The following is a 57,671-nucleotide window of genomic DNA, read 5'->3' on the forward strand; positions in this document are numbered from 1 at the left end:
GAAGAACGCTTGTAGACGAATGGGTACCGGTTAAGGAATCACCCGCCAGCAGGGCCATACCCGCTGCCGTACCTTACGAGGGTCCTTCAGTGGTCCGGATGACACTCCGCGAAGAGCCGCAAGTCACTACCCGTGCCGCTACATTGGGTAATGGCATTTATTTCCGGTTGATCGTTTTCCGTAATGAGGGTGGCAATTACGTGTTCCAGTCCGCAGCGGATTTTACGACGAACGGGGCTTCCGCTCCCACACTCAGGCAAGGAAAGTTACTCACCAGAGCGGGAACTGTCCGTGTGATCGGATACTCGTTCAATAGTACGACAGCGATGGGAACGATCCCTTCATCCTATGCTTATAACGGTACTTCCGTCACTATCCCGAATATGAGTAATGACTTTATGGTTTATGACTCGGGGGACATAGCGAATGTGAGTACAATCAACCACAACCTGTCGGTTATTTTCACGCAAAAACTCTGCAAGCTGACGGTTAAGCTCTCCTTGTCACAGTTTGGAAGCAACACGTTTACCAACTGTACGGGCGTATATGTTTCTCAGGGCGGTAATGCGTCCGCCTGGACGATAGGTCCCTCTACAAATAATGTAAGTGCCAATACCGGAAATACACCTACATTCAATATTGGCAATAATTCTACTGCCACTGTACGGTTAGTTCCTTTTTCGGGTTCACGGGCGATCACGGTGCATATCGGTACGCTGACTCTTAGTAATTACTTCAATGCGAATAATCGGAATATCACCTCGAGTCAGAATGTGCAGTTGCTGCCGGGACGGAGTTATGCCATTACACTGAAGTTTGAATTGGGGATACAATTGGCGGCAAGTGACATTAACCTGACACAAAACGGATGTACAGCAAGTGATAAAAATAATTTAGCGAAGTTAAGATGGGCTACGGGAAATTTGAAGAGTACGGGAAGCACAAATTATGTATGGGCACCTTCGCAGACAGAAACCGGATATTATTACACATGGTATAGCACTTATACCGGAAATACAAGTACTAATAACACAGATCCATGTTCTAAATTGAATATTGCATACTATGGTACAGGATGGCGTACACCATCCGAAAATGACTATATTTCATTATCCCGATGTACGGATAGAGTGCATACAAATAATGGCATGTGGTTTATGAATAAAAGTATTGGTGTTTTTCTATTGGCCGCTGGAACAATAGGTAGTGGTGGAGGCAGTGCGACTAATCCTAATCCTAGTAAGACTGGACAGTATTGGACTACAAAAAAAGATGGAACAAATAATGGAATAAGCTTCGCATTTAACCCAAGTTCGATATTCATGTTTTCTGATTATAAAGCAACTGGAATGCCAGTTCGTTGTGTTAAATAATTAACTGTCATTTATGATTAAGATTAGCTTGTAAATAAAGCCTTGATCAGTATCCTATAGTTGAGAAGTGTCGGAAACCTGACACTCCAAGAAACTGTAGACTATATTTAGTTCTTTAAAGGTGTATAAGTTACGGATTGATTAGGCATTTTGAGTAAAAAGCTACTAAAAAGACTTTTATACAAGAGCCACATAATCAGATTATCAAGTAATTTTTGAGAAGAAGAGAGATAGTTATCCCGTAATTTTCAGGACACTCTTTCAAAGACCAAGAAGATCTACTAAGATGCAAAGTTTACTTTTGGAACGGTGTTTCAAAAGACGTACGTCTGATGCAACAAAGATAAGGCGCTTTTTTCATCTGTGCAAATATTTCCACATTGTTTTAATTATCAGTCATTTATCTGTTCCTCTTATATTTAATGTGAAGAGTAAAAATAATGTTTCAAAAAACGTACGTCTTTTGAAACATTATTGTGTATTCAAGACCGTTATATCTGATTGTAATACACAAACTTACGCATAATAAAAGTGGTATCAAACAGCCTTTCCGGACTTATACGAGGATGTATAGGTCCGCAATGCGTCTTTGATACGATTATTCACTTTAATATCTTAGTATATGAATAGAACTTTTATTATGCGAGAGTGTCTTGGTAAAGCCTTATGGCTGTGTTTTTGCCTTTCGATAGCAGGATGTGCGGAAGATGACAGAATGACTCCCTTATCTCCTGATAGCGGGGATACTGCCGACGAGTTAATCCCCATCCAGATCAGCCTGACGGGTGACAACAACTATCATTCATCTTCTTTTAATGACGCTTCGACCCATAGCCACTCTCCCCTGATCGCCGAATGGGTGGGAGTAAAAGCTTTCTCCCCTACACGCACGGGAGAGCAACCGGACTACGAAGGTCCCCGGATAGCCTCGATGGAACTGACGGAAGATACTCTGCCCCATGTAAATACCCGTGCAACCGTACCTGCAGGAGTTTATTTCCGGCTGATTGTTTTCCGGAAGTCCGGAAACAACTATGTCTTCCAGTCGGCGGCCGATTACACCTCAAATGGTACGGGCACTCCTGTACTCAAACAAGGGAAATTGCTGACACGCTCGGGAACGATACGCGTGGTGGGCTACTCCTTTAATACCACTGCCGCTGCCGACTTGGGAACTATGCCCGCATCATATACCTACAACAGTAGCACAGTGTCTATCCCTAACATGAGCAAGGACTTCATGACCTTCGATTCCGGAGATATAACGAATGTAAACAGCCTCAGCCACAACCTTCCGGTGAGTTTCAGTCAGAAGTTGTGTAAACTGACAATTTCCATTAGTCCCACCGGATACCCGAGCAATACGATCAGTAATTGCACGGGTGTATACGTAAAGCAAGGGGGAAACTCCACATCATGGACAATCGGTCCCTCGACCAATGTGGTAGCCGCCAATACGAATAATACGACCACATTTAATCCGAACACGACCCTGAGTACAACCATACGCATGGTTCCGTTTGCAGGGGCCAGAACGATTACAGTGCATTTCAATACGCTGACGGTAGGAGATTGGGCAACAGAAAGCAATATTGAAATTACTTCAAGCCAAAATATCCAACTAGTAGAAGGAAAAAGTTACATAATGAAAGTGCAATTTAAAAGAGGACCTGGCATTAAAGTGGCGGAAAGTGATATTAATCTTACAGGTAACGGGTGTACAGCTCAGGATAAGAAGGATCTGGCTAAACTAATATGGGCGGACGGAAATCTGAAATCAACAGGAAATTCTAACTATGTATGGACTACTTCAACAGATAGAGGTTATTACTATACTTGGTATAGTACTTACACAGGAAATACAAGTCAAAATAATACTGATCCATGTTCGAAACTTAACGCCTCAATTTATGGAGCTGGGTGGCGTACACCGTCACGAAACGAATTCACTAAGTTGTCCCGATGTACAAATAAGGCAAAAGTAAATAATGGAATGTGGTTTATGAATAGTTCCAAAGGGATTTTTCTGCCATTAGCAGGGGTTATCCCTGAGAAATATGGATCCAGCACTGGTAATGGAGTAGCAAATGCTAATGTTGATGGTAATTATTGGTGCACAGAGAAATATTATCGTTTTTTGTTGGGGCTAAATGGACACATAGTTTCCGACGCAGGTTCTGGTGCCTTTGGATGTTCTGTTCGTTGCGTGAAAGGTACCAAACAGTAATATATTCACTTTTAAAATAGATAAATCATGAAAACCGAACTCAAAGGCTGGCTTGCGGACAATACCGTGACCACCGACAACAAAGAAGACAAAATCCTGGTATTGGAAAGCGCCGGAAACCTGACGCTATCCGATGTACTGGATGAAATGAAGAAAGAAGATACCGGTTTGCGGGCAGAGACTTTAAAGCATGCCGTCGATCTTTTTCAGCGCACAGTATCGGAATTGGTACTGAACGGATACTCTGTCAATACGGGGCTTTTTCGTGCCGTACCACAGTTTCGCGGGGTAATAGACGGTGGAGTATGGAATCCCGAGAGAAATTCTATCTATGTTTCCTTCAATCAGGATAAGGATTTACGTGAAGCTATCGCACGGACCGGCGTGAAAATTCTGGGAGCCAAAGGTGACTCGGCCTACTTCATCGGCGGTGAAGACGCCGCCACCCGTGCTACGGACGGTAGTGCAACTGCGGGACGTAACTATCGCCTGCAAGGAAAGAATATTAAAGTAACAGGCACAGACTCTGCCGTAGGTATCGTATTGATTGACGAAAAAGGCACAGAAACGAAGTTACCGATGGATATGATTGCCATAAACAACCCCTCGGAAGTATTGGTGCTACTTCCTGCCGACTTGAAAGACGGAACCTATGAGCTGCGACTGACCACACAATACTGCCACAGTTCGCAGACAATGCTAAAAACGCCGAGAACTGTCAGTCGATTTATCAACATCGGCGCATCTCAAGGAGATGGCGATGGTGATATTGTAGATGATCCAACGGCCTAACAGTAAACATACCGGCACATTTCATATCGTCCCGCATTGAGAAAACTCAATGCGGGACAATTTTGTATAATGCGTATACAGCATTATCTACGGCTCGTATACTACTCTATATACGTACTGTATACAGAGTTGCATACGGTGCGTAGACAGAACGATCTGTTTCCCATATTCAGTTAGCCACCATTGCCTCTGTCGGAGTGACCCCATAAAGTGTACGGAAACATTTAGTGAAATAGGCGGGCGAAGTAAAACCGGTCATATAAGCTATCTCACTGATATTATACTGCCGGGCTTTAAGCAAAAGCATTGCTTTATTGAGCCGGTAATTCCTCAGGTAATCAGTGGGTGAAACCCCGAACAGAGTTTTCATCTTCCGGTAAAGGTGCACCCTCGACAATCCCAGATGTTCACTCAGGTCTTCGATGCTGAAATCGGAGTTTTCATATTGCGTGTCGACAATGCTCAGCAGCTTGTCCCTGAACAACTCGTCTACCTTCATCAGTTTGCATACCTCCACATTGTCCATCGTACCGGCCCGGAGATTCTTCATATAGGCTTCCTTCATCTTTTGCCGTTCCGAAATCATGTTGATGATACGTATTTTCAGGAAGTCGATATTGAAAGGTTTGGGAATATACTCGTCCGCCCCTTCGGCAATGCCGTAAATGCGCTGGCTGTCTTCGGACAAAGCAGTCAGAAGTATGATAGGGATATGGCTGAAAGCAAGATCGTTCTTCACCCGATTAACCAACTGGAAACCATTCATACCGGGCATCAGCACGTCACTCAGAATCAGGTGGAAAGCGACATCCTTCCCCAACTGGTCCAACGCTTCATTGCCATTACCCGCCACTTCGACTCGGAAATTGTCGGACAGCTCCTTCCGCAGGCTGTATCGCACATCGGGGTCGTCTTCCACCACCAGAATATGATAATCGTAGGTCGTGGACAGCATTTCATTCACTATCGTCGTATCCACTTCCATGTCATGATAACTCAGATTGAAACGGTCGGTCTCTTCCAATATATATTCGTGGGTATAGTGAGCCATGTCTTTGTAAAGCCGGACGCTGAACAAGGTATATTCTCCGGGCTGGCTCTCTACACGAATTTCACCGTCATGCAAATCGACGTATTCTTTCGAAAGATTAAGTCCGATGCCGAAACCTGCCGTACCGAATGTTTTATTACCGGTATAAAACCGCTCGAAGAGATGCTCCATGCTCTCTTTTGAAATCCCCCGCCCGTGGTCCTCCACTTCCACCAGAACAGTTTCTGCCTCACCGATAACCCTGACGGAAATATCTCCGCCGCCATCCGAATATTTAAAAGCATTCGAAATGATATTCACCAATACCTGCTCTATCTTATTGACATCGATATGGATATTCAGCTTGTCGATGTTGGTGCAGAACTGATAATGGATCTGCTTCTCCTGGGCAATACCGGTAAAGTAATCGAAGACCTCTCTGACCATTCCTATCAGATCTACCTGACGCAGAATCAGTTTCATCTTGTCGTTGTCAATCCTGCGAAAATCGAGTATCTGGTTGACAATCCGGTAGAGCCGGTCTACGTTCCGCTTCATCAAAGCCACATCTTCCTGAATAGAAGGATCGAGCCTGGAGTTTTTAATCAGTTTGTTTACCGGCCCCAGTATTAACGTAAGGGGAGTACGGATTTCGTGGGAGATATTGGTAAAGAACTGCAGTTTCTGGTTCGAGATGTTTTCTATCTGGTTATTCTTGACCGCCAGTTCCTCCTTCTGCGCCTCTACAAGCTGGTTTTTATCATACAGTTCTTTGTTTTTGTTCTTGATGCGGAGATTCATGTACATGACATATCCCAACAGAGGGATAATGAGTAACATCAACGCCAGGATCAGTATGGTGGAGTTGCGCAGGAACTTGAAACGAGACAGCAGATTGTCTTCTTCCTGCTTCTGGCGGTTGATCCGCTTTTGGTAATGATTCAGTTGTTCGGACTGTGCCAGAATGGTTTTTGCGTTTCCCCGGTTAATGATAGCGGTATTCAATACGTAGTTTTTCTTCACCTTCTCGCCATTGATAATGGCCATGGCCACCTGAATGGAGATAGCTCCTCCGGTAGGATACTGAAAAGAGGCTTCCAATTTCTCGTCGGCTACAGCCTGCAACCCGGCTCCATCACCATATACTCCGTCGATACCTATAAACCGGATACGTCTGCCGGACACAGAGTCACGCTTCATAATGACATCACGTGCAGCAAGGGCCATTACATCATTATGGGCATACACCAAGTCGATATCTGTAAAAGCAGGCAGCTTGCTGACAGCATCGTAAGCACTGTTATAGTGCCACTTACCAAAAACCTGGGTCACCCGGAAGTTTTTGTCGCTGCGGAGATGGTCAATAAACCCGTCATGGCGTTCCATGGCGGGCGAAGAGCCTTCCAGTCCCCATATTTCAAGTATTTGGGAATTGGGCGAAAGTTGTCCGTTGATATATTCGCCGATGGCAGAACCGATGTTGTAATTATTGGCGCCGATAGAAACCGTATATTCATCCGACTGTATCTTACGGTCGTGGATAATGGTAGGAATGCCTTTCCGGTAGGCTTCCACTGCCACGTCGGTAATGGGAACAGCTTCGTTGGGTGAAATGATAAGTACATCCACATTCTGCGAGATCAGTTTACGGATCTGGGCTACCTGCCGGCTGCTGTTATCCATTGCATTATATACTACCAACTCCACGTTGCGGTAATTGGAGGCCTCAATCTGCATTTCGAGCAATACGGCTTCGCGCCAGGAATCGGAAGTGCACTGAGAAAAACCGATAACATATTTTCTGTCCGCCTCTTCCTTCCGTTGGCAAGAAGACAGGAATACGAACAGGCCTGCAAAAAGCAAAAAGCCGAACCGGAATAGATTTGTGTTTTTCATGCTGTGTTTTCCTTAATAATACGTATATAAGACGTCCTGAAGCAAAGAAACAGGACGCCTTATCAAAAGAAAATGTTCGTTACCAGATGGATTTTACCGAGAACACTTCCAAGTTTTTGACTTCTATGTTGTTACCCCAGAAGTGAAGTCCTTCGCGATTTCCTTCACGCGGGCTCCGTTTCATCGAATACGAATAAGCTCCTCCGTCGATGAAGACTTCGATAGAGGTACGGTCGATGTATATGTCGGCTGTCAGTTCCATACTGGTGCGGTCGTCGGGTGAATAGAACACACCGTTTATCAGATTGGAGTTCATGTCATAATCCACCAGAGGCTGTCCGTAAAGATTCAGTCCGCCACTGGTGGCATGTGATAACTTGATGGTAGTCCGTATCCGCAAACAGTCCTTGTCGGAAAATGATTGCAACCGCCCGTTGGCTGCATCAGAAGTAAGTGATGTCCAGTTTCCTACCGGCCGGAACAGTTGCTCTGCCTCCCTGACAGGAACACTAAACAAACGGACTCCCTTTGAAGTAGTACGAAGAGTCAGTTCATTGGGCAGTAGCATCATTCCGTTGAACGGCATGCCATCGTGTGAAATTCGTCCCCAGCCTATCTGGATGCGACGTCCGTCACTGGCAGGCAGGTTGCTATAGGTTTGGGCAGCATACATACTTCCTGTATAATAGTAGTACTTACCCGCCTCCGGAGTAAATGTCTGACCATCGAACGATCCCAGCATATAAGTACCCGAGGCTCCGTACATCACCCATTTCGTGTGATTCTTATCTCCGTCAACCGGCAGCTCAAACAGTTCGGGACATTCCCAGAAACCGGTAACATGGCTCTTGTATTCCCAGTTCTTCAGGTCGGAAGAGTTGTAGATGGAATGTCCGTCCCGCTCGTTGAGCACCATCACCCAATGTTTGCCGGGTGCGTACCAGAAAACTTTCGGATCACGTGTGTCTTTACTATTCCATTTTGCCTTTGAGTCTATCACCGGATTGCCTTCGTATTTGGTAAACGTACGTCCCCGGTCGAGGCTGTAGGCAATGCACTGCCGCTGTTTCTCCGGATTATCCACTGTATAGGCGGCTACCAGTGCCGGCTCTCCTTTTTTATTAAATCCGGCGGTATTATCATAATCGATCACGGCCGAACCGGAGAAGATGGTTCCCAGTTCATCGGGGTGCAAAGCATCCGGCAGTTCCTCCCAATGTACCAGGTCACGGCTCACGGCATGTCCCCAGGTCATGTTCTCCCATTCCCGTTCGTAAGGATTATGCTGATAGAAAAGATGGTATTCACCTTCATAGTAAACCAATCCGTTAGGATCGTTAATCCATCCGCGACGGGTAGTGAAGTGAAATTGCGGACGGTTCTTCTCTTTATACAGGCTGTCTTGCCCCGCAATCACATCGTCCTGATAGATCTTCTCCAATCCGGCAGACTCTCCTTCATAGCTGATTCGGAGTGTCTTGCCTTTCCAGGAAGAAACATCGCAAAATACCCAATAATCGGGTTTCCCGTCGGCCAGGCGAATCACGAAATTACGTTCCGGAGCCCCTTTCACCTCGAATGTCATTTTCTTCCGGTCCATTTGGTGGGACACGGGAAGGTTGATATACTTCTTCGTAATCTTCAGCGTAACATCGCCGGCAAATGAAGCAAACAGGTTACCGGCAAGCAGCGTTGCGGCAAGAAATAATTTTGTAGTCAAATGCATAGTTTTATTTTGTTAGTTAATAATGGAAAACCTGAGTGCAATTTTACGCATTTTTTCAGGGATAAGCTATCACTCAGCGTACAAAACGTATCACTCAAGTTACCCGAAAGATATTCCCAATGGAAGCGACCGGCAGAGAATGACGGATTTAGCAAAGTTTATCACGGATTCAGCCAGAACCGGTAACCATAAAATGACCATCTTTGCAGCATATTACATTTTATATTATATCTGATCATCATGAAACATCTTACAAACATTTGCAAAGCAGCCTGTGGAGTCTGCCTGGGTGCAGCCTTATATGCCTGTACATCTACTGCCGTACAGACGGGGCCCCTGCCTACCAAAGGGCAACAAGCCATGATTGACCGTAAATACGGCATGTTTCTCCACTTCGGCATGAACACTTACCTCAACGTGGAATGGAGTGACGGCACTGCCCCCGCCTCAACGTATGCCCCTCCTGCCGACATCGCGCAGAAAGCCGCACAATGGGTGAAGACAGCCAAAGAAGCCGGAATGCGCTCCATCGTACTTATTACGAAACACCACGATGGCTTCTGCCTTTGGGACAGTAAATATACCGACCATGACATCGCCAATCCGGGCATCAAGCACAAAGTAGACATCGTACGCGCCGTATCGGATGCCTGCCACGAACAGGGAATCGCATTTTCCATATATTATTCTCTTTGGGACCGCCATGAACCCAGCTATAAGGATTCCGACAAATATAAATACATCGGGTTTATGAAAAATCAACTTGAGGAGCTGATGACCCAATATGGAACCGTACACGAACTCTGGTTCGACGGTGGATGGGACCGTAAAGTGGAAGACTGGCATCTGCAAGAGGTATACGATTACGTCAAAAAGATGCAACCAGAATGTCAGATATCTACCAACTGGACTATCGGCAAACGTCCGGTAGACATGCAGGAGGGCGATTCAATCATCTACTTCCCGTCTGACTTCCGTTTATGGGACCCGTTTCTCCCGGTAAAGGATGATCCTAAAATATATACACATAGCGGGAAGCAATACTATCTGCCTTTTGAAAGCACACAGACCATTTCTGTCCTTGGCAGTTGGTTCAATCATCCGGAAGACAGTACCGTACGTGAACTCGACGAGTTGGAGGAAATATTCTATGTGGCAACATCCAATGACAACTGTTTGCTACTGAATATCCCACCGGACACCAACGGCGAACAAAGCCCCAAAGCAGTGGAGCGCATCAAAGAACTGGCCAAGCTGCTGGGTATCGATTCCGGTAAACCGTTCCCGAAAACGTTGAAGCGTCCCCAGTCTATCACGACCGATGCACGGGCCGAAGCAAGCAGCACACTCAAAAACGACACCCTCCATTACGGAGCCAATTATGCAGTGGACAGTGACGTTACAACCTCCTGGATCAGTGCAGACTCCGTCGGCTCCATCACTGTCACTCTGGACAGGGAAGCCAGTTTCAGCAAGTTCTTTATAATAGAATCAGAGAACAGCATCCGGAAGTTCTCCGTCGAGGCAATAAAGGAAGGAAAAGAGATACAGGTTTACCAAAGCGAAGTATTGCCACTCACCAATTCCAATAGTTTCATGGGATACGGAATCATCGAATTCACACTTCCCGAAGTATTGACAACCCGACAGTTCCGTATACAAATTCAACAGTCCGACGGACATCCCAGCATCTATTCCATCCGTTTAAAATAGTCCGACTGTCCCAATATAAATGGATAACGTATAAAAACACGTTATCCATTTGTTTTTTTAGCCCCAAACATTTACCTTTAAACCCGCATAAAAACAATGTGTTTGCCTCAAACGATACATATGCCAATCTCAAACACGACATACACCTTTTCATTATCTATGCTCTACGCCGGCTTCAAGCGTGTAGAGAACTGGTGGAATTTCAGGAATGTCATCAGTCCGTTTTACCGCCTGTACTATATTGAGAACGGACGAGGAAGAGTATATATAAATAATGTGGTTTATGACCTTTTACCGGGCCAATTGTTCCTAATCCCCAAGTTTGCCTTCCACAGTTATGAATGCGATGACTTTATGGATCACTATTATATCTGTTTCTTTGATGATTTGAACGGAGTGCCGGGAGTGCTCAATCCACTTCAGCTAAACTTGCAACCGGAAGCCGCTCCGATGGACTTCTCACTGATAAAACGTTATCTGGAACTTAATCCGTACAAGTCATTACAGGTTGTAGACCCACAGAGTTATGACAATACCAAGTCACTTTATGAAAACAGGACCGAGAAAAATCTATCGCAGTTGTCCCACACCATAGAGAGTCATGGAATCCTGCTGCAACTTTTCTCCCGCTTCATTACAGAAGCCAGTATGAGTCAACTACACGGCAGTAACTCATACATCAAACTGGACGAGGTGATACAATACATCCACAAGAACCTCGACAAACGTATTACGGTAATCGAGCTATCCGAGCGGATGTGTCTCACCCCTGACCATTTCTCGAAAGTATTCAAAAAGATAATCGGTGTGCCTCCCTGCGAATACATCCAGATGAAACGTATCGAACGGGCACAAGCCATGCTGATCTCTTCGAAACTCAATATCATGCAGATAGCGGAATGTGTCGGCATTTATAATCCTGCGCAATTCACCCGCCTGTTCAGCAAGCTGACCCAATGTTCGCCCAGAGAATACCGGGCGAAACAATTGAATGATATCACTTACTTACGGAAGAAAGATTCAGCTTCTCACGCAAGCGGTTCAGAATCGTGATATCTTCTTGCCTCAGTTTGCCGTCACGACCGGGAGGGCAGTTTAAAATCAAAATATTGTCATTCCTGGTACATTGACGGTATAGTTTCGCCAACTCGTCAACAGACTTGAAGTTTGTATCCGTAGTATGATAAAACCAACGGTCACTAATACAAACGGTCGACTCCCAAGGCATATAATAATCTTTGCCGTCATGGGTAAACAGCTTCGGGTCATCGTCTGCCGGCAGGTACGGATCGCCCAGTCTGAAGTCACTCGGAAAATAACGAATCGGATATCCCGCCCGTTGATCACCCGGCAACACAGGATGCGCATCCGCATTTTCAGGTGAACCGATGCTCCAGTTGATGCCTATCTGGCATTCGGGTTCTTTCGACTTGATGGTTTGATAGATATCCATCACCGGCCAACGGTAATTCTGTTTCACCCATCCTCCGTCAAACCAGAACTCAACAATAGGAGTATGCTTTCGTGCAATGTCGACCAGTTCGGCGAGTTGCCGAAGCATATACTCATTGTATCCGGCATCTTTACTCCGGTCGTCAACGTCCCGGTTCATTTTGCGGTCCCAAAGTGAGTAATATAACCCAAGCCCAATTTTATACTTTTTGCAAGCCTTGGCCACAGCTTCTACCACATCGGTTTTGTTTCCGGAAGCAGCCACATCGTAATCGGTATACTTACTGTCCCAAAGACAGAACCCATCGTGATGTTTAGTGATCAGAATCACATATTTCATACCCGCGTCCCTGGCGGTTCTTATCCACTGTTCGGCATCAATGGCAACAGGCGCATACGAGGAAGCCGGCTTGGAACCGTCCGTCCACTCTTCATTATGGAAAGTATTGATGCCAAAGTGAATGAACATGCCATACTTACGTGCGATCTGCTTCTGTTGTGCCTTGCCGGGGAGGTCAGAGGGAACAGGAAGAATCAGTTTTTGTGCATGAGCACTTATGCCCAGCATCATTAAAAGAAAGCTGCTTAAAAAGAATCTCTTCATAACTAATAATAAACTTGATGGTACATCACAGGATTATTCTCTACACAGCACAAAGATACCGGACATCCCGAAAGGTAACTTTTCAAAAAACGGGGTATTATTGACTGTTTTAGTGTTATTGGGTAAGAAGATAACGACAGACAGGCGATAACAGAATCGTAACATCTTTGTCACCCAGCGTTCAAACAACTGTAAAAGTGACGAAACTTCCTCCCTCTACTTTTGCAACAAATTATTAACGCATACTAACAAATATGAAACGAATTCTGAAACTGGTATCATTCGTTCTTTTATTATCGAACATGGGCGGTCATCTCTACGCCGATGAAAAAGCAAACGTAGTAAAACAAGGTACGATCCGGGGACGTATCATCGACACATCCAAACAGACATTACCGGGGGCCTCGATCTACATCGAGAACCTGAAAACAGGAGTAACCAGCGACGTAAACGGTTTTTATACCTTCGCCAATCTCAATCCGGGAACTTACACCGTAAAAGTAAGCTATGTGGGATATGCTCCCGTAGAAATGAAAATAACGATTCCCGAAGGCAAGACGCTCGAAAGAGATGTCATACTGAATGAAGGGGTCGAATTGCAGGAAATTGTAATAGGCGGTGCTTTTCAAGGCCAGCGCCGCGCCATCAACTCACAAAAGAACAGTCTGGGCATCAAGAATGTGGTTTCTGCCGATCAGGTAGGTAAGTTTCCAGACTCAAACATCGGAGATGCGCTGAAGCGCATCTCGGGTATCAACGTTCAATATGACCAGGGTGAAGCCCGTTTCGGACAGGTACGCGGTACATCGGCAGACCTCAGTTCTGTCACGATCAACGGTAACCGTATCCCATCGGCAGAAGGTGATACACGTAACGTGCAGCTTGACCTGATTCCGGCGGATATGATTCAGACCATCGAAGTGAGCAAAGTGGTAACCTCGGACATGGACGGCGACGCCATCGGAGGATCGATCAATCTGGTCACCAAGAACTCTCCTTATAAACGTACGCTGACAGCCACAGCCGGTTCCGGCTACAACTGGATCAGCGAAAAGGCACAGCTGAACCTGGGATTGACTTATGGCGACCGCTTCTTTAATAATAAACTGGGAGTCATGCTATCGGCTTCGTATCAAAATGCCCCTTCGGGTTCGTACGATACGGAATTCCTCTGGGAGAAAGACGATAAAGGCAATGTATATATCAACGACTATCAGATACGCCAGTATTATGTGACCCGCGAACGCCAGAGCTATTCGGCAGCCCTGGATTGGGACATCAACGAAAACCATAAACTGATGTTCAAAGGTATTTTCAATAACCGGAACGACTGGGAAAACCGGTACCGCACTACTCTTAAAGATCTGGACGAAGAAGGCAAAGCAACCGTACGCGTACAGACTAAAGCCGGCACACCCGACAATCGGAATGCCCGTCTGGAACGCCAGCGCACAATGGACTTCACATTGGGCGGGGAGCATCTGTTCGGACCGCTATCTATGGACTGGAACGCCAGTTATGCCCAAGCAACCGAGGAGCGTCCGAACGAGCGTTACATCGACTTTCAGCTCAAGAAGCAACAATTCGATATGGATCTGAGTAACGAACGCGAACCATTGGCTACTCCGAAGCCCGGCTCTACGATGACGCTGAACAAGGATTTCGGCCTGAAAGAACTTACCGAACAACAACAAGACATCAAAGAAGAAGATCTGAAATTCTCCATGAACTTCAAGCTTCCGTTCCAAAACGGAAACAAACTGAAGTTTGGAGCCAAAGTAGTGCGCAAAACCAAAGACAAGGAGGTGGATTTCTATGAATATACCCCGAAAGATGAAGATGCATTTATGACCCACAGCCTGCAAAATACGGTAGATCAGACTAACAAAAACTTCATGCCGAGTAACAAATACAAGGCAGGTGTTTATGCCAGCAAAGAATATGCAGGCTCACTGGATCTGAACAATCCTTCCTTATTTGACAAAGAACAGGTACAGGAAGAACTGGCGGGCAACTTCGAAGCACGCGAGACTGTAAGCTCGGGATACATCCGCTTCGACCAGAAACTCACCGACAACGTGGAGCTGATGACAGGACTACGCATTGAGAATACCAGCCTCAGCTATACCGGACGGACGTATGACGATGAAACAGACCAAACCTCAAAGACTGCCCGAGAAACAAACAGTTACATCAACTTCCTTCCGTCACTCCTTATGAAGTGGAGCATAAATGAAGATTTCAAGGTACGCGGTTCGTTTACCCAGACGCTGTCGCGCCCGAAGTATTCCGCCCTGGTGCCCAGCGTCAACATTAAACGTTCGGATAACGAAGTGACAGTGGGTAATCCCGGCCTGAAACCGACTCTTTCTTATAACTTCGACCTGAGCGCGGATTATTACTTCAAGAGTATCGGCCTGGTCAGCGCAGGAGTATTCTACAAGAAGATAGACGACTTCATTGTCAACCAGGTGGCTACGAACTACGAATACAACGGCAACCTATACAACCGCTTTATCCAACCCAAGAATGCAGGCAATGCCAATCTGATAGGTATGGAACTCTCTTACCAGCGTGATTTCGGATTTATCGCTCCTGCCCTGAAATGTGTCGGCTTCTATGGCACGTATACTTTCACCCACTCCCGTGTAGAAGACTTCAACTTCGAAGGACGCGAGAACGAAAAGGACCTGAGCCTGCCGGGCTCTCCGAAGCATACCGCCAACGCATCACTTTATTTTGAGAAAAGCGGGCTGAATCTCCGCCTGAGTTATAACTTTGCCTCCGCCTTTATTGACGAGATGGGTGAAGACGCCTTTCACGACCGCTATTATGACCGTGTGAGCTATCTGGACGTAAACGCCAGTTACACTTTTGCAAAACACTACACCCTCTATGCCGAAGCAAACAACCTGCTGAATCAGCCGCTCCGCTATTATCAGGGGACAAAAGACCGTACGATGCAGGCGGAATATTATGGCGTAAAGATTAATGCCGGGTTTAAGATCAACTTCTAACCGGCTATCAGAGGAGGTTGAATCAACGATGCACCGGCTATTGAAAAACGGTGCACCGCTGATTAGGAAACGGTGCATCGCTCCTTTAGAAACGGTGCACCGTGGGTCTGAGATTAAAACCGTCTTCTCGCATCACTGATGAAAAAACGTATTCAATTCATTAATAATCAATATAAAAAACCATATTTATGAAATTAAAGAACTTACTGACACTTCTGTTTATCTTCATCGGGGCGGTAGCCTCAGCCCAGATCAGGGACTACTCTATATTCGACAAGAAGTTTAACTTCTATATTGCCAACGATCTGGGACGTAACGGCTACTACGACCAGAAACCAATCGCCGAATTAATGGGAACCATGGGCGAGGAAATAGGCCCTGAATTTGTACTGGCTCCCGGAGACGTCCATCACTTCGAAGGAGTACGCAGCGTGGACGACCCGCTTTGGATGACCAACTTTGAGCTGATCTACAGTCATCCGGAGCTGATGATCGACTGGTATCCTGTGTTGGGAAACCACGAATACCGGGGTAATACACAGGCTGTACTGGACTACAGCCGGGTGAGCCGCCGCTGGACCATGCCTGCACGTTATTACACCAAGACGTTTGAAGAAAAAGGTGCCACCATCCGCATTGTCTGGATAGATACCGCTCCCCTGATCGACAAATACCGCAACGAAACCGAAACTTATCCCGATGCCTGCCGGCAGGATATGAACGGACAACTGGCTTGGCTGGATTCTGTGCTGACTGCTGCCAAAGAGGACTGGGTAATCGTTGCCGGCCATCATCCTATCTATGCCGAAACACCGAAAGACCAGAGTGAACGCGGTGATTTGCAAAAACGACTCGACCCTATCTTGAGGAAGCATAAAGTAGATATGTACATCTGCGGACACATTCACAACTTCCAGCATATCCGTGTACCGGACAGTGATACCGACTATATCGTAAACTCTGCCGGATCGCTGGCGCGTAAGGTGAAACCGGTTGAAGGTACTCAATTCTGTAGTCCCGAACCGGGCTTTTCTGTATGTTCTGCCGATAAAAAGGAATTGAACTTACGTATGATCGATAAAAAAGGGAATATACTCTATACAGTGACCCGAAAGAAATAAATCACTCTCTCTTGAAAAATACACAACTTTCAAAGAGCCGGCTTCTTCGCGACGAAAGAGCCGGCTCTGTTTTATGGGACACAGGAGCCAATTACGCAAACTGACACTGAGTTTTAATCTTTAGGAATATATAAGATAGAATCAGTCTCTATATCCTCTATAATAAATCAGAACCTGAAAGCTCTGTGGTACTCCTGCTTCTTCACTCTGCAATGAATCGGAGAGCCGACTCTCCGAGAGGCTCCATTTGTCAATATTCAAAAACAAATCAACAGCCCACAAAACGTATTAAATAATTACTAAAAGTGAATTAAGAGCGTTTACCTCTCGAAAAATCGTCGTCTAAGACGACAAAAATTGTCATCTTAGACGATGTTTTGTTGAGATCGTGACGACGGTATATCGCCCTCTGGACGACGATTTTCAATTTTCCTGATTTTGTATAAAAAGAAAACCGCTACGGGTAGCGGTTTCCAATGGTATTATGTCTTGATTTTTACTTATCTTGATTTCTGCCTTTTTTTAGAGGACCTATCCAGATACTGACCAAGCGGGCGGGATTCTTCTTTTTAATCTCCGTAAAGATAGGAACAATCGTTTGAGAAAGCAAAAAAACAGGGCGAAAACTTATTTATTACGATAAAAGACATAGAGTGTGCCATAAAGTATTTATTCTTAATTAACCGGAAACTTAACCGCTTGGGATCCTCCGTGGTGTGAGTTTTTGACTCATCCGCTTACTACTGTTTATCGGTTTTAGGTCTCAGATCATCTTTCGGAATGGTAGACTCGTTGCCGTCACGCATAGCCATATAGTGAGGTGACATGATTTCGACGCTCGCTTCATTAAAACGATCCTGAATGTTCTGATGCAGATCCGAATAAATTTGCGCCAACTTATCCGCCTCGCGAATATAAGCATTGATCTGATAAACCGGGTACCAGTCGCTTAATGACGTTTCAAGTACAAACGGACGAGGATCATCAATCACTCCGGGAGTATTCAAGGCGGCTTCTATCAGCAACTGGTGCACCTGACGCCAGGGAGCATCGTAACCGATGGTCACCTCTGAGTGAATAATCAATCCGTATTCGCGCGCCGAAGAGCTATAGTTCACCGTATGGGACGACATGATAAACGAGTTGGGGATTGTCACCACTTCATTCTTCGGTGTCCTGATCCTGGTCACCAAAGGTGTTTTTTCTATCACGTTCCCGGTAGTATCATTCAGCTGGATGCGGTCCCCTAACTTGAAAGGACGCATATAGGTAATGACGAGTCCCGCAATGATATTACCGATCACCGTACTGGACCCCAACGAAACGATCAATCCAACGAAGACCGATATTCCCTGAAACACCCCGCTTCTGGATCCCGGCAAATAAGGATAGATCATCGCAATCATAAATGCATAAAGCAAAAAGCGGATAATATGGAAAGTAGGCATTGCCCAGTCGGGATAAAAACCGCCGAACTTAAGCCGCCCGGCTTCAATCTCACGGGACAGATAGTGGACAAAACGCACCAGATATTTAATAGCATACCAGATAATAAAGATGGTGAACAGATTGGGAATATAATCGACGATGCCTACCAAAATATCCTTCACCGGATTCCAGATATACGAAAAGATCGTGTCGGCCAACCCCTTGGTCTGCGGAAAAATAACAAATAGAAGCGGAACAGTAATCAACAACTGGAGAAACACCAGCACGTAACGCAACAGGTTGGAAAGGAAGATCAGCAAATTAACCTGCCGTTGTGTGTCCAGCAGTTCATAGTCCTGAATGGAAATGGGTTTCAACTTTGTGTCCTTCAGCTTCTGGATACGTACTTTCAGCTTACGGAAAAGCCAGGTAGTAAGCCGGAACAAGAGATATTGCCCCACCAATACTAAAACGAAATAGAGAATCCGTTTACCCAATTGCCAGAAGCTGTGTTCCTCTTTCAGTTCCTTCAGCTTCTTCACTACCACGATACGCTTATCTGCCGCCAGTTGCTCACGGGAACGTCCTTCCCACAACCCGTCCTGGTCGGTAAACGAAGCAATGACCTTATTGCCATACATCAAATCGGACACTATATCACTGCTCTCTATATATACCGAATCGGGATGCAGCGTAAACCGTTTACCCAATTGGGTAATGGCCGCGTCAATCATTTCAGCCCTCTGCAACGGAGTGTATCCTCCACGCTTGGTGTAGAGATAAAACAACGTATCACCCTCAACCACCACCGGTACGCCCGGAGTGAACTGACGGAGCGAGTCGATGCGTGCTTTCTGCTGTGCCAGCTTCACAGAATCGGCAGCAAAGGCCTTCAACCTCAACTGCTCCATTTCCATACGCATATTGGCTTCATTCAGACGTGCCTCTTCCAACTCCCTTTTCATATTTGCCATCCGTATGGAATCCGAATCATTCCGGACCGTGGTATGGGTAACGGTACTATCGCCGGTCAGTATCTCCCGGACCGCTTTCCCTAACTGGGCAAACATACTGTTGGCCACTAACAGAAACAACAAAAGGCTGAATAATCTGTTCTTCTTCATATCAAAAACTCATATAGTCATTGTCACTAAAATGGATAAACGTGCCAAACATACAGATTGTTTTTGACATAGCATAGAGTGAAATCACTATATTTGCACCCGAATCAGTAATTTAAGGTATCAACATGGATATATTACTACTTATCGGAGGATTACTCCTTATTTTAGTGGGCGCCAACTGCCTGACGGATGGAGCTGCGTCCGTAGCCAAACGTTTCCATATTCCTTCCATTGTGATCGGACTGACCATTGTAGCTTTCGGGACATCGGCACCGGAACTGACGGTAAGTGTATCATCCGCCTTGAAAGGCAGTGCGGACATCGCTGTCGGCAACGTTGTGGGAAGCAACATTTTCAATACCCTGATGATCGTGGGTTGCACAGCCCTCTTCGCTCCCATTGTAATCACCCGGAACACCTTGAGAAAAGAAATTCCCTTGTGTATTCTTTCTTCCATTGTTCTGCTGATATGTGCCAACGATGTCTTTCTGGACAAAGCTCCCCGTAATACATTAAGTATTTCAGACGGACTGATTCTGCTCTGCTTCTTCACTATCTTTCTGGGCTACACATTTGCCATAGCTTCTCGTAATACGAACGACGCCCAGCCACCGGAAGAAGAAATCAAAAGCCTTCCGATGTGGAAATCCGTACTTTTTATTCTGGGCGGATTAGGCGGACTTATCTTCGGAGGACAGTGGTTTGTAGAAGGAGCAAATAACATCGCCCGTAATCTGGGTGTCAGCGAATCCGTTATCGGACTCACACTCGTAGCCGGAGGCACCTCCCTGCCCGAACTGGCTACCTCCATTGTGGCTGCCTTGAAAAAGAATCCCGAAATAGCCATCGGCAACGTCATAGGCAGTAATCTGTTCAATATCTTCTTTGTGTTGGGGTGCAGTGCCTCCATCACCCCCTTACAGTTGGCAGGCATCAATAATTTCGATCTTTTCACGTTGGTCGGATCAGGCATCCTGCTCTGGTTTTTCGGATTATTCTTCGCCAAACGCACCATCACACGGATCGAAGGAAGCATTCTGGTCTTGTGCTATATAGCCTATACAACCTATCTTATCTATCAGATCTGAAAACATTGAGGCACACAGTTTTTAGTTTCTGTACGTGGTAATTTAAAGATTATCACGTATCTTTGCTGCCTCATCATAAATACAAGTTATGGCCATTACAATTAAAAAGGTATCGACGAAAAGAGAACTTAAGAAATTCATTCGTTTTAATTACGAATTATACAAAGAGAATCCCTATTCCGTACCTGACCTCTACGACGACATGCTGAACACATTCAATAAGAAGAAAAACGCGGCTTTCGAATTTTGTGAAGCCGAATACTTTCTGGCTTATAAAGACGGGAAAATCGTAGGGCGCATCGCAGGTATCATCAACCACCGTGCCAATGCCACCTGGAACAAGAAAGATGTCCGCTTCGGTTGGATCGATTTCATCGACGACCTCGAAGTATCTTCGAAACTCTTGCAAACCGTAGAAGAATGGGGCAAGTCCAAAGGAATGGAAAATATTCAGGGTCCCCTCGGATTTACCGACTTTGATGCAGAAGGCATGCTGATCGAAGGATTCGACCAACTCAGCACCATGGCCACTATCTATAACTATCCCTACTATCCGCAACATATGGAGAAACTGGGATTCGACAAAGACGCCGATTGGGTGGAATATAAAATCTTCATTCCCGATGCCATTCCCGAAAAACATCAGCGCATATCCGATCTTATCCAACGTAAATATAACCTCAAGGTAAAGAAATACACTTCATCCAGAAAGATCGCAGCCGATTACGGACAAGCCATCTTCGAATTGATGAACGAAGCTTACAGCCCGCTGTATGGCTACTCTCCCCTCTCCCAACGCCAGATTGACCAATACGTAAAAATGTATCTCCCGATTGTCGACCTGCGGATGGTGACCCTGATTACCGATGCGGAAGACAAACTGATCGCCGTAGGAATTTCAATGCCTTCACTTTCAGAAGCATTGCAGAAATCACACGGACGATTACTCCCCCTCGGATGGTATTATCTGCTGAAGGCATTATTTATGAAACGACGGGCCAAAATGCTTGACTTGCTGCTTGTAGCCGTAAAACCGGAGTACCAGAACAAAGGTGTTAATGCTTTGTTATTTTCCGATTTAATTCCGGTTTATCAAAAATTAGGTTTTATCTTTGCAGAAAGCAACCCCGAACTGGAAATGAACGGAAAAGTTCAGGCACAATGGGAATACTTTAAAACCGAACAACATAAACGACGTCGTGCGTTTACTAAGAAGATAGACTAAAAACAATGGAAGAGAACGAACTGATACCTGTAGACAACAACCCTGTAGAATATACAGACGACAACATCCGCCACCTGAGCGACATGGAACATGTGCGCACCCGTCCGGGTATGTACATCGGTAAGCTGGGCGACGGTTCGCATCCCGAAGACGGAATTTATGTCCTTCTGAAAGAAGTTATTGACAACAGTATCGACGAGTTCAAAATGCAATCCGGCAAGAAGATTGAAATCAGAATTGAAGAGAATCTTCGTGTCAGCGTACGCGACTACGGCCGTGGTATCCCACAGGGAAAACTGGTAGAAGCAGTCAGTGTGCTGAACACCGGTGGTAAGTATGACAGCAAAGCATTCAAGAAGAGTGTCGGACTGAACGGTGTCGGCGTGAAAGCTGTCAATGCTTTGAGCTCAAACTTCGAAGTACGTAGTTACCGGGATGGTAAAGTGCGTTGCGCCACCTTTACCAAAGGTGAGTTGATAACAGATCACACCGAGGATATCGAGGAAGAAAACGGTACTTACATCTTCTTCGAACCCGATAATACTTTATTTCTGAATTATACTTTCCGTCCCGAATTTATCGAGACGATGCTGCGCAATTATACCTACCTAAACACCGGGTTGGCCATTATCTATAACGGGCAGCGGATTCTTTCGCGTAACGGTCTGGTCGATTTGCTGAATGATAATATGACAGCTACCGGACTCTACCCCATCGTCCACCTCAAGGGAGAGGATATCGAAATCGCTTTTACCCATACAGGACAATATGGCGAAGAGTACTATTCATTCGTCAATGGACAGCACACCACTCAGGGAGGTACCCATCAAAGTGCGTTCAAAGAACACATTGCCCGCACTATCAAGGAATTCTATAATAAGAACCAGGACTATACCGACATCCGTAACGGATTGGTAGCCGCCATTGCTGTCAATGTGGAAGAACCCATGTTCGAGAGCCAGACTAAAATTAAACTCGGCTCTACCAACATGTCGCCGGGTGGCGTTACTGTAAACAAGTTCGTTGGCGACTTTGTAAAACAAGAGGTAGACAATTTCCTCCACAAGCACGCGGATGTAGCCGAAATCATGTTACAAAAGATACAGGATTCGGAAAAAGAACGCAAGGCCATTGCCGGAGTTACGAAACTGGCACGTGAACGTGCAAAGAAAGCCAATCTGCACAACCGGAAACTGCGTGATTGCCGTATCCACCTGAACGATGTGAAAGGCAAAGGCCTGGAAGAGGAATCGTGCATCTTCATCACCGAGGGTGACTCGGCAAGCGGTTCCATCACCAAAAGCCGGGATGTAAACACACAAGCTGTATTCAGCCTCCGTGGTAAACCACTCAATTCTTTCGGCCTGACCAAGAAAGTGGTTTACGAAAACGAAGAATTCAATCTGCTGCAGGCCGCATTGAACATAGAAGACGGCATAGAGGGATTGCGTTATAATAAAGTGATTGTAGCGACCGATGCCGATGTGGACGGTATGCACATCCGCTTGCTGCTGATCACTTTCTTCCTCCAGTTCTTCCCCGATCTGATCAAGAAAGGACATGTATACATCCTTCAGACCCCTCTTTTCCGCGTACGCAACAAAAAGAAAACACTCTATTGCTATACCGAAGAAGAGCGGGTGAATGCCATCAAAGAACTTAGCCCGAATCCGGAAATCACCCGGTTTAAAGGTCTGGGAGAAATCTCACCCGACGAATTCAAACACTTTATCGGTAAAGACATGCGTCTTGAACAAGTGTCGTTGCGCAAAACAGACACGGTCAAAGAACTCCTTGAATTCTATATGGGTAAGAATACAATGGAACGGCAAAACTTTATTATTGACAATCTGGTTATAGAAGAAGACATCGCATAGACATGAGAAGAGCCATCTTTCCGGGAACGTTCGACCCGTTTACTATCGGACACTATTCTGTTGTACAACGAACCCTGACATTTATGGATGAAGTTGTCATCGGTATCGGTATCAACGAAAATAAAAATACGTACTTCCCGATAGAGAAACGTGTGGAAATGATTCGTAAGTTTTATAAAGACGAACCCCGGATCAGGGTTGAATCTTACGATTGCCTGACTATTGATTTTGCCCGTCAAGTAGATGCCCGATTTATCGTCCGTGGCATCCGTACCGTGAAAGATTTCGAATACGAAGAAACCATTGCCGATATCAACCGGAAACTGGCAGGAATCGAAACCATTCTGCTGTTTACCGAACCGGAACTCACTTGTGTCAGTTCTACCATTGTACGCGAACTGCTGGGCTATAATAAAGATATCAGTATGTTTATTCCCGAAGGGATGGAAATGTAATAAATCCATGTGATCATGAAAAAAATAATATACCTGCTTATCGGCTTGTGTTCCGTTTTAGGATTACAGGCACAAAACTTCGGCTCACCTGCCATGCGAAAATTGCAACTGGCAGAGTTCGCCATCTCTAATTTATATGTAGATACGGTCAATGAAAACAAACTCGTTGAATCGGCCATTATCGAAATGCTGGCACAACTCGATCCTCATTCCACCTATTCGGATGCCGAAGAGGTTAAGAAAATGAACGAACCTCTCCAAGGTAACTTTGAAGGAATAGGGGTACAATTCCAGATGATTGAAGATACGCTACTCATTGTACAACCGGTGAGCAATGGCCCTTCCGAAAAAGTGGGTATTCTGGCAGGAGACCGCATCATCGCAGTTAACGATACTGCCATCGCAGGAGTCAAAATGAGCACAGAGGAAATCATGGGACGTCTGCGGGGCCCCAAAGACTCGAAAGTAAATCTGACCATTATCCGGAGAGGTGTGAAAGAACCACTTTTATTCAACGTAAAAAGGGATAAAATCCCCATCCTCAGTCTGGACGCTGCTTATATGATTCAACCCAAAACGGGATACATCCGTATCAACCGTTTCGGAGCAACCACTGCAGAAGAGTTTCTGAAAGCCCTGAAAGAGTTACAGAAGAAAGGAATGAAAGACTTGATTTTAGACCTGCAAGGCAATGGAGGAGGTTACCTGAACGCTGCCATCGACCTGGCAAATGAGTTTCTGGGACAAAAAGAACTGATTGTTTACACGGAAGGACGTTCTGCGCAACGCAGTGAGTTCTTTGCCAAAGGTAACGGAAGCTTCCGTAACGGACGCTTGGTGGTATTGGTAGATGAATATTCGGCCTCGGCAAGCGAAATTGTAACAGGAGCCATTCAGGATTGGGACCGGGGTGTCGTAGTAGGACGCCGTTCTTTCGGAAAAGGATTGGTTCAACGCCCGATCGACCTGCCCGACGGCTCCATGATCCGCCTGACCATAGCCCGCTATTATACTCCTGCAGGGCGTTGCATACAGAAACCTTATGATAGCAACATCAACGAGAAGCCAGGAAAAGGAAAGAGTAGCGAAAGCAGTATCGATAAATACAATCAGGACCTTATCGACCGTTACAATCACGGCGAAATGGTAAGTGCAGACAGTATCCACTTCCCGGACTCACTAAAATGCCAGACTAAAAAGCTGGGACGCACCGTCTATGGCGGCGGAGGTATCATGCCTGATTATTTTGTTCCGGTTGACACGACTCTGTATACTGATTACCATCGTAACCTGGTAGCCAAAGGGGTAGTAATCAAAACGACTATGAACTTTATTGAAAATAACCGCAAGGCTTTATTGGATAAATATAAGACCTTTGAGAAATTCAATGAGAAGTTTGAAATAGACGACCAGATATTGAATTTCCTGAGAGAGGCTGCCGACAAAGAAAAGATAGAGTTCAACGAAGAGCAGTACAACAAGGCTTTACCACTGATTAAGGCCCAATTAAAAGCTCTGATAGCCCGTGACTTATGGGATATGAATGAATACTTTCAAGTAATGAATGCTACCAATAAGAGTGTGGAGCGGGCACTGGAAATCTTAAATGATAAAGAATACGAGAAAATATTGAAATAACGATTCTCTAACGGAGAGTTATGAACGGTGGATGATGATCAGTCTACGCTTTTGGAGAGTGTCCATCATTCACCGTTTATGTTAATAATTTATGGTAACCTGCTTTTTCTCACCGAACAACCATTTATTGAGCCAGCGATTCACATAAATATTGGCCACTGCACAACCAGCTCCTATCACAGCTCCTGCCGCTACATCCGACGGGTAATGTACTCCTTCGTTCATTCTTGAGAACCCTACAGAACATGCCCAAAAAGCGGATGGAGCTATCACGTACCATTTAGGATAGCGGATGCTCAAAGAAGTAGCCAATGAAAAGGCCGCCGCCGCATGACCGGAAGGAAACGAAGGACTCGATTCATGGCTGCGCGCATTCACCCGATCCGGATAACGGTCATATGGCCGCTCACGGTCAAAAGCATATTTCATACCATATGTAATTACAACTGCCTCGGCTACACTCGTTCCAATATAAATAGCATCCTTCAATAACTCTTTATCTTTATCAATCCCTGCATATACAGCCATCGCCACCGGAACACCTACTGCGATATAAGGTGCCGATTTAGAAAAAGCCTTGCTATAATTCCTCGCAAACTTACCATCAAGACTGTTTATTTTATGTAACGTATTGATATCCCAGTTCTGAGCATACCCTCCCATCGAAGAAAGCACACAAAAACAAATAAGCACAAATTTCTTCATTTTTCTACTAATTTACTATTTTGCAGCAAAGATAGATTAAAAAGACAGAGTTTTCGCAAAAAAAACCTATCTTTGTTCCCCAAGTATTATTTACCCTGACACCTAACTTTAATTCATGGCCAGAGAAACTCTTTGTAATAGACAGACAGATTGTGCGCAATGTCCCAAAGCTACAGAAGGCATACTTGTTCATCGGACGTTTCCAAAAGGACAACATTTCCCGGCTGACAAATGCACACAAAACTGTATTCTGTTTATGCTACAAGGAGAGTTATTGATCAACAGCGAAGAGTATCCCGGCACAACGTTACGCGAAGGACAGTTTATCCTCCAGTCCATCGGTTCAAAATTAGAATTATTGGCGCTGACAGACGTAAGTTATGTAGTGTATTGGTTCAACGAACCACCTTTGATCTGTGAGCAACATTATCAGGAAATCCTGCAACAATCAGAATCACCCTTAACTTATACGCCTTTGGTAATGACCCAACGTATTACCAATTTCATGAAAGATATTTGTGATTACCTGAGTGAACAGATTCCTTGCGGTGCGTTTATCGATCTCAAATGTCAGGAACTTATGTATCTGATTACCTGCTATTACCCGTCACCCCAATTAAGTAGATTCTTTTATCCCATCAGCAGTTACACAGAAAGTTTCCAATATTTCGTCATGCAAAATTACGAAAAAGTGAAAAACGTGGAAGAGTTCGCACACTTGGGAGGCTATACAACTACTACCTTCCGCCGCTTATTTAAGAATATGTATGGAGTGCCGGTATACGAATGGATTCTGAGCAAGAAAAGAGAAGGTATCCTGGAAGATCTCCAGCACACCAAACAACGCATCACTGAAATCAGCAATCGTTATGGTTTCGATTCCTTATCACATTTTGCACATTTCTGCAAAGCTTCTTTTGGAGACTCCCCGCGTGCCCTTCGTACACGTGCAGCCAAAGGTGAAAAAATTACTACTCTAAAAACAGAATAGAAACCGCCCTTTGCCTGGCAAAAGAGAAACGGTCCGCTATTTGGCATCCATAGTAAGCAGACCTTCTGTTCCAATACCCTCCATTATATACCAGGACGATAACCATTACCACAAAACTTTATAAACATCCACTTCCTTGATGAAGCTTTTATTGGTGAGTTATTCCGGTTCTTCTTCAAATTTGGTGGTAAATTCTTTATTTCTTTATTTTCAAGTTGATAATTGTCCTTTTTGCTTGCTTTAATAAGAAAAACCAGACACCGGCTGAATAAGATAACTCAAGTTTCAGAAGTGAATTTGCGCCGTCCGGACCGGTATCTTCATCCTTATACCTTTCTTCAATTAACATTGTTAACGCCTTTTGCAGTTCGTCAGGTTCTTATGCGCAAATAATAAGGCTTTTGCATTTAAAGAACTTGTTATTCACATCCAAAGAACAAGCTTTAACTCTGTGTTAAAACAAAGCTTTTGAGGATAGAAATCTTACTTTTTAAAGATATTGATTTTCAGATGGTTTATTTTTAAATTTGCTTCTTCACCTCATGGATGGACTCTTCGGGGGAAAGCCGGGATACTTGCTTTTTTGTCAACTATAAACGAGAGCTTACACTTCCGAAAACGGAATTAGATTCCATGAGTAAAAGAAAACTTACCACCAAATTTGGAGAAGAACCCTTATTCCACGAATTATTTATTTAACAGTGCCCTAATTCGCCTATTCATCGGCTTCTCAAAATAATAGTAAGAGAGCAGGCTTAACGAGACGATGACACAAAATAGAATCGGAATGGAAACGTACCAGACTATATGAAAGTTATTTTCTTTCTGCCACTCCGCATAAGATAACAAAACAAAAAGATGAATCAGGTAAAAGCTAAAGCTAATCTCTCCCCCAATCACTAAAATACGATTGGACAAAAGACGTGAGACCCAACCCTTTTGCAGAGAGAAACTGATCAGGATGAACGCGATCGGCAGCCAATAGTAACAGGAATACCGATATACTTTTGGAACTTCAGCAGCATATAGATAGAATACCCAAAATAAGACGATCGATATTATTTCAATAATACTTCCTTGGAAAGATGTGATGTTTTTATTTTTCAAACGGTCGTACAGTTGAAACAACAACATGCCGACTATAAAATCCGGAAATCGAGCAATCGGATTAACGTACCAATATCCTTTTATATCACTTTCCGGAGTAAAATACATACCGACAATAACCAATATAGCGGAAATTAAAAATACACAGAACAAACCCTTATAGTTTCTTGCTATCGGCACCAGAAATGGAAAACAGAAGTAAAAAAGCTGCTCGCAACATAAGCTCCACGAAGGACTGTTAAATGAAAAAAGTAATCAGCTTTAGGTATATAGGCATTTGTTAATGTGAGTGAAGCCAAAAAATGCTTGCTCCAATCCGTAAATCCCGATGCAATTACATAGCCTCCTAAAGCGGCAGCAATCAATAAAGTCAGGACATGCAAAGGATAAATACGGGCTATGCGCGCTACCCAGAAAGATCGTTTGGTCATTTTGCTTTCACTTAGTTTCTTTTGATAATTGTATGCTATAATAAAACCGCTTAGTACGAAAAAGAAACTAACACCGACAAAACCTTCTTTAAAAAAATGAAGATCGAAAAAGTCGTCTATTACATAACAATGTGCTCCAAAAACCATTAAAGCAAATATAAGTCGCAAAGAGGTGAGTGTGTTTATCATAAATCTGGTGTTGCCTGTTTCTTTTGATCATTCCTTCTCCGAGATGCAAAATTAAGAAAAGAACAGTTCGAATATGCACTAAACAACTTCTTTTTATACAGATCAAGGTTAACTTCTTAAGAACAAATAATTTACTCTTCTAACAGATTCACAATAAATCACTTATAAACACAACCGGCAATCCTTTGCCAGGTTTCCTCATGGAGTGCTTTCAGTCAATCAGTTACTATTTTACCGGCCCTATTTATCCTGTTCTCTCCGGGCACTTCAGATTAAAGAATTATTTCTTTAATTCTTTGGTTAATCAATGTATTTCGTGTACTTTTGCACAATGAGAAAGAAGGCTCGTAAAACAGAAATTATAGTTCTAACAATTAAATAATTTAAAATCAATCATTTATGTGGTTAAGTAATTCATCTGTAGGAAGGAAAGTGGTGATGAGCGTTACCGGTATCGCCCTTGTCCTGTTTCTAACGTTTCACATGGCGATGAACCTTGTTGCGATCATCTCGGCTGAGGGTTACAACCTGGTTTGTGAGTTCCTGGGAGCAAACTGGTATGCGTTGGTAGCTACGCTGGGCCTGGCTGCCCTCTTCGTGATTCACATTATCTACGCTTTCTGGCTGACAATCCAGAATCGCGCAGCACGTGGTAGCGAACGTTACGCCGTAGTTGACAAACCCAAAACCGTAGAATGGGCATCACAGAACATGCTGGTGCTGGGTATTATCGTTATCTTAGGTTTGGGCCTTCACCTCTTTAATTTCTGGGCTAAAATGCAGTTACCGGAATTGATACACAACATGGGAGGAGTAGCAGACACAACTTATGCTGCCGATGGTGTTTATCACATCATGAACACTTTTTCTAACCCCGTATACGTAGTGCTGTACCTCGTTTGGCTGGGCGCCCTTTGGTTCCACCTGACTCATGGTTTCTGGAGCTCTATGCAATCTCTGGGCTGGAACAACAAGATTTGGATCAACCGCTGGAAATGCATCTCCAACATCTATTCAACCATCGTTGTTGTATGCTTTGCTCTGGTAGTAGTCGTATTCTTCGTTAAATCGTTGGCATGCGGTGCTTGCTAAATTGTAAATTGTAAATGATTAAATTGTAAATAGCATTATGACTAAGATAGATTCAAAAATTCCTGAAGGCCAGCTCGCCGAAAAATGGAGTAACTATAAAGCTCATCAAAAACTTGTTAACCCTGCCAACAAACGTCGCCTTGACATCATCGTTGTAGGTACCGGACTTGCCGGGGCATCTGCCGCCGCTTCTCTGGGCGAAATGGGTTTCAGAGTATTCAATTTCTGTATTCAGGATTCACCCCGTCGTGCTCACTCCATCGCAGCACAGGGTGGTATCAACGCAGCTAAAAATTACCAGAATGATGGTGACTCGGTTTACCGTCTTTTCTACGATACAATCAAAGGTGGTGACTACCGCGCACGTGAAGCCAACGTTTACCGTCTGGCCGAGGTATCAAACGCTATCATCGACCAATGTGTAGCTCAAGGTGTACCTTTCGCACGCGATTACGGTGGCACACTCGATAACCGTTCATTCGGTGGTGCACAGGTATCCCGTACGTTCTATGCCCGTGGCCAGACCGGACAGCAGCTATTGCTGGGCGCTTATTCAGCATTGAGCCGTCAGGTACAAAAAGGTACTGTTAAACTTTACACTCGTTACGAAATGCTCGACCTCGTCGTTATCGAAGGACGTGCACGCGGTATCATTGCCCGCAACCTCGTAACCGGTGAAATCGAACGTTTCGCCGCTCATGCTGTAGTAATCGGCACAGGTGGTTACGGAAACGCTTTCTTCCTTTCTACAAACGCTATGGGTTCCAACGGTTCTGTTGCCATCCAATGCTACAAAAAAGGTGCTTACTTTGCTAATCCTTGTTTTGCCCAAATTCACCCGACTTGTATCCCGGTACACGGTGACAAGCAGTCTAAGCTGACATTGATGTCAGAGTCACTTCGTAACGACGGTCGTATCTGGGTTCCGAAGAAGATTGAAGATGCCAAAGCATTGCAGGCAGGAACTAAAAAGCCGACTGAAATTCCTGATGAAGACCGTGACTTCTATCTGGAACGCCGTTACCCCGCATTTGGTAACCTTGTTCCCCGTGACGTAGCTTCACGTGCTGCCAAAGAACGTTGTGACGCAGGTTTTGGTGTCAACAACACCGGTTTGGCCGTATTCCTTGATTTCAAATATGCCATCGATCGTCTGGGTGAAGATGTAGTTCGCGCCCGTTATGGTAACCTCTTCGACATGTACGAAGAGATCACTGACGAGAACCCGTACAAGACTCCGATGATGATATTCCCTGCTATCCACTATACAATGGGTGGTATCTGGGTTGACTATGAATTGATGACCTCTATCCCGGGTCTGTTCGCTATTGGTGAAGCTAACTTCTCTGACCACGGTGCCAACCGTCTGGGTGCATCTGCATTGATGCAAGGTCTGGCTGACGGATATTTCGTATTGCCTTATACTATCCAGAACTATCTGGCCGACCAGATTCAGGTACCACGTTTCTCTACAGACCTGCCCGAATTTGCGGCAGCAGAGAAAGAAGTGAAAGATAAAATCCAGAAGATTAAAGCTGTAAACGGAAAACATTCTGTTGACTCAATCCACAAGAAACTGGGTCACATTATGTGGGACTTCGTAGGTATGGCTCGTACTAAAGAATCTCTGCAGAAAGCTCTGACAGGTATTCAGGAAGTGAAAAAAGACTTCTGGACCAACGTTCGCATCCCGGGTGAAGTAAACGAACTGAACGTAGAACTTGAAAAAGCCCTCCGCCTGATCGACTTCATTGAAGTAGGTATGTTGATGGCTCGTGACGGTCTGAACCGTGAAGAATCTTGCGGTGGACACTTCCGTACAGAATATCAGACTCCGGAAGGCGAAGCATTGCGCGACGATAAGAACTTCTCTTACGTAGCATGCTGGAAATACACCGGTGAAGATTCAGAACCGGAATTGATCAAAGAAGACTTGAACTATCAATTCGTGAAAGTTCAGACTCGTAACTACAAGTCATAATTCGGTTAATCAATTAAAGGAAAACAAAAATGGATAAAAATATATCATTCACGCTGAAAGTATGGCGTCAGAAAAGCCCTAAAGCGAAAGGTGCTTTTGAAACATACCAAATGAAAGATATCCCGGGCGATACTTCATTCCTCGAGATGCTGGATATTCTGAACGAACAGATCATCAATGATGGTGGCGAACCTATCGTATTTGACCACGACTGCCGCGAAGGCATCTGCGGTATGTGTTCTCTTTACATCAACGGACACCCACACGGACCTGCAACAGGTGCTACTACCTGCCAGATGTATATGCGTCGTTTCAAAGACGGAGATACTATCACTGTTGAGCCGTGGCGTTCTGCCGGTTTCCCGGTAATCCGCGACTTGATGGTTGACCGTACGGCCTATGACAAGATCATGCAGGCCGGTGGTTACGTAAGCGTAAACACAGGTGCTCCTCAGGATGCCAATGCCATTCTTATCTCTAAGGACATCGCTGACGAAGCCATGGACGCTGCCGCATGTATCGGTTGTGGTGCTTGTGTAGCTGCTTGTAAAAATGGTTCTGCCATGTTATTCGTATCAGCCAAGGTTAGCCAACTGAACCTGCTTCCACAAGGTAAAGTAGAAGCTGCCCGCCGTGCAAAAGCAATGCTTTCTAAAATGGATGAACTGGGATTCGGTAACTGTACAAACACACGTGCTTGTGAAGCAGAATGCCCGAAGAACATCTCCATCAGCAACATTGCCCGCTTGAACCGCGATTTCATCATCGCAAAACTGAAAGACTAAGCAAAACTTAGCATTTGATTAATAAGTAGGAAAATTCCCCGCCGGTATCGGCGGGGAATTTTTTTATATGAAAAGTATTATTTCTTACGATGTCTACGATACCAGATAATGAAGCCGATCAGGGGAAGTGAAGCACCCGAACATTAAAAGCTACTCCTTACCGCTGGATTTTCGAATAGCCCGGGGCGAAGCACCGAACGACTTCTTACAAAAATTGGAGAAATGGGGCAAAGACTCAAAACCATATTTGTAACAAATCTCCGAAATGGTGGCATCGGTATACTTAAGATCATATATAATCCCCTCCTTACGGCGTTTCAGCATCCATTCGTAGACCGGTTCGTGGAAGATAGTATTAAAAATGCGACGGAATGTAGTCACGCTATATCCTCCCATGTGGGCCAGTTCCTCTACGGTTTTCACCCTCATATAGTTTTGCAGAACAAAATACTGAAAGCTATTGGTATATTGTGAGAGCGGATGAACCAATGAAGACAGGTCATAGTCCGAATAATAATACCCCAGAATAAAAGCAAGTTCTTTCCGTTTGAGTGATAACAGCTCCCGACAAATTTTATTTTCACTCAAATAGTTTTTCGATCCTTCAAGGAAATATTGCAACTCCGGGATAATTTTGAGAGGTGAGTAAATCAACGGTGCCGGAATTTCATTCATAATGTAGTTATAGCGTTGTTCACAAAAAAGCTCCGGCTGGTTAAAACTGTAACACACACACTCTACATCTGTCATAGCCAATACTTCCAACTTTGATCCGATGGCTTGAAGAATAAACTCTCCGGCACGTAACATCGTTCCGGCATATTCCTGACTATTGACTAATATTTCCCCTTTTAAGAGGAAAATCATCAGGTTCTCTTCACACTTCTGGGCAGGACGATGAAAACCTCTCGGATGAGAAGCGTGCATAATGGCATTATCAACAGCCTTAGGACATATCTGACAGTTCATCTTATCTCCACAGAAGGAGTCGGACATAGCGCGTTGTGTTTTGTTTATGTTGCCGACAAATGTAGGAGATTTTTTTGAAAAAACAATTAAGAAAGAAGAAAATGGCATAAAAATAGGTTCATCCGACAAATACGTAACTGGATATCTTTCTCAATAGAATTGGTAATCAGAAGATTATATTTACCATAGTTTTCTTTTCAATGTAAAGGTATTTACCCCGGCATGTAAAAGCATTTACCTCGGCATGTAAAGGCATTTACCTCGGTGCGTAAAAGCGTTTACCTCGGTACGTAAATGGAGCCGGCATGCAAAGTAACGGATCCTCTACCGTAGGATAAGCGTCGGCAAGACGCATCCTTCGGATGAACCTAAAAAGATGTTCTAAACTAAAATGCCCATTCTAAATATTACAGATTGCAACCAACAAATATAAAAAGAGCCCTATCAAACTCTGCCTTTGAGTAATGATATGGCTCTTTTCTTTGTTGATAAGAGTTAGTCAAACTTCAGATGAAAAGTGCTCCTTTTCTAAACTGAACTTCAACACTCTCCTGCTGTTTACCTTTAATTCTTCTCAGGTCCTGCTGTTTCCTCATTCCAGGGGTCTACTTTAGGAACGAATGTAACTTCTGCCCCATTATCTTTTAACAACAATGTATAACGTATTTTGCTACCAGCAGTCCAAGTTACTCCACCTAATTCAACATCTCCGGTACCATTAAATATGGTTGCATCTGAAGCGTCTTTCACTGTATAAGTAACTGTTATTTTAGCATCAGCAGGCAATGTCTGTGGCAATAGCATCAATGAACCATCCGATTTATCAAACGATTTTGTCTCAGTACCTGTTATTGTTGCATAGGTTCCAGCATATTCGTAAGGAGATGTAATAACCGAACTTGCAGTACCCCAAGTACCAGCAGTTACATCAAACGTAAATGTAGCAGTCTGATTGACACCCGATATTGCGATACCTGTTACATCATATTTGTAACCATCCGTGCTACCGGTTGCAGAAAAATTAACCTGAGTCAAAATATGCTTAAATCCAAGACTTACGCCGCTACCACTATCATCAGTCTTATTTTTATCGGCAGCCTGAGCTATAAGCAGATCCTCTTGAGAAGCCACAGGGTTGACGGTATAACTAAAGCTTGGATATTGCCCTTCGGCTGACCAAGCAGATAACGCTCCGGATTCAGAAGGAGAATAAGCAAAAAATTGAAGCTTATCAGTCAATGGCCAGTAATAGGTACCTTTTGTAGCCCATAAGCCTTCTTCTCCCTTCTCTGTTTTGATCCCATTCATAAAAACCGTAGTACTAAGTTTAGTAACGTCCTTTATAAGATTACTTCCCGAGTTATAGGCATACACTTTAAAGTCCTTAAAATTATCATTCAACATCGGTGTAGCTTTAGTTGCTTTGCCCACCGCCGTATTGAATCCAATTTCCACCGGCTGTGCAGCCTTTTCAATCTCTTCATTCTGTGAGCAACCCGTAATTGCCATTGCAGCAACTGCTGCGAATAAAATCTTCTTCATAATAGTATGTTTTTTTAAGTTATTAATGTTTTATCTGTATGTATTTCTTTTTTTCTTATCCAACGGGCAACTCCACATTCGTTTCGTCGTCCCAGTCTCCTACATCACCGCCAATGCCGCCACCTCCACCTGGAGGTACCTCCACATCGTCTACTTTTATTTCGTCTTCTATTTCAACTTCAACCAATGTCGGCGGTTTCGTTTCATCTCCTTCTCCTCCTTCACCACCACCGGTAGGTTCTTGTACGGCTTCCGTTATATTAATCTTCACTTCCTGCACCGACTTGTCCACCTTAATAATCATCAGGTTCATCATCACCGGAAGTTCGATCTCGGCACGGCTAATAACAACTTCGGGTAGCCCAAAAGTGGTAAATACCCCTTCTATCTTTCCGGCTTTCACGTTCAGATCAATATTAATCGGACAGGCATCACACATGGCATAACCTTTTCCTAAAAAATAATGGTCTGCCATCCCACCGACACTCCCTATCACAGTAGAAACATTACTCAACCCCTGTGCTTTGATGCTAAAAGAGTAAGTTCTGACTACCAGCCTTGGTTTCAGCTCCAGCGTCAATGTCTCCTCACTATTTCGTACATCCAGATCATCTATGTTTATCACATAAAGCGGATCCGGCCCCCAAACCATCTTTTCTGTTCCGGCAACCTCAAACTTACAGAAATTGGTGCAAGCCTGAATGGTTTCATAAGATTCTTCTCCACGAATCAAGACCGTTTCTGTATCGTAATTGTAAACCACAACCGAGTAATGTCCGGGAGGTACCGGTACCTCTCCACCGGTTACCGACAAATATGCACTCTTCTTTTTACCTCTTCCATCTTTCGGATAAAAGATAACCTGCATTCCCTCCGGTAGTTTCTCTGTCACTCCTTCCCAGTTTAGCGCGATCCGTACTCCACTAACCGGATAATCATCCAGCAGTTCCCGCCGGCTGCATCCCGTCATCAGCAACAACGGGCAGAAAAGCACAAAAAGCAACTGTCCTATATCTTTCATCCATCTCTATCTCCTTGCCGTTATAAGCCAGACCAATGATACCTTGGCTTTGGTAGGCCCGATAAAATTGTAACGTCCGCTATTTGTCCAGACTAACGAGCCTTCGTAAGGAGTATACTTACGGTATTCTGTTGTCAAGTATCCCACTCCCACACTAAACTCAAACGAAAGATGGCGGGCTACCTGTTTCGCATATCCATACGTAACCCCCGAGGCTGCATAATACTTTCCCTGATAACCATCTCCCTTAAACTGGAAGTCGTAAATACCTCCTTCTGCATAACATCCCAGAAAATGTCCTGTCAGCCTGCCGTGTTTCCGGCGATTTCCTAACCAGCAACGTCCTTCCACCCCTCCCGAAAGCAGCTGATAGCAGAACTCTTCTCTGCTATTCAGCCACCAGGGACATTTGTATTCAGTATTCAAAGACCAACGCTTACCTAATGGTATTTCCACTTCTATATTGGGTGCCAACGCCAAGTCATAAAGCAGATTGTTCTTGACGGCCAATACCGTTTGCCGCCCCACCTTCTCCGATTCCATTACTGATTTTTCCCTATTTACCATGACAGGCTCTCCTCCGGCAAGTTTACCGGGAAGCGGTTTAGCTGTTTCCACTCCATATACCGGCTTTGCTTCTTTTACCGTCATTGCCGGAAGCCGTTTTCTTTGCGGTACCGACAGTTCCGGTAATATCCGGTTCGCAATGTAATGGTAAGCTTTTCCTCCGTTAAGCCGACGCAATAAAGACTCACATCTTACAGGATCATCACGATGGTAATCCAACAACATCAGTACATCTTTCTGATCGGGCACCTGTGAATCTGCAGCAATCTTCTCGTACAAAACAGACCAGTCTATTTTTTGAAAATCGAACCCTTCTTTCCTTATGGCATCCGTCATCGTCATCATCGCAAAACCTTCACCCGGCAAAAAGAAAAGGATCCCCCAAAAGATGAATATATAGATGCGATTCTCCATAGTTGCTCTATTTGTATAAAGCAAATATAGAGCTTTGAAATTAAACGAAATACACTTAATCTAACTAAATAAAAGGCCTGGTTTGTTGTGTGAAACGATTGGAACGATTTTGCAAGTTTGACGGGATTTATCCTTCCCTAAAGACTGCTAAATAAACAGGAAGAAGAGACATTATAAAGGCATATCCGTGAAAAACCGTGAAGGAATTCAAAAGAGAGACAATATTCAAGGAAATATTTGGAGAATCATCCGAAGAGAATTACATTTGTATTGTGATTTTTTTCATAGTATTAGATTTAAGGTTAACAAAAGGTTGGAGTCAGGCGTGACTCCTTTTTTTGCCCCTTTATTTAAGTAACTGATAGACTCCTCCCGCCAAGGCCCGGATTACTCCTTTCATTTCCAGCTCAAACAGAATGACACTGATCTTATTGACAGGAATATCAGCCTGCACCATCAACGCATTGATCTGCAAATCTCCCAGCCGTCCGAGAATATCTACAATCTTCAGTTCTTCGGCAGATAAATCAGGGAAAAGATTCCGCTGTACGGTTGTCGGTTTAATAGTATGTGAACCGGTATCCCACCCCATTGCCTTCACAAAATCCGCCGCAGACTCCAACAAAACAGCCTTATTGTCCCGTATCAACTGATTGCACCCTTTCGAATATTCATCAGTGACCCGCCCCGGGAAAGCAAAACAGTCGCGATGATAACTTCCGGCAATATCCGCCGTAATCAGAGAACCGCCTTTAGCGGCAGACTCCACCACAATAGTGGCATCGCTGATACCGGCAACAATACGGTTCCGACTGATGAAGTTATGTTTATCCGGATTTGTTCCGGAAAGAAATTCAGTTAACAGTCCACCCTGCCGGAGCATATCAATGGCTGTTTTACGATGTAACGAAGGGTAAATACGGTCCAGCCCATGAGCCAATACCCCCACAGTAGGAAGCTCGACAGCCAGTGCTGCCCGGTGGGCATTGATATCGATCCCATAAGCCAATCCGCTGACAACAAGTACATCCGGACATAAAGCCTGCAAATCCTGCAGGAAACTGACGCAAATTTGTTTCCCGTAATCCGTTGCATTACGGGTCCCGACCATATTAATAATGTGGAAAGCATTGAGATCGGCTTTTCCTTTAAAGAATAATACGACGGGAGCATCATCGCATTCACGCAGTCTGGAGGGATAGCCCTCATCTGCCATCGTAAGGCAAGAGATACGGTTATCCCGTACAAACTCATATTCCTGTTCGGCACGCTTCAATGCCTGTGGAGAATCCAATGCTGCGACAACTGCCTGATTCACTCCGGGTAAGCGATCGGGCAATTCAGTCCGGTAACGGAATACATCGGCAGCACTCCCCATACCGTCTACCAGACGTTTGGCACCTATATGCCCAACGCCCGGTATTTGCGTCAGTGCAATACTGCATATCCGTTCTTCATCGGTGCTCATTGCAGGTAAGGCGCAAAAATCCGGTCGAATAATTCACTATCGCTCAAACGTCCGTTTACCACACATACCGTTTCCACCGTCGATTTAACGACAACCTTATTATCGCTTTTCCGGAAGATGTCCTGATAGAACACATATTTGATACCTTCTTTCTTCATATACAATTTGGAAACGAATTCATCACCACTCTTTAATGGGGTTTTGAAGGCCATATTAATGCGGGCTACCACCGGATCCACGCCCTCTTCGTGCAGTTTTGCAAAACTTACGCCTACCGATGAAAGAAACTCATGACGGGTATGTTCCAGATAATGTTGATAATTAGCGTTATTCACAATGCCTTGCAGGTCGCACTCGTAGTCACGTACCTTTAAAGTAAGTTCATAGATATACTTTTCCATCTTTATTCCAGTCCTTTAAATTTTTTCAGTTCTTCGGTCGAAACCAATTTATACAGTTTGTCACTCGGACGTATCTTATCCAGCTTCATAGAGAAGTGCTCTCCCTTCTTCACGGTTTCTACCGGTTTCAGGTCCACACGGGCCTCATCGAGCGTAGCAAACACAGCTCCGGTAGTAGGGCCGGTAATCAACAGCTTATCGCCTACACTCACTTCAGCCGCTTCCACCAGGAATTCGGCTACACCAATGTTGGAGAAGTATTTAATACCTTTCCCCACATAGATCTTACGTTCGGTTGCCGCCGATCCGTAATTCTTAGTCCATTCTCCCAGACGCTGTCCCAGATAGTAACCGTCCCAAAAGCCCCGGTTGAATACCGTTTTCAAGCGTTCATCCCACGCCGCAATCTTCTCGTCGGTAAACGTACCATCCAGACAGGCCTGAATAGCCTGCTTATAACACTCGACAACAGTACGTACATATTCGGGCCCGCGGGCACGGCCTTCGATTTTGAATACACGCACCCCGGCATCCATCATTTTATTCATGAAATGAATGGTCTTTAAATCTTTGGGCGACATGATGTACTGGTTGTCAACCTCAAGTTCCACATCGGTATCCTTATCACGGACAGTGTAAGAACGACGGCAGATCTGCATGCAGGCTCCCCGGTTGGCAGAATGATTCATTTCATGCAAAGACAGATAGCACTTGCCCGAAACAGCCATACAAAGCGCTCCGTGGCAAAACATTTCGATACGGATCAGCTCTCCGCCCGGTCCACAGATATGTTCTTCCTGAATCTGACGATAGATCTCCGCTACCTGTTCCAGATTCAGTTCGCGCGCCAACACCACTACATCGGCAAATTGCGCGTAAAACTTCAAGGCTTCTGCATTCGAGATATTCAATTGCGTAGACAGATGCACTTCCTGACCAATCTTGTTGGCATAACTCATCACCGCCACATCGGCGGCAATCACAGCCGAAATACCCGCTTCCTTGGCCGCGTCGACAATGGTACGCATCAGTTCAACATCCTTGTCATATATGATGGTATTCACCGTCAGATAACTCTTCATTCCATGTTCGTCACAGGTCCGGGCTATCTCGCGCAAGTCCTCAATGGTGAATGTATTGGCCGAACGTGCACGCATGTTCAGATTCTCAATACCAAAATAAATAGAATCGGCTCCCGCCTGGATGGCTGCCGCGAGCGATTCGCGTGAGCCAACCGGAGCCATTATTTCAAAGTCACTTATCTTATACATAGTTACCAATTATAAGTTACGAGTCCGTAACTACTGAATATATCCTTTTTCTTTCAGGTTTGCCACTATCTCCTGGGCAATCCCCATTCCGATCTGCTGACCCGCTTCCATGGCCTCGGCAGTCATCACCGGAGTGGACTCGGCCAGCTTCTTTCCCACAGGCGATTCATAGAACTGGGTAATCTTCTTCAGGTCGTTTATCGTCAGATACCTGTAATAAATAGATACATATATATCCATAAACTGTGTGTTTGCCTTTTCGGACAACTGCTCTTCAAAAGTTTTCCAGAATTCATCCGGAACGTTCGAATAAGTATGTTTCATCATCCCGATCATCTGCGGAACCATCGATTTCACAGTAGTCATAGCGCCCGAGGCCTCGAGCATCTTGCTTAACGCCTCTTTATAAGCAGCATCCTGAGCCGAAACGGAAGTGGCAGACAAGATAAAAGTCAGGCACAGAGCAATGGAAAATAGTCTTTTCTTCATAATTTCTATCCAGTTAAATAAATGAATGGAGTGCAAAGGTAGGGGTTTTTTCCGTACTTTTGCAGCCAAATAATGAATAGAAAATCGTAAAAAGATGAAAATAGGCCACATAGACCTGGGTGAACGCCCTGTATTTTTGGCTCCGATGGAGGATGTCACCGATCCCGCTTTCCGCCTGATGTGCAAAAAGTTCGGAGCCGATATGGTATACACAGAGTTCGTCTCGAGTGATGCTTTGATACGTTCCGTCAACAAAACAACTCAAAAACTGACCATCTGCGACGAAGAACGTCCCGTCGCCATTCAGATATACGGTAAAGATATGGAAGCCATGGTTGGCGCAGCCCGGATTGTAGAAGAAGCACAACCGGATATATTAGACATCAACTTCGGCTGTCCGGTAAAGAAAGTTGCCGGAAAAGGCGCAGGCGCCGGTATGTTGCAGAATATCCCGAAGATGCTTGAAATAACCCGTGCCGTGGTAGATGCAGTCAAAATACCCGTTACTGTAAAGACCCGTCTGGGATGGGATGCGGACCATAAAATCATTGTCGACCTGGCCGAACAATTACAGGATTGCGGTATTGCGGCATTAGCCATTCACGGACGTACCCGGGCACAGATGTATACGGGCGAAGCGGACTGGACCCTGATAGGGGAAGTAAAGAACAACCCGCGTATGCATATACCGATCATAGGAAATGGCGACGTAACTTCGGCTACCGGTGCCAAGGAGTGTTTTGAGCGGTATGGAGTAGACGCTATCATGATAGGACGTGGCAGCATCGGCCGCCCATGGATATTCCGCGAAGTGAAGCATTATCTTGAAACCGGAGAAGAATTGCCGCAGGAATCCTTTGAGTGGTATCTGAATGTATTGCGTGAAGAGGTGCTAAACAGTGTAGCCCGCCTGGACGAGCGCAGAGGGATTATCCATATCCGCCGCCATCTGGCAGCAACTCCTTTATTCAAAGGAATACCCAACTTCCGGGAAACACGCATCGCCATGCTGCGAACAGAGTCGGTAGAAGAGCTTTTCCGGATATTCGATGGACTTCACCCCATCACTTAAACATCGGCACTGCAAACCATTTCTTGAACATCTTTGTCACCAGCACATACAGCACGAAAGCAGAGATAAAGCCCGCAATCGCATCAATCAGATAATGTGCCTGAATATAGACAGTAGCTCCGCAAAGCAACAGATAGAGCGGCAACAGGCAGGCAAAAAGTTTCTTGCTGCCACGCCAAGCCATAATCATCAGAATAGTCGAAACACCGACATGCGAACTGGGAAAAGCCGCCGTAGGACGCTCTCCCACTTGTTGCGAACCCTCTACCAGGCTATAAAAGAATCCATGCTGATAGCCGGGGCCCGGAAGCAACTCCTGATTGTGATTGAAATAATCGCCAATGGCAGGAAAGACACCTTGTGAGACAGAATCCATACCAATGGCAGGGAAATAGAACTGAGGACCGGCAACCGGAACGAATATATAAATAAGGTAGTAGATGAAAAAGCAGGTGACCAGTACAAACGACATCTTCTCAAACAGATCGAACCGATAGATGAAATAGAACAACGTCACCACCAGAATCATCGGATAATATGCGAAGTACCCCATATTGAAGGGTTCACTCACCCACATTTGCGGAAACGCGTGGCAAAACCATACGGCAGGTTGCCCTCCGAACATCCACTGTTCGGCCGTAGCAAAAAGATGATCCAGGTTGGGGAAGACACGGTTGAACTCAAAAGTATCCGGATACCAGTATGACAAAAGACTCATCTGGATAGCGATACGCACAAAAGCGGAAAACTTACATGGAGCCAACCGGTAGAGATACATCAGCAAAAAAGTCATTGCCGCAATCACTGCCCTGTCCCACAACATGTGGAGCGGATGGTCCATCCGTTGAAACATGAATAAAATCAAGATAGAAGTTAACAGATTATATATCAATGTTATCTTCTCAACAGCAAACAAGCCCTTACGGCTTTCTACACGTTTAAATAAATCTAAAGCCATCCTTCGTTCTTATACCAGGCAATCGTTTCCTTCACTCCCTTTTCCAAATCGTATTCAGGAGCATATCCCAGTTCTTTCACAGCCGGAGTTATGTCGCATTGCCAATTTCTTTGTTTCATTATTTTATATTTGTCCGAATTCAGTGTGCTGCTCTTTCCCGAACGGGTCGCTATAAATTCGGCGAGCAAAGATACGACTTTTAGCACAATTAACGGACATTTGATGTGAATAACAAACGGACTCCCCAATTCTTTTTGAATCAGATCGGAGAAAGCACGGCTTTTATATACCTTCCCGTCAGCCAGAAAGTAAGCACGCCGGGATACTTCCTTCTCAATTCCCAGAAAAATAGCCTGTACAATATCTTTCACATACACAAATGTCAGATCCTGCCGTTTATATCCCACGGAGAAATCCGTATGCTGCCGGATGGACTTCGCCATCAGGAAATAGTCTGCCTCACGAGGCCCGTACACTCCCGTCGGACGGTAAATGACATACGGAAAACCGGGTATGCTCTGAATGTAGAGCTCTGCTTTCAGCTTGCTTAATCCGTAAGCCGTATTCGGAGCCGGAATATCTTCTTCACGGATGGGTGAATAGTCCTTTTCGCGTATCGGACCGAATACGCTCAGGGTGCTGATGTAGATGAACTGCTTGGGAATCATATTGAGCTCGCGCAACGTATCGACAAAGTATTTGGTCTGCAGATAGTTGACACGGTCGAAGTCGTTCTTGTCCGCACACTTGGTCACGCCGGCACAATGGACGATATAATCGAATTTATTGTACGTACCTTTATGGCCGGACAGTTGTGCCCGCAACTCATTGGGGTGTGCAAAGTCCAACTCAAGGAAGTGAATCTTGCGTTCTTTCAGGTATTTCTTACTGCTGGATGCACGGATCCCCGCCCAGACACCAAACCTGCGTTTCAAAGCTTCCTGAACAATGAAACTGCCGATAAATCCGCTTGCTCCGGTAATTAGAATACTCTCCATAAAATTCAGATCAAATGATAATTATTTCGTTGGTTCCACATGAATGCCTACATGGGTTCCTTTCCCAAACATCTCTTTTAGTTTATTTTCGATAGCAGTAGCCGTGCCATGCGCCTCTTCCAGAGTTATCTTCCCATCCATGCGGACATGAATTTCGATGGCATAATAACTGCCGATCCTGCGGGTACGCAAATGGTGGGGCTGACTCACTCCCGGAAAAGAGAGTACGGTCTGTTCAATCTCTTTCTCGACATCGTCCGGCAAGGACTTTTCAAGCAGTTCGTCCACACAAGGAATCAGCAACTGCACAGATACCTTCATAATAAAGAAACTGACTACCACTGCGGCAATCGGATCGAGTACCCGCCAATGATCTCCCAGCAAAATGGCCCCTCCAATACCGATAGCCGTTCCGATGGATGATAACGCATCACTCCGGTGATGCCAGGCATTGGCTACCACGGCCTGAGAATTTAACTTCTTGCCCTGAATCACGGTATACTGATACAGTATCTCTTTTGACACAATCGACACCAATGCCGCCACCAATGCCACTACACCGGGAGACTCCAACTGTCCGCCCTGCAAAAAAGTATAAATGGAAGAGGCACCATTCCAAAAGATACCGAAGCCGACACACAAAAGTAACAACCCGATGATGGCCGTAGCCAATGTTTCATATTTGCCATGCCCATAATCGTGCCCCTTATCTTCGGGCTTCCCGGCGATACGGACAAAGACAATGACAACAATATCGGTGATGAAGTCGGATAGTGAATGGACAGCATCGGCCAGCATAGCCGCACTATGCCCGGCAATTCCGGCAAAGAATTTAAAAACGAGCAAAAGGAAGTTCACGATACTTCCCACGATCGTTACTTTATAAATTCCCTTCTCCCTGGAAGACTTTTCACTTTCCATTTGTTAGATTATTCATAATGTGAGGGGCAAATGTACATGAAAATCTTGAATTATTAATATTTAATCGCTTACTTTGTACTGATTGATATAAAACGAACCGATTATGGCTAAAAAGAAAGAAAAAAAAGCCGGCAAAAGAATGAAGAAGAAAGAACTGTCAAAGGTGGTTCTCGATTTCTTCCATGCCAAACAAGACGAGGTTATCAGCCTGAAATATATTTTCTCGGAACTGAAGTTAACCACTCATCCGCTAAAAATGCTCTGCATGGATATCCTGTCCGATCTCCTGGCCGATGACTACATTACCGAAGTAGATAAAAACAAATATAAACTAAACAATCACGGTGTTGAAATGACCGGAACTTTCCAACGTAAAAGCAACGGGAAGAACTCGTTTATCCCCGAAGGAGGCGGAGACCCGATTTTTGTCGCCGAGCGTAACTCCGCTCATGCGATGAATAACGATAAGGTGCGCATCGCCTTTTATGCCAAACGTCGCGGACGCGAGGCCGAGGGAGAAGTGATCGAGATACTGGAACGCGCCAACGATACATTCGTCGGCACACTGGAAGTGGAGAAATCATATGCCTTCCTCGTCACGGAAAACCGTACGCTTGCCAACGACATCTTTATCCCTAAAGATAAACTGAAGGGCGGAAAGACCGGCGACAAGGCAGTGGTAAAGGTCACAGAGTGGCCGGACAAAGCTAAAAACCCGATCGGACAAGTGCTCGACATTCTTGGCAAAGCCGGTGACAATACGACTGAGATGCACGCTATCCTGGCCGAATTCGGATTGCCATACGTCTATCCGCAGTCGGTAGAAAAAGCCGCGGATAAGATTCCCGCAGAGATTTCCGCAGAAGAAATAGCCCGCCGCGAAGACTTCCGGAAAGTAACCACCTTCACCATCGACCCGAAAGACGCCAAAGACTTTGACGATGCCCTTTCCATCCGCCCGTTGAAGGACGGACTTTGGGAAGTCGGCGTACACATTGCCGATGTGACGCATTATGTCAAAGAGGGAAGCATCATCGACAAAGAAGCCGAAAAGCGTGCAACCTCCGTTTATCTGGTAGACCGCACCATACCGATGTTGCCCGAACGTCTCTGCAACTTCATCTGCTCGCTTCGCCCCAACGAAGAGAAACTTGCTTTCTCTGCCATATTCGACATTACGGAAAAAGGAGAAGTGAGAGATTCGCGCATTGTACACACGGTCATCGAATCGGACCGCCGCTTCACTTACGAAGAGGCGCAACAGATCATCGAAACCAAAGAGGGTGACTTCAAGGACGAGGTACTGATGCTCGACACCATAGCCAAGGCTCTGCGTGAAAAGCGTTTTGCGGCAGGAGCCATCAACTTCGACCGTTACGAAGTGAAATTCGAAATCGATGAAAAAGGAAAACCCATCAGCGTTTACTTTAAGGAATCCAAAGATGCCAATAAGCTGGTAGAAGAGTTTATGCTGCTTGCCAACCGCACCGTAGCAGAGAAAATAGGCAAGGCACCCAAAGGAAAGAAGGCCAAAGTGCTGCCTTACCGTATCCACGACCTTCCTGATCCGGAAAAGCTGGACAACCTCGCACAGTTCATCGCCCGTTTCGGTTACAGACTTCGCACAAGCGGAACCAAGACGGATGTCTCTAAATCGATCAATCACCTGTTGGACGACATACAAGGAAAGAAGGAAGAGAACCTGATTGAAACCGTATCTATCCGTGCCATGCAGAAAGCGCGCTACTCTACGCACAACATCGGTCATTATGGACTGGCTTTCGACTATTACACCCACTTCACCTCTCCTATCCGGCGTTTTCCGGACATGATGGTGCACCGGTTGGTAACCAAATATATGGATGGCGGACGCAGCGTATCGGAAACGAAGTACGAGGATCTGTGCGACCACAGTTCGAACATGGAACAGATTGCAGCCAATGCCGAACGCGCTTCCATCAAATACAAACAGGTGGAGTTTATGAGCGAACATCTGGGACAGACTTATGACGGAGTGATCTCCGGCGTAACGGAATGGGGACTTTACGTAGAACTGAACGAAAACAAATGTGAGGGCATGATACCTATCCGCGATCTGGACGATGATTATTACGAGTTCGACGAAAAGAACTACTGCCTGCGCGGTCGTCGCAAGAACCGTATCTACAGCCTGGGAGACGCGATCACTATCAAAGTGGCACGGGCCAATCTGGAGAAGAAACAACTGGACTTCGCACTGATAGAGTAATACTTTGTCAAAATGATAATCGGGACCCGCTCAGATTGCCTTATTTCCGGCAAGAGTACGTCCGCAAAGAAAAATCGCCTTCCACACGGATCGGCGATTTTCTTTTTATTATCCAGATAGGGAAAGTTGGCACAAAAGCGAAAGCATAAGTACATAGAAGCCGGACAAAGAAAAAGAAATAAAGGATATAAGGAATCATTTTATCTTTTCCTAAGCGTTCGCCATTCGGAAGCAACCAGAGAAATATATGGATTCACACCGCTCCGAAACACCGGTAAAAGAAGATGTGAAACAAAAGACCTTTGTTTTTCTTCAAAAGAAGTAAGCATTTCACCCGAAAGAAGTAAGCATTTTCGGAAAATGCTTACTTCTTTTCGAGAAAAGCAAGGGGCTTCAACCCGAAAAGCCCGGGTTTCCGATCTCCAAAGTCCGGCTGTTGGAGTCCAAAAATCTGTTTTTGTGTTCCTGTGCTCCCTATCAGTCCGATAAAAGAGAAAGTATATGTAAGCGGAAACAGCCATTTACTTACTTTTTGAAATGAAACACAGACAAAACGCAGCAATCGGATCATCCGACAAATTCTAATATATAAAATCCATTCCGACAATGTATCCAAGGTGCCGTGCAATTCTTTGATTTAAGTGTAAATGCGACAGTTCTTCTTTTTACCATATACATTCGTACCCGCTTATCAACTCTGCTCATTGCCGCTTCATCATTTAGCATTTCAACAATAAAACCAATTTTCATTCGGTCATCGGAATTAAAAACAGTATATTTGCCGCTAACTAAACAAAGTCGTAATACGGAGTAAAGCAACTCAATAAAAGAACATCACAAACATGCTTGGAATAAAACTGATCATAGCAATACTATTTGTAATCATCGCATTACTCAGCATCTTCTTTATAATTATCAGAGCAATCAAGAATAATAAGAACTGGAAAATAATAGAACCTGAACTTATAAAGAAAGTTCAAGAGTCCACCAGGCAAGAAATTATACATACAATGACGTTAAACGCCAGCGATTCAACTGACTTCTCCAACGGCAAGGGTTTTTTACTATGGATAGCATTTACATCTGACTACACAGCTTTTATCAATAAGAGCTATATTGCCGATAGCGGTAATGGACATATTTATCTTTCAAGAAGAATGGATACTTCAATGAAAAGATTAGAGAAAAGATTTATGGAACTTGAGTTCAGGAACAAGGAATCCGCAGAAATATTAAAATTAGACGTACTGGTCCGTCCCAAAGACATAGAGATACTAAGCGCATTTATTCCCAATAAAAAATCTTTGTAAAGATTGACAGTACAAAAACCGATCAGGAAACCGGATATCGAACGTACTTTCATCTGCTACGGCAGATAAAGGCAGAATGCAGATATTCCAATTATTTATTATCACAAAATAAACTAAGAAATCAATGAAAAAAGTTATTCTTTTACTCTTACTCGGAGCATGGGTATTCACAAGTGTTGCTCAGGAAAAGGTATTTCAAGTAAACGAAGTGTCCGTCATTAACTATGGTGACGGACGGTTGCTGTTCCGGGAACTGAACGAGGAAAAAACACCATTGCAGGGCGAATACCGCATCATCGACGGCTATCATTCGGAATATATCCTGGCTTCTTTCAAGAATGGCATGTACGACGGGCTGTATCGCCATTTCAAGAGGAATGTCCTTGCGGAGGAAAGCACATACAAGGATGGATGGAGAGAAGGCTATCGTAAAACATATTATGGCGACGGCAAAACCCTGCAGGGCGAAGGAACATTCACGGAAGGAAAGTTGCACGGTGTCTGTAAGTCATACTATCAAAATGGAAAAGTCGAAACGGAGGTCTGCTATAAAATGGGAGACCAGGACGGATACGATCGCAGATACGATGAGGATGGAAACCTCGTGCGCGATACTTATTACAAGGACGGCAAGCCCGATGGAAATTGGGTAGAGCATCTGTCCGGTAGTATTGATTTCACTCGTCGCAGCAGCTATAAAAACGGATTGCTGACGGGCGAATATTCTGAAACGCTAAAGAATGGAAATCTCCGTAAAAAAGGTACTTACAAGGAAGGCAAAAAAGACGGAATCTGGATCGAATATCGCCGTGACACGGGCATCCCCGAACGTTCGACTACCTACCGGGCAGGGGAAAAGACAGGAGAAGAGATTCGCTATTTCACTGATGGAAAGCCCGAAAGCTCCAAAAATTACCTGAATGGCAAATTGGAAGGCATTAGCCGCGAATATTATTATAGCAACGGCCAACTAAAGTCGGAATTCACCTATAAGGCCAACAAACAGCATGGTCCTTTTAAATATCTGAACGAAGACGGAACCGTGCGCGAAGCAGGCCGTTACGAGAACGATATACGGAAAGAGTAATTCTGCCGGAACCGGTATGGAAGGCGGTTTTACATTTATAGATAGGAATATGAATAAACACATTTGTTTTTATGAATAGAAAGTGGATCTTAATAACACTGTGCATTATACTACTATCCGGTTGTATAAATTTTGGGAAACGTTCGTCCACTCCGAAGACTCAATCACCCGGCAACGAAACCGAACAATCAGAACACGCCATCAGTCAGCATTGGATTGGGAGCTATTCTTTATATATCCTCTCAGGAGAAACCATTCAAGAAGATGCCAGCAACATCGGAGTCGGTTATGATTTTGAAATTCAGGATTCGATGGTTTCTTTTACAGCAGCAGGCTTTCAGACGTTTTTCGTGTGTGAATGCTCGGTCCGGGAAGGCAAAGATCGGTTGTTGTTACTTTACAAAAGAAAGATTGAAGAGACTACTACCGTACCTTTTAAAAATGAGGGCGATACGGTTGCCCTGATTACCTGTGAACAGGGAAAATATTATGTGCAAAGCCCGGTCATTCCGATTACCGGATGGGGTTACAATCAAAAGATATTGCTGGAGAAAGAGCCGGTTAATACATCAGAGGAATCGGATCATGACTCGATCCCGGAAATAACCTATTGGCACGAGGACTTTGAATATGGCACTGAAGAAGATCATTTAGACCGTTGGGTCATTCCCATTGACGAAGCTGAATTTTTAGCGGCATCGGCTAACTATAAGAACATACAGCCGGACAGCACAGTTCAGTTACCCACTGACCAAGGGAGCTATTCTGTTTCGCTGGAAAATGGGCACACAAAAGTGTTATCCGATTGCTATGAACAATCCGATGCGTATCGTAAATACCTATACAAAGGATATCTTGCAGAAATGAATTGTTATGTATTTGAATACGAAGGCCTTGAGTGGGAAGGAATTTCATACGTCTCTAAAGCGAACGGGGAAGAATACGGTCTCCGCACCCAAGCTTTGTTCTCTCTGAATCAGAATTGTTATTGTGTGGATGCATGCACCGAGCTTGAAGGCGAAAGAGCCGGAATTATAAAGGTATTTCAGGTCTCAGGCAGCGAATTCAAATTCATGTTCGGCTTATGGTCGGACAAGATATTCCCGCAAACCGTTTGCTGGAAGGATAACACCACTCTTTATGTGAAAGCCCTCCGGGAGGAAAATGGCGCAGATCAAACTTATTACTATAAGATACCTTTGGATCAGGTACAATGATTCATTTTTGGTAAATGACCGATAAAGAGGCTGTCTCAAAATTTTATTTTTGAGTTCAGCCTCTTGTTTTATTGTCTATTGCTTTTCTTACCTAATCTTTTTATACTCTTTTCCCTCTTATTCTTTTATAATAAAGCAATCTTGTAATAATAACATCGTTCGCCCGACTATAAAGTAAAGATTAAAACAAATGAAGTCGAACAAAAATGAATTTCTGAAGATGTTGACTGCCTATCAGGGGATTATCCACAAGGTAAACCGGGTATATTTCAGATCGGAAGCGGACAGAGAGGACAACTTTCAGGAAACCGTCTATCAGCTCTGGCGATCTTTCCCGGCATTGCAGAACAAGGAGAAACCCGCATCGTGGATCTATAGGGTAGCAATCAATACCTCTATTTCGAAAATAAGAAAGGATAGTCGCATCGAGTTTCATGACTCGCCGCCGGAGGGAGAGACCGTTGACCCTTGGGAACAGCAGGAACAGGACGAAAACTGGCAAAGACTTGTCAATGCCCTTCAAAAGCTGAATGAAATAGACAAGTCCATCATGCTGCTTTATATGGAAGACTATAGTTATGAAGAAATAGCAGAAATAGTGGGAATGAGCAGCTCCGCCGTCGGCGTAAAGATTCACAGGCTGAAAAGCCGATTACAAAAACAATTTAAAAAGTAAAGCATCATGGAAGCACATGACATTAAAGAAACCTGGAAAGCGGGGGTGGAAAAGAATATCAAACCGTATCCCGAAGAGAAACTGAACGAGATGGTAATCAAATCCGCGAGAAAATCAATCAAGACAGTGTATCCCGGAACCGTCTTCCGACTCGTTGTGGTCGCCGTGGTTGTTTACCTTATTGTAATGCTGTTTATAAGAGAGCAAAGCATGGAAAGAGCGTACGTGGATATAGCCGCTTTGGCCGTATTGTCCGTTTCCTATTTCCTTTGGGAACGTTCCGCTTACAGAATGCGGAAATACACCAACGGCATGGCTGTAAAGGAATGGTTGGAATACCGGATAAAAGAAGTTGAGAAAGACGTCAAATTCAATACCAAATATGGTTGGATCGTATATACGTGCTCCTTTCTCTCGGCAATAGGCTTCTATGTGTTCTATCTGATGGCAATGAATATAACTCCCGGTATATTGAACGTCGTAGTTGTCCCACTCGGCATAGCCATTTACCTGCTGATCATAGACCGTTCTTTAGGACGGAATTACCGGAAAACCCTCCGTGAACTGAAAGATTTATATAAACAGTTTGAAGTGGAGGATTGAAAACAACTATATCAAGGAAACGAATCATCATCGAGCAGGCACAGGCACTTACTATAAGCACCGGTACATCCCCATCCGACCGGAAATCAGAAAGTAAAAAAACAAGTAGACCCGGTCTGTCGGAAGATGAAAGTCGGAAAGACGGACTTTTATCTTCCGGCCGATCCCGGAAAAGAGGAAAGATTATTATCCCAAGCATCCATCAACGTTCTTGCTGAAAGGTGAAAAAGAGAAATGACGCCGCTTCAGAGACAGCCGGTCATTGCCCCATGCCGGACTACCGCTTAACCGTAAAGACCTGACTCTGACCTGCCGGAATTACAACTTCCTTCACCTTCCGCCCGATCTTCAAACGGCAGGCATTTCCCTGTTCGGAAAATACCTTTACCACAGTTTTACCTGATTTACTCCAGGCAATATCTATAATAAAACCACCGCGGGCACGCAGCCCCGTAACCTTTCCTTCTGCCCATACATCGGGTAATGCCGGCAGAACGTCTATCACACCGTCATGGCTCTGCAACAACATTTCCGCCACACCGGCAGTATACCCAAAGTTACCGTCGATCTGGAAAGGGGGATGTGCATCGAACAAATTCTTATATAATCCCCCATGCCGATTTACTTCCGGCCCGAAGTCGGTGGGGGTGAATAAATTCCGTATAATACGGTAAGCGTGATTTCCATCGTGCATACGGGCCCACATGTTGATCTTCCATCCCATACTCCAGCCCGTAGCTTCATCTCCACGCAATTCGAGCGTACGGCGGACTGCACTGACAAGTTCGGGTGTCTTGCCCGGTGTTATTTCACATCCCGGATGGAATCCATACAAGTGTGACAAATGGCGGTGGTGCGGTTCTACTTCATCAAAGTCTTCACTCCACTCCATAATCTGCCCCCGCTTTCCGATACGGTAAGGCACCAGTTGCTTTGCTCCCATTACGTGCAGCAAGAGAGTATCGGCAGGAGGAAGAATAGAATCGGCAGCTAAAATCGCAGCTGCTTCGGCCGTATTGCTGAAGAGTTCACGAATAATGGCCATATCCATCGCCGGAGCCGGAGCTACGGCCGAAGTTTTCTTTTCCGGAGTCAGAAACTGATTCTCGGGTGAAACTCCCAACGGAGTTTGCCACATCCCGTCTTTTTCCACCAGCCAGGCGTTATAAAACCGTGCGGCATCGCGCATCAGCGGATAGGCTGTCTCACGGAGAAACTTCTTATCCCCCGAAAACAGGTAATGATCCCACAAATGCCGGCAAAGCCAACCTGCACTCATATTCCACATAAACCAGGTAGGTTCACCGTCTGCCGGTCCCGACTCACGCCAGATAGAGGTGATATGATGGGAAGTCCAGCCGGGAAGGTTATACATCTTTGCAGCTGTAGCGGAACCATTGACCGCAAGTTCCCGAATCAGTCGGAAAAGCGGTTCACTGCACTCAGGCAGTCCGGTGGTTTCGGCCGGCCAGTAATTCATCTCAGTATTGATATTAATGGTATAACTGCTGCTCCATGCCGGAACCACATCCTTATTCCATATACCTTGCAGATTGGCGGGTTGTCCGCCTTCACGTGAAGATGCTATCAGCAGGTAACGCCCATACTGAAACAAAAGTGCTGCCAGAGCATTGTCCGGATTGTCCCTGAATCCGATAATACGGCGGTCGGTAGGCAGACCAGAATAGTCTTTCTCCGATTTCAAAGTCAACGCTACACGACCGAACAGCCGTTGATAGTCTGCCAAGTGACGTTTCTTCAGATCTTCATAAGGCAGTTGCCCGGCAACGGAAAGAATCGTATCCAACTTGGCCTGATAATCACTGCCGTCCTGTGAAGGACTTCTATCAAAGCCATTATAGCTGGTGGCAGCAGCAACCAAAAGAATTATTTCACCCTCTCCGCTCACTTTCAACTGATTGTCTTGCAAGGTGGCATTTCCTTTCAGTACCTTCACCCGGCTTTGGAAAAACATCCCTTTGCCGCCAACCTCATCGGCATACAGCACTTGTTTGTCGGTCTTTCGGCGTCCGTGACTATCGAAAAGTTCCGGATGGCGATCTGTCAATCTGTTCTTTTCGAGGAAGTCCAGCGTCCGCCGCTCTACACAACCCGGAGCCTGTCCTGAAAGAATCAACTCTTCACCCGTACCATCAACTTTCGCTGTCGGATGCTCCGATGTATAGCTCACCGCTACATTTACGGGCAACCGACGTGAAGCAGAGATACGAATCACCATTACCCGGTCCGGATTGGATATAAAGTATTCACGGGTATAGCGGATACCTCCTGCCTGATAGCGAATAGTATGTACGGCATCTTGCAGATTCAGTTCACGCACATAGTTTTCCACCTTTCCCTGAACATCAAAGCTTAGAAAAAGGTCGGCCAGAGGTTGATAGCTCTGCGAAAGCCTGCCTTGCCAGTTCCGGGTTATCAATCGGTGGGCACCCGCATAATCGCCATGGTTCAACAAGGCAAGCACTTCATTGTATACACTTCCGATAGAAGGTACGCCAACACCGGAAAAAGGTTCACCGCTATATAGTGTGCTTTCATTCAGTTGCAAATGTTCTCTCCCGGCATCTCCGAATACCATCGCACCCAAATATCCATTTCCCAAAGGAAGAGCTTCATTCCAGTTGGCAGCAGGCTGCCGGTACCAAAGCGAAAGATTATTTCCGCCGAACAACAGGCAGGCTTCCAGTAAACAAAAAAGAGTGGTAAAAATGTGTTTCTTCATAACTATCAGGGTTAATTCATTTCAAAAACTGTATTTCTATATTCCCGGAAGGCAAAGTTATTAAAATAAATTTCCATCTTTGTATTCCTATCAAGAGAATATAGTTATGAAGACAGTAATCATTGAAAACAAAGAGCAGGTAGAAGAAATTATCTCCCGTTGCGATATTTGCTTTGTCGGTATCACCGACCTGGAAGGCAACCCTTATGTGATCCCCATGAACTTCGGCTATCAGGATGGAGTGATCTATCTGCATTCCGGCCCCACAGGCAGCAGCATCGATATGCTGGCAAAAAATAACCGTGTCTGCATCACTTTCAGTGTAGACCACGAATTGGTATTCCAGCACCCCAAGGTGGCATGCAGTTATCGGATGCGGGCCAAAAGTGTGATTTGCAGAGGACGCGTAAACTTTATCGAAGACCTGGAAGAAAAACGTGAAGCGCTCAATATATTGATGCGCCATTATAGCAGCCGGGAATTTGTATACTCAGATCCGGCAGTGAGAAATGTAAAAATCTGGGAGATACCGATTGAAAACGTTACGGCAAAAGAGTATGCGGTGCCGCATACGAAATAAATTCACCACAGATTACACGGATTCGCTCAGAATTTTGATCCGATAGTTAGTAAGACGAATCATTAATCTGTGCAAATCTGTGTAATCTGTGGTGAACAATGCATCAGAGCGGATACTCCTCGAACGCATACAAGATTGTCGACAGATAGCGTTCGCCTGTATCCGGCAATAATACAACAATCAATTTTCCTTCATTCTCCGGAAGTCTGGCTAACTCGGTAGCTGCATATACTGCCGCCCCGGAAGAGATTCCGACCAAAAGCCCCTCTTTAGCCGCCAGTTCACGACTGGTACGGATAGCATCATCGTTTCCTACCTGTTTAATCTCGTCTACCACAGCAGCATTATAGGTTTTGGGTATAAATCCTGCTCCAATACCCTGTATCTTGTGCGGACCGGGAGCACCACCCGATAATACCGGTGAATCGGTAGGCTCTACAGCCACAATTCGTACAGTAGGATTATGCTCCTTCAAAGCAGCCCCTACTCCACTTACGGTACCTCCCGTTCCTACTCCGCCCACAAAGATGTCCACCTTTCCATCGGTATCTCTCCAGATCTCCTGTCCGGTAGTACGTACATGAACCGCAGGGTTAGCCGGATTTTCGAACTGTTGCAGAATGACAGATCCGGGAGTAGCCGCTTGCAGTTCCTCAGCCTTGGCAATGGCTCCTTTCATCCCGTTTGCTCCCGGAGTAAGTACAAGCTCCGCTCCCAACGCCTTCAACAGGTTCCTGCGTTCCATACTCATCGTGTCGGGCATGGTCAATATCAGCTTATATCCTTTGGCAGCAGCCACAAATGCCAAACCGACTCCGGTATTTCCACTGGTTGGCTCTATAATAACAGATCCTGGCCTCAACGTCCCCTTCACTTCGGCATCTTCAATCATGGCCAGAGAAATACGGTCTTTCACACTTCCGGCCGGATTGAAATATTCCAGCTTTGCCACTACACGTGCTTTGAGCCCTTTACTTGCGTTATAATTACTCAACTCCAGTAACGGAGTGTTACCGACTAAATCTGTCAGCTTCTTTGCTATCTTTCCCATATCTATCTATTATTAAATATCTGTTTATTAGTAATAGGACAAAAGTAGTGTAGATTTGGTTCATTCTCAATACCATAAGTATGGTAAATTCGTACTACGAATGAGGGAGAAATATCTTTCTAAAGAATCCAAACGAACCGCCGGTTACATTCCGGACACAGTAAAACGACGAATATAATTCGCCACCAGACAACAACCCGGAGTATATACCTGCCCGTGATCAAAGCCCTGCAATTCGTAAAGTGATACTTTCTGATTACCAATATTCTTCAGTACTGGAGCCAGCAAAGCATTTTCTTCGTAACGGTCTGCCATTTCCAAATTCCGGTCACCGGTAATCAATATAAAAGGAGGTGTATTCTTACGGGCTTTGTTGCAAGGCGCATACCGGTCTATCACCGGAATACCTTCGGGCAGCGCGCGTTCTTTACGTATGGTGAAATGTGTAACAGTCTGCCCGCTGATAGGAAGATACGCAGCTATGCTGTCAGCATCTACTCCATATTTCCGAAGATATGATTTATCTAATCCGACCATTAAAGTCAAATAACCTCCGGCCGAATGTCCGGTAACAAAAACACGTTTGGGACTACCTCCATATTCTTCTATATGTTTACAGGTCCAGGCAACGGCAGCGGCTGCATCATCGGTATAAGCAGGGTTTTTAGCTTTAGGACTAAGCCTGTAATTGACAGCGACTACTGCAAATCCTTGATTCATAAACATCTCAGGAATGTGTTTTCCTCCCCCTTCCAATCCTCCGCCATGAAACCAGACAATCGTCGGAAAGTCTTTTTTCCCAACCGGATAATAGACATCAAGTTTACAGCGTTCCTTACGGTAACCATCCGTTTCCCCCGCAGAAATATACGAAATGTCTTTTACTGTTTTGTACGTCTCCTGTGCCTGTAAGGTGAAGGCAACGAACAGGAGAATAAATGATAAATACTTTTTCATGCTATTAAGTGTTTGTGAATTACTTGGGCAAATATAATACA

At 44.9% G+C, this 57,671-nt stretch carries 44 protein-coding genes and 1 pseudogene; 24 read left to right on the plus strand and 21 right to left on the minus strand.

The window, feature by feature from the left end; translation table 11 throughout:
• From ISX59_RS18745 to ISX59_RS18755, 3 genes are all read left to right on the plus strand, one after another.
• Window positions 1–1,373 (plus strand): hypothetical protein (locus ISX59_RS18745; protein ID WP_220576152.1); only part of this gene is annotated, 1,373 nt, incomplete at its 5' end.
• Between the two features lie 622 nt (window positions 1,374–1,995).
• The gene (locus ISX59_RS18750) at window positions 1,996–3,600 is read left to right on the plus strand and encodes a fimbrillin family protein (RefSeq protein ID WP_044301723.1); all 1,605 of its coding nucleotides are present in this window, start codon (window positions 1,996–1,998) and stop codon (window positions 3,598–3,600) included.
• Window positions 3,601–3,627: 27 nt separating this feature from the next.
• Window positions 3,628–4,392 (plus strand): DNA-binding domain-containing protein, encoded by a 765-nt coding sequence (locus ISX59_RS18755; protein ID WP_022012257.1) that lies wholly within the window; start codon window positions 3,628–3,630, stop codon window positions 4,390–4,392.
• A 169-nt stretch (window positions 4,393–4,561) separates the two neighbouring features.
• On the opposite strand, the gene ISX59_RS18760 is transcribed toward ISX59_RS18755, so the two are convergent.
• Together ISX59_RS18760 and ISX59_RS18765 are read right to left on the minus strand one after the other, a co-directional pair.
• Window positions 4,562–7,318, minus strand: coding sequence for a substrate-binding domain-containing protein (locus tag ISX59_RS18760; protein ID WP_032543410.1), 2,757 nt, complete (start codon window positions 7,316–7,318; stop codon window positions 4,562–4,564).
• 79 nt (window positions 7,319–7,397) lie between these two features.
• Window positions 7,398–9,044: a glycoside hydrolase family 32 protein gene (locus tag ISX59_RS18765; protein WP_220576153.1), complete on the minus strand. Its 1,647-nt coding sequence runs from the start codon at window positions 9,042–9,044 to the stop codon at window positions 7,398–7,400.
• Between the two features lie 240 nt (window positions 9,045–9,284).
• Between ISX59_RS18765 and ISX59_RS18770 the strand changes: the two genes are divergently transcribed.
• Window positions 9,285–10,757, plus strand: coding sequence for an alpha-L-fucosidase (locus tag ISX59_RS18770; RefSeq protein WP_050550278.1), 1,473 nt, complete (start codon window positions 9,285–9,287; stop codon window positions 10,755–10,757).
• A 120-nt stretch (window positions 10,758–10,877) separates the two neighbouring features.
• Window positions 10,878–11,810 (plus strand): AraC family transcriptional regulator, encoded by a 933-nt coding sequence (locus tag ISX59_RS18775; protein WP_032540907.1) that lies wholly within the window; start codon window positions 10,878–10,880, stop codon window positions 11,808–11,810.
• On the opposite strand, the gene ISX59_RS18780 is transcribed toward ISX59_RS18775, so the two are convergent.
• Entirely contained in the window at window positions 11,755–12,813 is a 1,059-nt protein-coding gene (locus ISX59_RS18780) for an alpha-L-fucosidase (RefSeq protein WP_122143202.1), read from the minus strand. The two genes, ISX59_RS18775 and ISX59_RS18780, sit on opposite strands and share 56 nt — an antisense overlap.
• Before the next feature lie 254 nt (window positions 12,814–13,067).
• Here ISX59_RS18780 and ISX59_RS18785 point away from each other — a divergent pair, with 254 nt between their 5' ends.
• Together ISX59_RS18785 and ISX59_RS18790 are read left to right on the plus strand one after the other, a co-directional pair.
• The gene (locus ISX59_RS18785; protein ID WP_220576154.1) at window positions 13,068–15,830 is read left to right on the plus strand and encodes a TonB-dependent receptor; all 2,763 of its coding nucleotides are present in this window, start codon (window positions 13,068–13,070) and stop codon (window positions 15,828–15,830) included.
• A 188-nt stretch (window positions 15,831–16,018) separates the two neighbouring features.
• Window positions 16,019–16,951 carry a metallophosphoesterase gene (locus ISX59_RS18790; protein ID WP_032543409.1) on the plus strand — a complete coding sequence of 311 codons (933 nt, stop codon included), beginning with the start codon at window positions 16,019–16,021 and terminating at the stop codon, window positions 16,949–16,951.
• 740 nt (window positions 16,952–17,691) lie between these two features.
• Here the strand turns inward: ISX59_RS18790 and ISX59_RS18795 are convergent.
• Window positions 17,692–19,503 carry a mechanosensitive ion channel family protein gene (locus tag ISX59_RS18795; RefSeq protein ID WP_032536692.1) on the minus strand — a complete coding sequence of 604 codons (1,812 nt, stop codon included), beginning with the start codon at window positions 19,501–19,503 and terminating at the stop codon, window positions 17,692–17,694.
• A 125-nt stretch (window positions 19,504–19,628) separates the two neighbouring features.
• On the opposite strand from ISX59_RS18795, the gene ISX59_RS18800 reads away from it, so the two are divergent.
• The 5 genes from ISX59_RS18800 to ISX59_RS18820 all read left to right on the plus strand — a co-directional run bounded on the left by ISX59_RS18800 (window position 19,629) and on the right by ISX59_RS18820 (window position 25,786).
• On the plus strand, window positions 19,629–20,591 hold the full coding sequence (locus tag ISX59_RS18800) for a calcium/sodium antiporter (RefSeq protein ID WP_044301718.1): 963 nt from the start codon (window positions 19,629–19,631) through the stop codon (window positions 20,589–20,591).
• 88 nt (window positions 20,592–20,679) lie between these two features.
• On the plus strand, window positions 20,680–21,816 hold the full coding sequence (locus ISX59_RS18805; RefSeq protein WP_032540912.1) for a hypothetical protein: 1,137 nt from the start codon (window positions 20,680–20,682) through the stop codon (window positions 21,814–21,816).
• Between the two features lie 5 nt (window positions 21,817–21,821).
• Window positions 21,822–23,693, plus strand: a complete 1,872-nt coding sequence (locus ISX59_RS18810) for a DNA topoisomerase IV subunit B (RefSeq protein ID WP_220576155.1) — start codon at window positions 21,822–21,824, stop codon at window positions 23,691–23,693.
• 2 nt (window positions 23,694–23,695) lie between these two features.
• Window positions 23,696–24,148: a pantetheine-phosphate adenylyltransferase gene (gene coaD / locus ISX59_RS18815; RefSeq protein WP_005812543.1), complete on the plus strand. Its 453-nt coding sequence runs from the start codon at window positions 23,696–23,698 to the stop codon at window positions 24,146–24,148.
• Window positions 24,149–24,163: 15 nt separating this feature from the next.
• Complete coding sequence (locus tag ISX59_RS18820; RefSeq protein ID WP_005822473.1) at window positions 24,164–25,786, plus strand: S41 family peptidase; 1,623 nt, start codon at window positions 24,164–24,166, stop codon at window positions 25,784–25,786.
• An 81-nt stretch (window positions 25,787–25,867) separates the two neighbouring features.
• Here the strand turns inward: ISX59_RS18820 and ISX59_RS18825 are convergent, their stop codons facing one another.
• Window positions 25,868–26,491, minus strand: coding sequence for a phosphatase PAP2 family protein (locus ISX59_RS18825; protein ID WP_005812539.1), 624 nt, complete (start codon window positions 26,489–26,491; stop codon window positions 25,868–25,870).
• A gap of 115 nt (window positions 26,492–26,606) precedes the next feature.
• Here ISX59_RS18825 and ISX59_RS18830 point away from each other — a divergent pair, with 115 nt between their 5' ends.
• A complete protein-coding gene (locus ISX59_RS18830) occupies window positions 26,607–27,482 on the plus strand; it encodes a helix-turn-helix transcriptional regulator (protein ID WP_005782925.1) in 876 nt (291 codons plus the stop codon).
• Between the two features lie 196 nt (window positions 27,483–27,678).
• Here the strand turns inward: ISX59_RS18830 and ISX59_RS18835 are convergent, their stop codons facing one another.
• Window positions 27,679–27,831, minus strand: coding sequence for a hypothetical protein (locus ISX59_RS18835; protein WP_080546331.1), 153 nt, complete (start codon window positions 27,829–27,831; stop codon window positions 27,679–27,681).
• Window positions 27,832–28,169: 338 nt separating this feature from the next.
• Window positions 28,170–29,140: pseudogene (locus tag ISX59_RS18840) on the minus strand (acyltransferase family protein).
• A 468-nt stretch (window positions 29,141–29,608) separates the two neighbouring features.
• On the opposite strand from ISX59_RS18840, the gene ISX59_RS18845 reads away from it, so the two are divergent.
• From ISX59_RS18845 to ISX59_RS18855, 3 genes are read left to right on the plus strand one after another with little or no spacing between them, the layout of a single operon-like run.
• A complete protein-coding gene (locus ISX59_RS18845; RefSeq protein WP_005782920.1) occupies window positions 29,609–30,301 on the plus strand; it encodes a succinate dehydrogenase/fumarate reductase cytochrome b subunit in 693 nt (230 codons plus the stop codon).
• Window positions 30,302–30,338: 37 nt separating this feature from the next.
• The gene (locus ISX59_RS18850; RefSeq protein ID WP_005782919.1) at window positions 30,339–32,282 is read left to right on the plus strand and encodes a fumarate reductase/succinate dehydrogenase flavoprotein subunit; all 1,944 of its coding nucleotides are present in this window, start codon (window positions 30,339–30,341) and stop codon (window positions 32,280–32,282) included.
• Between the two features lie 29 nt (window positions 32,283–32,311).
• Window positions 32,312–33,067: a succinate dehydrogenase/fumarate reductase iron-sulfur subunit gene (locus tag ISX59_RS18855; RefSeq protein ID WP_005782917.1), complete on the plus strand. Its 756-nt coding sequence runs from the start codon at window positions 32,312–32,314 to the stop codon at window positions 33,065–33,067.
• Window positions 33,068–33,217: 150 nt separating this feature from the next.
• Here ISX59_RS18855 and ISX59_RS18860 read toward each other — a convergent pair whose 3' ends face one another.
• The 8 genes from ISX59_RS18860 to ISX59_RS18895 form a co-directional block, all read right to left on the minus strand.
• Complete coding sequence (locus ISX59_RS18860; protein WP_220576156.1) at window positions 33,218–34,063, minus strand: AraC family transcriptional regulator; 846 nt, start codon at window positions 34,061–34,063, stop codon at window positions 33,218–33,220.
• Between the two features lie 537 nt (window positions 34,064–34,600).
• Window positions 34,601–35,578, minus strand: coding sequence for a fimbrillin family protein (locus ISX59_RS18865; RefSeq protein ID WP_220576157.1), 978 nt, complete (start codon window positions 35,576–35,578; stop codon window positions 34,601–34,603).
• A 55-nt stretch (window positions 35,579–35,633) separates the two neighbouring features.
• Window positions 35,634–36,599 (minus strand): DUF5119 domain-containing protein, encoded by a 966-nt coding sequence (locus tag ISX59_RS18870; RefSeq protein WP_220576158.1) that lies wholly within the window; start codon window positions 36,597–36,599, stop codon window positions 35,634–35,636.
• 6 nt (window positions 36,600–36,605) lie between these two features.
• Window positions 36,606–37,580, minus strand: a complete 975-nt coding sequence (locus tag ISX59_RS18875) for a DUF3575 domain-containing protein (protein WP_032535553.1) — start codon at window positions 37,578–37,580, stop codon at window positions 36,606–36,608.
• A gap of 346 nt (window positions 37,581–37,926) precedes the next feature.
• On the minus strand, window positions 37,927–39,048 hold the full coding sequence (gene dprA, locus ISX59_RS18880) for a DNA-processing protein DprA (protein ID WP_220576159.1): 1,122 nt from the start codon (window positions 39,046–39,048) through the stop codon (window positions 37,927–37,929).
• Complete coding sequence (locus ISX59_RS18885) at window positions 39,045–39,449, minus strand: thioesterase family protein (protein ID WP_005782900.1); 405 nt, start codon at window positions 39,447–39,449, stop codon at window positions 39,045–39,047. The genes dprA and ISX59_RS18885 overlap by 4 nt, the downstream gene beginning before the upstream one ends.
• A gap of 2 nt (window positions 39,450–39,451) precedes the next feature.
• Window positions 39,452–40,693: a peptidase U32 family protein gene (locus tag ISX59_RS18890; protein WP_005812518.1), complete on the minus strand. Its 1,242-nt coding sequence runs from the start codon at window positions 40,691–40,693 to the stop codon at window positions 39,452–39,454.
• A 57-nt stretch (window positions 40,694–40,750) separates the two neighbouring features.
• On the minus strand, window positions 40,751–41,209 hold the full coding sequence (locus ISX59_RS18895; protein WP_005822479.1) for a DUF2059 domain-containing protein: 459 nt from the start codon (window positions 41,207–41,209) through the stop codon (window positions 40,751–40,753).
• Window positions 41,210–41,303: 94 nt separating this feature from the next.
• On the opposite strand from ISX59_RS18895, the gene dusB reads away from it, so the two are divergent.
• Window positions 41,304–42,281, plus strand: a complete 978-nt coding sequence (dusB, locus tag ISX59_RS18900) for a tRNA dihydrouridine synthase DusB (protein ID WP_032543407.1) — start codon at window positions 41,304–41,306, stop codon at window positions 42,279–42,281.
• Here dusB and ISX59_RS18905 read toward each other — a convergent pair.
• From ISX59_RS18905 to ISX59_RS18915, 3 genes are read right to left on the minus strand one after another with little or no spacing between them, the layout of a single operon-like run.
• Window positions 42,274–43,239 carry a phosphatase PAP2 family protein gene (locus ISX59_RS18905; protein WP_005782893.1) on the minus strand — a complete coding sequence of 322 codons (966 nt, stop codon included), beginning with the start codon at window positions 43,237–43,239 and terminating at the stop codon, window positions 42,274–42,276. The two genes, dusB and ISX59_RS18905, sit on opposite strands and share 8 nt — an antisense overlap.
• Entirely contained in the window at window positions 43,230–44,237 is a 1,008-nt protein-coding gene (locus ISX59_RS18910) for an NAD(P)-dependent oxidoreductase (RefSeq protein ID WP_220576160.1), read from the minus strand. The genes ISX59_RS18905 and ISX59_RS18910 overlap by 10 nt, the downstream gene beginning before the upstream one ends.
• A 21-nt stretch (window positions 44,238–44,258) precedes the next feature.
• Window positions 44,259–45,158 carry a cation diffusion facilitator family transporter gene (locus ISX59_RS18915; RefSeq protein WP_005782889.1) on the minus strand — a complete coding sequence of 300 codons (900 nt, stop codon included), beginning with the start codon at window positions 45,156–45,158 and terminating at the stop codon, window positions 44,259–44,261.
• A gap of 103 nt (window positions 45,159–45,261) precedes the next feature.
• Between ISX59_RS18915 and rnr the strand changes: the two genes are divergently transcribed.
• The 6 genes from rnr (at window position 45,262) to ISX59_RS18945 (ending at window position 52,299) form a co-directional block, all read left to right on the plus strand.
• Window positions 45,262–47,406, plus strand: a complete 2,145-nt coding sequence (rnr, locus tag ISX59_RS18920) for a ribonuclease R (RefSeq protein WP_165016808.1) — start codon at window positions 45,262–45,264, stop codon at window positions 47,404–47,406.
• Window positions 47,407–48,248: 842 nt separating this feature from the next.
• Complete coding sequence (locus ISX59_RS18925; protein ID WP_032543403.1) at window positions 48,249–48,716, plus strand: hypothetical protein; 468 nt, start codon at window positions 48,249–48,251, stop codon at window positions 48,714–48,716.
• A gap of 124 nt (window positions 48,717–48,840) precedes the next feature.
• Entirely contained in the window at window positions 48,841–49,803 is a 963-nt protein-coding gene (locus ISX59_RS18930; RefSeq protein WP_220576161.1) for a toxin-antitoxin system YwqK family antitoxin, read from the plus strand.
• Between the two features lie 71 nt (window positions 49,804–49,874).
• Window positions 49,875–51,020, plus strand: a complete 1,146-nt coding sequence (locus ISX59_RS18935) for a hypothetical protein (protein WP_220576162.1) — start codon at window positions 49,875–49,877, stop codon at window positions 51,018–51,020.
• Window positions 51,021–51,210: 190 nt separating this feature from the next.
• Window positions 51,211–51,696, plus strand: a complete 486-nt coding sequence (locus ISX59_RS18940) for an RNA polymerase sigma factor (protein WP_005782877.1) — start codon at window positions 51,211–51,213, stop codon at window positions 51,694–51,696.
• 6 nt (window positions 51,697–51,702) lie between these two features.
• On the plus strand, window positions 51,703–52,299 hold the full coding sequence (locus ISX59_RS18945; RefSeq protein ID WP_005782874.1) for a hypothetical protein: 597 nt from the start codon (window positions 51,703–51,705) through the stop codon (window positions 52,297–52,299).
• Between the two features lie 277 nt (window positions 52,300–52,576).
• Here the strand turns inward: ISX59_RS18945 and ISX59_RS18950 are convergent, their stop codons facing one another.
• Entirely contained in the window at window positions 52,577–55,042 is a 2,466-nt protein-coding gene (locus tag ISX59_RS18950) for a glycoside hydrolase N-terminal domain-containing protein (RefSeq protein ID WP_032540929.1), read from the minus strand.
• Between the two features lie 106 nt (window positions 55,043–55,148).
• Between ISX59_RS18950 and ISX59_RS18955 the strand changes: the two genes are divergently transcribed.
• Window positions 55,149–55,622, plus strand: coding sequence for a pyridoxamine 5'-phosphate oxidase family protein (locus ISX59_RS18955; protein ID WP_005782870.1), 474 nt, complete (start codon window positions 55,149–55,151; stop codon window positions 55,620–55,622).
• A gap of 103 nt (window positions 55,623–55,725) precedes the next feature.
• Here ISX59_RS18955 and cysK read toward each other — a convergent pair whose 3' ends face one another.
• Both cysK and ISX59_RS18965 read right to left on the minus strand, forming a co-directional pair.
• Window positions 55,726–56,673, minus strand: coding sequence for a cysteine synthase A (cysK, locus tag ISX59_RS18960; RefSeq protein WP_032540930.1), 948 nt, complete (start codon window positions 56,671–56,673; stop codon window positions 55,726–55,728).
• A gap of 144 nt (window positions 56,674–56,817) precedes the next feature.
• Window positions 56,818–57,630 carry an alpha/beta hydrolase gene (locus ISX59_RS18965; protein ID WP_220576163.1) on the minus strand — a complete coding sequence of 271 codons (813 nt, stop codon included), beginning with the start codon at window positions 57,628–57,630 and terminating at the stop codon, window positions 56,818–56,820.
• Window positions 57,631–57,671 lie beyond the last annotated feature (41 nt).

It is taken from the genome of Bacteroides sp. FSHCM14E1 (assembly GCF_019633785.1).
Taxonomy (GTDB): Bacteria; Bacteroidota; Bacteroidia; order Bacteroidales; family Bacteroidaceae; genus Bacteroides; species Bacteroides hominis.

What these genes read in the sequence shown, in the direction of transcription:
- ISX59_RS18845 (WP_005782920.1), top strand. Translation starts at nt 29,609, where the DNA reads ATGTGGTTAAGTAATTCATCTGTAGGAAGGAAAGTGGTGATGAGCGTT.
- ISX59_RS18800 (WP_044301718.1), top strand. Translation starts at nt 19,629, where the DNA reads ATGGATATATTACTACTTATCGGAGGATTACTCCTTATTTTAGTGGGC.
- ISX59_RS18760 (WP_032543410.1), bottom strand. Translation starts at nt 7,318, where the DNA reads ATGAAAAACACAAATCTATTCCGGTTCGGCTTTTTGCTTTTTGCAGGC.
- ISX59_RS18945 (WP_005782874.1), top strand. Translation starts at nt 51,703, where the DNA reads ATGGAAGCACATGACATTAAAGAAACCTGGAAAGCGGGGGTGGAAAAG.
- dusB (WP_032543407.1), top strand. Translation starts at nt 41,304, where the DNA reads ATGAAAATAGGCCACATAGACCTGGGTGAACGCCCTGTATTTTTGGCT.
- rnr (WP_165016808.1), top strand. Translation starts at nt 45,262, where the DNA reads ATGGCTAAAAAGAAAGAAAAAAAAGCCGGCAAAAGAATGAAGAAGAAA.
- ISX59_RS18915 (WP_005782889.1), bottom strand. Translation starts at nt 45,158, where the DNA reads ATGGAAAGTGAAAAGTCTTCCAGGGAGAAGGGAATTTATAAAGTAACG.
- ISX59_RS18830 (WP_005782925.1), top strand. Translation starts at nt 26,607, where the DNA reads ATGGCCAGAGAAACTCTTTGTAATAGACAGACAGATTGTGCGCAATGT.
- ISX59_RS18865 (WP_220576157.1), bottom strand. Translation starts at nt 35,578, where the DNA reads ATGAAGAAGATTTTATTCGCAGCAGTTGCTGCAATGGCAATTACGGGT.
- ISX59_RS18965 (WP_220576163.1), bottom strand. Translation starts at nt 57,630, where the DNA reads ATGAAAAAGTATTTATCATTTATTCTCCTGTTCGTTGCCTTCACCTTA.
- dprA (WP_220576159.1), bottom strand. Translation starts at nt 39,048, where the DNA reads ATGAGCACCGATGAAGAACGGATATGCAGTATTGCACTGACGCAAATA.
- ISX59_RS18780 (WP_122143202.1), bottom strand. Translation starts at nt 12,813, where the DNA reads ATGAAGAGATTCTTTTTAAGCAGCTTTCTTTTAATGATGCTGGGCATA.
- ISX59_RS18885 (WP_005782900.1), bottom strand. Translation starts at nt 39,449, where the DNA reads ATGGAAAAGTATATCTATGAACTTACTTTAAAGGTACGTGACTACGAG.
- coaD (WP_005812543.1), top strand. Translation starts at nt 23,696, where the DNA reads ATGAGAAGAGCCATCTTTCCGGGAACGTTCGACCCGTTTACTATCGGA.
- ISX59_RS18790 (WP_032543409.1), top strand. Translation starts at nt 16,019, where the DNA reads ATGAAATTAAAGAACTTACTGACACTTCTGTTTATCTTCATCGGGGCG.
- ISX59_RS18895 (WP_005822479.1), bottom strand. Translation starts at nt 41,209, where the DNA reads ATGAAGAAAAGACTATTTTCCATTGCTCTGTGCCTGACTTTTATCTTG.
- ISX59_RS18890 (WP_005812518.1), bottom strand. Translation starts at nt 40,693, where the DNA reads ATGGCTCCGGTTGGCTCACGCGAATCGCTCGCGGCAGCCATCCAGGCG.
- ISX59_RS18940 (WP_005782877.1), top strand. Translation starts at nt 51,211, where the DNA reads ATGAAGTCGAACAAAAATGAATTTCTGAAGATGTTGACTGCCTATCAG.
- ISX59_RS18850 (WP_005782919.1), top strand. Translation starts at nt 30,339, where the DNA reads ATGACTAAGATAGATTCAAAAATTCCTGAAGGCCAGCTCGCCGAAAAA.
- ISX59_RS18775 (WP_032540907.1), top strand. Translation starts at nt 10,878, where the DNA reads ATGCCAATCTCAAACACGACATACACCTTTTCATTATCTATGCTCTAC.
- ISX59_RS18955 (WP_005782870.1), top strand. Translation starts at nt 55,149, where the DNA reads ATGAAGACAGTAATCATTGAAAACAAAGAGCAGGTAGAAGAAATTATC.
- ISX59_RS18835 (WP_080546331.1), bottom strand. Translation starts at nt 27,831, where the DNA reads ATGTTAATTGAAGAAAGGTATAAGGATGAAGATACCGGTCCGGACGGC.
- ISX59_RS18785 (WP_220576154.1), top strand. Translation starts at nt 13,068, where the DNA reads ATGAAACGAATTCTGAAACTGGTATCATTCGTTCTTTTATTATCGAAC.
- cysK (WP_032540930.1), bottom strand. Translation starts at nt 56,673, where the DNA reads ATGGGAAAGATAGCAAAGAAGCTGACAGATTTAGTCGGTAACACTCCG.
- ISX59_RS18750 (WP_044301723.1), top strand. Translation starts at nt 1,996, where the DNA reads ATGAATAGAACTTTTATTATGCGAGAGTGTCTTGGTAAAGCCTTATGG.
- ISX59_RS18950 (WP_032540929.1), bottom strand. Translation starts at nt 55,042, where the DNA reads ATGAAGAAACACATTTTTACCACTCTTTTTTGTTTACTGGAAGCCTGC.
- ISX59_RS18765 (WP_220576153.1), bottom strand. Translation starts at nt 9,044, where the DNA reads ATGCATTTGACTACAAAATTATTTCTTGCCGCAACGCTGCTTGCCGGT.
- ISX59_RS18860 (WP_220576156.1), bottom strand. Translation starts at nt 34,063, where the DNA reads ATGTCCGACTCCTTCTGTGGAGATAAGATGAACTGTCAGATATGTCCT.
- ISX59_RS18805 (WP_032540912.1), top strand. Translation starts at nt 20,680, where the DNA reads ATGGCCATTACAATTAAAAAGGTATCGACGAAAAGAGAACTTAAGAAA.
- ISX59_RS18820 (WP_005822473.1), top strand. Translation starts at nt 24,164, where the DNA reads ATGAAAAAAATAATATACCTGCTTATCGGCTTGTGTTCCGTTTTAGGA.
- ISX59_RS18905 (WP_005782893.1), bottom strand. Translation starts at nt 43,239, where the DNA reads ATGGCTTTAGATTTATTTAAACGTGTAGAAAGCCGTAAGGGCTTGTTT.
- ISX59_RS18930 (WP_220576161.1), top strand. Translation starts at nt 48,841, where the DNA reads ATGAAAAAAGTTATTCTTTTACTCTTACTCGGAGCATGGGTATTCACA.
- ISX59_RS18855 (WP_005782917.1), top strand. Translation starts at nt 32,312, where the DNA reads ATGGATAAAAATATATCATTCACGCTGAAAGTATGGCGTCAGAAAAGC.
- ISX59_RS18795 (WP_032536692.1), bottom strand. Translation starts at nt 19,503, where the DNA reads ATGAAGAAGAACAGATTATTCAGCCTTTTGTTGTTTCTGTTAGTGGCC.
- ISX59_RS18755 (WP_022012257.1), top strand. Translation starts at nt 3,628, where the DNA reads ATGAAAACCGAACTCAAAGGCTGGCTTGCGGACAATACCGTGACCACC.
- ISX59_RS18910 (WP_220576160.1), bottom strand. Translation starts at nt 44,237, where the DNA reads ATGGAGAGTATTCTAATTACCGGAGCAAGCGGATTTATCGGCAGTTTC.
- ISX59_RS18925 (WP_032543403.1), top strand. Translation starts at nt 48,249, where the DNA reads ATGCTTGGAATAAAACTGATCATAGCAATACTATTTGTAATCATCGCA.
- ISX59_RS18935 (WP_220576162.1), top strand. Translation starts at nt 49,875, where the DNA reads ATGAATAGAAAGTGGATCTTAATAACACTGTGCATTATACTACTATCC.
- ISX59_RS18870 (WP_220576158.1), bottom strand. Translation starts at nt 36,599, where the DNA reads ATGAAAGATATAGGACAGTTGCTTTTTGTGCTTTTCTGCCCGTTGTTG.
- ISX59_RS18770 (WP_050550278.1), top strand. Translation starts at nt 9,285, where the DNA reads ATGAAACATCTTACAAACATTTGCAAAGCAGCCTGTGGAGTCTGCCTG.
- ISX59_RS18825 (WP_005812539.1), bottom strand. Translation starts at nt 26,491, where the DNA reads ATGAAGAAATTTGTGCTTATTTGTTTTTGTGTGCTTTCTTCGATGGGA.
- ISX59_RS18875 (WP_032535553.1), bottom strand. Translation starts at nt 37,580, where the DNA reads ATGGAGAATCGCATCTATATATTCATCTTTTGGGGGATCCTTTTCTTT.
- ISX59_RS18810 (WP_220576155.1), top strand. Translation starts at nt 21,822, where the DNA reads ATGGAAGAGAACGAACTGATACCTGTAGACAACAACCCTGTAGAATAT.